The organism is Halomonas citrativorans (genome assembly GCF_014898005.1).
GTDB lineage: Bacteria > Pseudomonadota > Gammaproteobacteria > Pseudomonadales > Halomonadaceae > Vreelandella > Vreelandella citrativorans.
The window spans coordinates 57672-103969 of the sequence record NZ_JABUYX010000009.1; the positions used below are offsets into that span (position 1 = coordinate 57672).

Consider the following 46298-nt stretch of genomic DNA (forward strand, 5'->3'; position numbering starts at 1 on the left):
TTCGTTCGCTTCTAACGTGTACCGAGCCTCGCAAGTGGCGAGAGTACCGCGTGCCACACTTTTTCTTCCAAATGCGGCAGCTGACTTTTCTCCAGCTCGGTTAGACCGTACTCATCCGGGTTTTTCAAAACGTCATGGAATTTGACGATACGGCAGTCGTAGCGAGTACCACCCAGCTTCTCATTGACAATATAAATGGGTAGGGCCTGAAGGTTAGCCAATTCTATAGCATCGTAGACCTTCACAATGTCGAATTTAACAATATAGGCAAGCTTTGAATTGCGGCTTTCCGGGTGATAGCTGACGAAGTCACCGAACGCGTAAACCACCAGTGCATCCTGCTTGCCTGGGCGGGGGATAGCTTCCGCCGGTTGGCTGACATGGGCATGGTTGCCAAGAATCGTGTCAACACCGCAGTCAATCACCTTGTGGGCGGCTTCTCTGATATTCACATGCGGGTACATCTCAAATTCCCACCCCCAGTGGCAGTAGGCGATGATCCACTCTGCACCTCTGGCTTTTGCTGCCGCCACCTGCTTCTTAATCAGTGAGTAATCAGGGGCTGGATCAGCATCGTTGAAGCGCACCTCGTTGGCAAGGTACGGCTTGTCAGCGGGAATCTTGTAGCCATTAAGGTCGAAGGTAAACGCCAGCAAAGCAACCTTAATGCCGTTTTTATCGACGACGACGACATCATCCTGTTCAGCCTGGCTTGCGGCAGTGCCAGAATAGTAGGCGCCTGATTTTTTGAGCACATCGAGGGTGGCAAGTACACCCTGTTCGCCCCAGTCCATGGCATGGTTGGTCGCCGTGCTGAAATAGTTGATTTTTGCTTCGTTGCGAAACTTCTGGAACATTGCCTCAGAGGTATTCATACGCGCCGGTTGTCCCGATGCTTGGGTGCGCCCCACGAGACTGTTCTTGTCAACGGTGGATTCCAGGTTAGCGCTGACAATATCGGTGGTGCTGTAGAAATCGGTGATTTCATCAAACAGGTGAGGTGTGTTGTCTGGTGTTAGAACATCGACGGCAAGCAGATCCCCCGCGCATGAAATAGAAGTTGTCGAAACAGGATAATTATTAGGGTGATCGACAATCCGGAAATCCAGTACCCGTGACGCCAAGAAGTCTTCTAGTCCTGCCCCTTTTTCAGCCACTTCAAGTTGATTGAACCAGTAGCGGTAAAGCCATTTGAGCTTTTGGAAGGAGTTTTCTGAAATATCATAAACGCTGGTTTCAGGCTGTGGGTAGTGGAGATCGTCGTAGAAAATATAGCTTACTAGGAGGAGTGCTTGTCGGATTAAGTCTCGCCTATTTGTTTTAATTGTGTCGATAATATCTTTAGGTGGCAGTCCTTTAGGCATTACGCTTTCAATATCATTAAGCGTAATGCCTCTACTTAAAAGGTTAGGATCAGCCAATAGTGGCTGAAGTATCGCCAGGATCTGTGTTGGCCTCTTTGCTACCATCCAGCCGCAAAGCGCCCGAAAGAGCTCCTCTTCCTTGGGAGTGATGGTTTCGGGCATGTCTAAGTCACCACGTGCTACGCTCTGCAGCGTTGCGATCACTTCATCTTCATTCCCCTCAAGGTAATCCTTAAGCTTTTGCAAGATGTCATGGATATTGTCTAAATATGCATCCATCAGCGGGCTCCTTTTTTGTTTGATGGTCTTTTACAGGAGGGTATTTGCTCTTTGAGTACATGGGGGACTTATCCAGCGTACTATCGCGTTAGTGAGAGCGTGTTTATTAACGATACTAACGATTGATACAACTAGAAATAAAAATACGGTGGCGTTACACACACTGGCATCCTGTCTTAAGTAATACCAGCATTGTTATAGCGGCTGAACGACGATCTGATTTTTTAACAGCCATTATTCCTGTGATCTGCTGTCCTGAAAAAAGAAGCGTATGGCCCATTGAATGAGCAAATGTAATAAGTTGTTCGGACACTATAAAACAGCGTTACAAGGTGCGACAATTAGGCGCACCTTGTGAGTCGGCGCTGCGTTGCAGCAGTTTATTAGCGTGCTTATCATGGTGCCACGCTCTCCCCCCACATCTGTCAGGATCACGCTGTCATGAAACCACAAAACGTCCTTGCACCTCGGCTCTCAGCTCGCCGGGTCGCTTGGTTGTTGATTGCTCTCTGTGCTGTTGTCTTTCCTTCCCTCTCTTATGCCGCTGCTGGCCCACTGAATTTAACGCTCTCTCTTGCCGGTATTACGTGTGTGGGTATCTTTGTACTTGCCTATGCTCTGGTAATGTCTGAAGAGCTTCTCCACATGCGTAAATCCAAGCCAGTTCTGGTAGCGGCGGGGCTTATTTGGGCCATTGTGGCATGGGTGTATGTGCAGGCCGGTATGCCTGAAGAGGCAGAAATCGCTTTTCGGGAAACGTTGCTCGAATACACCGAACTATTGCTGTTTTTGCTGGTGGCGATGACCTATATCAACGCCATGGAAGAGCGGCGTATATTTGACGCATTGCGTGCCTGGTTGGTGCGTAAAGGGTTTAGCTACCGCAGCCTTTTTTGGATTACCGGTTTTCTCGCATTTGGTATTTCTGCGATAGCCAATAACATGACCACGGCTATGCTGATGTGCGCGGTAATCCTGAAAGTGGCTGAAGGTGATAACAAGTTTATTAGCCTATGCTGCGTCAACGTGGTGGTGGCTTCCAATGCTGGCGGCGCATTTAGCCCCTTTGGGGATATCACTACGCTGATGGTTTGGCAGGCAGGACAAGTGCCGTTTAGCGGCTTCTTTGTACTGTTATTACCCGCTATCGTTAACTTTATGGTGCCTGCGGTCATCATGAACTTCTTTATTGTTAACCGCCAACCGGCAGCGCTTACTGAAAACGTCTGGCTCAAGCGGGGCGCACGCCGGATCATTGCGCTGTTTTTGCTGACCGTTGCCATCTCCGTACTCTGCCACTCGGTTCTGCACCTGCCGCCTGCAATGGGCATGATGTTTGGTTTAGGACTACTGCAGTTCTTTGGATACTACCTGCGGCGCAGCCTGCCGCGCTCGTTAGAGCGTAAACGGGTACGTTATTCACGCCGCGGCGACTGGAAGAAGCTGGAGCAATTAGGCAGCGTGGTGCCGTTTGATATCTTTAGCCGTATCGCACGTTCTGAGTGGGATACGCTGCTGTTCTTCTACGGCGTCGTACTGTGTGTGGGCGGGCTTGGCTTTATGGGGTATTTAAGCCTGCTGTCTGAAACGCTCTATGGCAGTTGGAATCCCATCTGGGCTAACGTTGTGTTAGGGCTGATTTCAGCCGTGGTGGATAACATTCCAGTCATGTTTGCCGTGCTTTCCATGGCGCCCGATATGTCTGAAGGCAACTGGCTGCTGATTACGCTTACCGCTGGTGTTGGGGGAAGCCTGCTCGCCATGGGGTCAGCGGCTGGCGTTGCCTTGATGGGCCAGGCACGGGGTATTTATACCTTTATGGTTCACTTGCGCTGGGTGCCGGCTATTTTTCTGGGTTATGCCGCGAGTGTAGCGACACACTTATTTATCAACGCCTCCATGTTCTAGTGGTTAGGTGTTAATCTTTAGGGATTAACACGTTATTGATAGAACACTAAAAAACGCCTCTTACCGTTTTTGGTAAGGGGCGTTTTAGATGATAAATACGTTTAACAACAGCTAACGGATACTTTTAAACTTACAGGTCGTGACCGGTAATCACTTGGCAAATATCGGCAAAGCTGCTCGCGACGGGAACCACTGTACTGACTTGCTTACCCACAGTGTTTTGAATATCGGTGGCTGATATTAAGCCACGAATGGTCAGTGCGTTATGGTCGTCGTACTGAGTGATCAACAGGTGCTGTTCAGTCACGTCTTCCATGACCAGGACAAGGTCTTCAATCGTCAGCGCCGAGAGCTGTTCCAGCGTCATCGCACTGAGTTTATCCCAAGAGGTCATGATCATATCCGCGGTTATTTCGTCGCGGTCAAGATTGCGCTGCTGCATGGCCAGGTTAATACGGCGTGTGCCGATCAACTCTTTGGCGGTAAGAATACCGATGCAGTGCTCATTTTTGTCGGTTACAAACAGAAGCCGCACACCGCTATAACGCATTTTGAGATGTGCCTCATCAACAGGCGTGTCGGCGGCGACTGAATGAGGTTTCAGCGTTTGAAAGTCGGTAAGTACATCCAGCGCTGAACTTTCAGTCGTTAACCGCTTGGCACTCGGCGACTTAAGGCGGGGAGCGGCGCTGAATTTAATTAACGTTTTAGGTGCAAAAGCCACTTGATTCATCAGGGAACCTCCATTTTTATTTGGCCAACGGCTTACTGCCAATCAGCCTGGTACCCTCAGAGTCACAGTTAATTCTTATCGGAACCTTAAGGCTTGAAAACTAGCCTTGGCCGCTGTGGCGATTAAGCGTGACCTGTACGCGCAAACCGCCCCCTGGCGCATCATCAAATACCAGGCTGCCCGCATGCTGCGCCACTATCCGTTCCACAATGGATAATCCCAATCCTGACCCGGCGCCGGGGCCTGCGCGGTGAAAGCGCTCTGTAACGGCCTTGCGAGCTGATAAAGGAATCCCCGGGCCCTGGTCATCCACTACTAAAATAATGGCGCTCAATTCCGCCTTAAGCTGCACGTGGATAGTTCCTTGAGGGGGAGAGTGCTGAATGGCGTTGCCCACCAGGTTTTGTACGAGTGCTCCCAAGGTGCCAGGGACTTCGTTTAACGCCCACTGGCCTTGTTCATCGGCCTCTAGCTGCAGCGTTTGCTGCTGTTGCTGGGCGAGGGGAAGTAGCTTGGCCAGCGCGTCACGTACCTCAAACAGCGCATCAACAGGGCGTAATGGCAGGCTTGTTTCATCCGGGTCAAGCCTTGCCAGCGTTAACAGCTGGCTGACCAAATGTGTCGAACGGGCAACGCCTTGGCGCAAATAATGAAGCGACTCCTCACGGTCCTGTGGGCTTTCTGCGGCCAAGGCGTTTTGGGCATGAAGGTCGAGTACGGCAAGCGGCGTACGCAGTTCATGGGCGGCATCGGCGATAAAACGTTTTTCGCGCTCGCGTAAACGCTGGATGCGCATCAACAGGCGATTGAGTGCACCGGAAATCGTCGCCAGCTCATACGGCAGAGGCGCAAGCTTAAGGGGTTGAAGATTATGTGGGTCTCGGTTGCGGATTTGCTCTGCCATTCTCGACAGCGGTGAAAGCCCCCAGCCGATGCTCCACCACAATAAAGACGTTAAGACGATTAACCCCATAAATTCGGGCAGCAGCGTACGCAGCGCTACCCGCCTGACCAAACGTAAGCGGATATCGTCACGCTCACCCACAATGACCCTGCGTCCCTCGGCAAGCGAAAGCGTATAGGTTTGCCACGTTTGCCCCTGGTACTGTTGCCGGGTGTAGCCACTTTGCGATGCGGCAAGCGGCGCTAATGGTGCATCGGTTGAGCGTAGCAGTAGTTTATCGCCTTCCCACAGTTGAAAGACGAGTGCCTCAGGATTGCGCTGCTTGGTTTGCAGCGTATTTTCTACGCTTTGCAGAAGTGCCTGCTGATACGCGGGCGGAATAGGCGCCTGCATGAGCTCACCCAAAAGATGCGCGTGACGGGCAAGGCTTGCATCGTGCAACTGCTGAATTTCGTGCGTGGCGTAACGGTAGCTAACCACGCTAATGACCATAATACTGAGCAGAAACAGCAGCAGTGTGAGCCCTAAGGTTCGCCGGCGGATAGAGTTCACTGTTCGCCTCCCGGCGGCGCTTTATCCATCACATAGCCAATGCCGCGTACAGTACGAATCACCTCAGGGAACAGCTTGCGCCGTAAATGATGAATATGAACTTCAATGGCGTTGCTCTCGACATCCTCATCCCAGCCATAAATCAGGCTGGTCAGTGTATCGCGGGTAAAGACCCTGCCCGGGTGGCCCATAAATTCCTGCAACAGGGTAAATTCGCGCCGTGAAAGGGTAATGACGTTATCCTGATAGCTGACGCTTAGGGTAAGCGGTTCCAGGCGGATACCGCGACACTCCAGGTAATTATCCAATTGCCCCTGGCTACGCCTTAGCAGTGCCCGTAAACGGGCCTTGAGCTCTTCCACTTCAAAGGGCTTGACCAGGTAATCATCGGCCCCAGCATCCAGCCCCGCTATGCGGTCATTGATACCGTCGCGGGCGGTGAGTACCAATATCGGAATTTGGCTGCCTTGGCGGCGTACCGTCTTGATAATGTGGAGGCCATCCAAACCCGGCAAGCCCAAATCGAGAATGACAGCATCAAACGGCTCAGCCTCTTTTAGTGCCATAAGGGCGCTATTGCCGTTATCCAGGTGATCAACCGTATAGTGTTCCGGCTTGAGCGCCAGGCGAATGCCCGAAGACAAGCTGGCGTCGTCCTCAACCAGCAGTATGCGCATGGTGTTAGTCACTCCTGTAGCAACGGCCCGGTAAGAAGTAACAAAAGGTAGCATCGTTAGGGGGAGTCAGTCAGGATTAACATCAACGAAAGCAACACAGTGGCGCCCTGATTACTAATGAAGCCGACGGTCGATAGTGCATTTGTGAGTATTTGCCCTTCAACGCAGCGTAGGGAAGCCCTGCTTCACTTGGCGGCGGTGCATGAGCCGTCCTTGCAATCGACGCTGCACACCGCCTTAACATCAGCCTCGCAGGCAGCCTGGGACGGGCTATGGGTCTATCAGCAGCACGGCCGTATTAGCGGTGCGCTGTGGGTGCAGCCGCTCGCTCACGCCACCGCACAGCTATGGCTTCCTTGCCAGGATGATCCAGCAAGCCAAGCCTTACTAAGCGCTGCTCATGATTGGGTAACCGCGCAGGAAATAACGCTTTGCCACGTGGTCTTGCCGCCCAGCCACTATGCGTGGGAGGCAACGCTGCTTGCGCATAATATGGTGCGCTTGGCTGAGCTACACTATTTGTCCATTACGCTGGCGGGCACGGAGGCGGTACCTTCAACGGATTCACCAATTCGGCTAGCGCCTTTTAGTGAGCTAAGCGCCGCCGCGCAAACCGCCCTGATCGGTTCCATTAGCCAAGGCTCGCTGGACTGCCCAGCACTGCGAGAATCACTTTCCAGCGAAGCGCTGCTAGCCGGTTTTTATGACCAGGCACCTACGGCGCCGAACCACTGGTACAGCGTTAACCTGGGCGATGAGCAGGTGGGCGTGTTGCTGTTAGCGCCGCGGTCGGCTCACTGCTGGGAGCTTTTATTAATGGGCGTCACGGCGCAATGGCGCAGTAAGGGCATCGGTCGAAACGTGTTAACTGCGGCTTTTAACCTGGCAATTAACCAAGGGGCAAACGAGATGATATTGACCGTCGATGCTCGCAATACGCCCGCTTGGCGCCTTTATCAACAGGCGGGGTTCATCGGTTATGCCGAGCAGCGCCTGCTTGCCTGGAAAAATGCCTAGCTTACCGCTTCAAGCCCATGATGAAGCACGAGAATTTCTCTGTTCGAAAGGTAACATTAAGCCTGCTTTTTTAATTTTTCTTCTATACTGTGAGCGTGGTATTGAGGAATGCTTCTTTTATTCATGGAGGAAACGTTATGAAAATTTTGCTGTGGATTATCATCTTTATTTTTGCCGTGGGGCTTCTTACTCTTACGGGCGTCTTTAAGCTGATCTTCTAACCGTAGGTAGGCCTTTAAATCACCGTTTAGACCCTTTTGTTATTACGTCACCCGATAGGTGACTCTCACCTATCGCCCTCTGGCTATCTGTGAAAAAAAAGATATTATCTCCTAGTATATTTTCCTGGAACACGGTTATCGATACAGGATTAAACGCCGCTATTATGGCGATAAATGCCAAGGGGGCAGGGTGAATTTCAAATGTATGCTGGGCGGGATAGTTGCGTTAGGAGTGCTATCGAGCGCCGCGCTTGCTGATGCGGAGGCCGAGGATGCAGCGCTTGCCGAGCGCCTTGCGCCAGTTGGCAAGCTCTGCCTGCAAGGGCAAACATGCCAACGTGCGGTGGCCCAGCCTGAACCTGATGCTTCCTTGCCAGAGGAGCCTGAATCGGAAGATATCGCCGCCCAATACGATGGTGAAGCGCTGTATGCCAGGGCAGGCTGTGGCGCTTGCCACGCGGCAGGCATTGCGGGCGCTCCGGCAACGGGCGATAACGCCGCCTGGACCGCACGGCTTGCTCAAGGCACTGACACGCTTTACGCCAACGCCATTAAGGGGATTGGCGCGATGCCGCCCAAGGGCGGCCGGTTTAATTTCAGCGATGATGAGATCAGGGCAGCGGTCGATTACATGATCGAAGAGGTTGAATAACCTATCCACAAGCGGTTTCGGTGATTCACCTGTGGGTAGTTTGGTCTGGTCGTTACCCCAACAGAGAGCGCAACCCGGCAATTGCATCCTTGCCGCGCGCCTGCTTCTTGTCCGGGTCCTCTTTATCCGCCCGACCTTCCCACTCTAGGTCTTCCCCGGGCAGTTCATCCAGAAAACGGCTGGGCTGGCAATCCATCAGCTCACCGTAGGCTTTGCGCTGGCGGGCAAGCGTGAGCGTGAGCGTACGCCGCGCCCGGGTAATACCCACGTAGGCCAAGCGGCGCTCCTCTTCCACGGTGCCCATTTCAATGGCATTGCGGTGGGGCAGCAGATCCTCTTCAAGGCCCAGTAGGTAAACATGCGGGAACTCAAGCCCTTTTGATGCGTGCATGGTGAGCAGCTGTACGCGGTCTGAGTCATCCTCTTCGGCCTGCTGTTCCAGGATATCGCGCAGCACCAGCCGGGAAATCGCCGCCTCCACACTGTCGGTTTCGGTCGCCTCTGAGGCGGTATCCTCTTCCGGGTCACGGTTAAGCGACTTTTCCAACTGGTCGATCAGTATCCACACGTTAGCCATACGCCGTTCAGCAATAGTCGGCGCACTGGCGTTCTGATAAAGCCACGCCTCGTAATCCATATCCCGCAGCATGTCGCGGATGGCGGCAATTGCATCGCCCTGATCCATGCGCTTGCGCACACCGTCAATAAAGTGGGTGAACCGGCTTAACCGCTCGACAGCGCGGGTGGGCAGCGTCTGCTCCAGGCCCATTTCATGACACGCTGCAAACAGGGAAATCGTCCGCTCGGTGGCATAGTTAGCTAGTTTCTCAAGCGTGCCTGGGCCAATCTCACGGCGCGGTACGTTTACTATTCGCAAAAAGGCGTTATCGTCGGCAGGATTAATCAGCAAGCGCAGGTAGGCCATGGCGTCCTTGATCTCATTACGCGAGAAAAACGACGTGCCGCCGGACAGCTTGTAGGGAATTTGGTAATGCTGAAGCTTGAGTTCTAAAAGCCGTGCCTGAAAGTTGCCGCGATAAAGGACGGCAAAGTCGCGCCATTCAGCCTTTTCCTTGATACGCCGGGTCAACATTTCGCTGGCTACGCGTTCAGACTCCGCTTCTTCATGGCGATTCACAATCACCCGAATCGGTGCACCGTCGCCCATATCCGACCACAAGGTTTTATCGTAGACGTGCGGATTATTGGCAATCAGCGTGTTGGCCGCGCGTAGAATTGTCCCGGTCGAACGGTAGTTCTGCTCCAGCTTGATCACCTTTAGGCGCGGAAAGTCCTCGCCCAGCGTGATCAGGTTCTCGGGACGTGCACCGCGCCAAGCGTAGATTGACTGATCATCGTCGCCCACCACGGTAAAGGTCGAGCGCTCGGCCATCAAAAGCTTCACCAGCAAATACTGGGACACGTTGGTGTCCTGGTACTCATCCACCAGCATGTAGTGAATCTTGCGCCGCCAACGCGCCAGTGCCTCAGCGTCGTTTTTCAAGAGCACGACGGGCAGCAGGATCAGGTCATCAAAATCTACCGCGTTGTAGGCTTTTAGATGACGGTTATAGGCTTCATAGACTCGAGCAGCAAAGTGTTCATCGTCATCGGCGGCAAAGGAAAGTGCGTCGCTGGGCAGCACCAGGTCGTTTTTCCAGGTGGATATTTTGCTCTGCACGGCATTGATCTGCTCGGCGTCGACCTGGGCGTCCTTGTTCATCAGGTCACGCAGCAGCGCCTTGGCATCTTCCGGGTCGAACAGCGAAAACCCCGGCTTGTACCCCAGCGTCTTCAGCTCGCCACGAATAATATTAAGCCCCAGGGTGTGAAAGGTGGAGACGGTAAGGCCATGACCCTCCTTGCCTTTCAACATTTGCCCTACGCGCTCTTTCATCTCGCGGGCGGCTTTGTTGGTGAACGTGACCGCCGCAATCCGGCGCGCACTCATTCCACATTCCTGAACCAGATACGCAATCTTGGTGGTGATAACGCTGGTTTTGCCGGAACCCGCGCCCGCTAATACCAGGCAGGGGCCATCAATGTAGCGCACGGCTTCCTGCTGGCGCGGGTTAAGGCCTTTAATGCGGCTAAGAATGGATTGCGGGGGCGAGGGCGTCATTAGGCACGTTATCCTTGGCGGTTTTTCATCTACAATCAGGCGTTTCTACGCGCATAACATGGATAGGCAGGTGGTGATGTTTGAAGTAGCGCTGTTTGAGCCGCGTATGGCACCCAATACGGGTAATATCATGCGCCTGGTAGCCAACAATGGCTGTCGTTTACATTTAATCGAGCCGCTGGGCTTTGATCTTGAAGAAAAAAAGCTGCGCCGTGCTGGGCTTGATTACCGCGATCTGGCTAATGTGACGCGTCATGCTGATTTTGCTGCGTTTCAAAACGCCATGCCGGGGCGACGTATCTGGGCGATTACCACCAAGGGTACACGGCCCCACAGCGAGGCAGACTTTGCGGCTGGCGATGTACTGCTGTTTGGTTCTGAAACGGCTGGTCTCTCTGCCGAGGTGCATCAGGCGCTGCCAGACGCCCAAAAGCTACGCATTCCCATGCAGCCCAATAATCGCAGCCTAAACCTTTCCAACGCGGTGGCTATTGTGAGCTATGAAGCGTGGCGCCAGCAAGGTTTTGCTGGCGCACTTGCTACTTAGCTAGGCGGCAATACCATAGCGGTCACGATAAGCGCGCACGGCTTCTGCATAGGCGAGCATTTCGCCACCAGCATGCTCTTCAAGGTAAGTAAGCACTTGCTCAAGCGTGACGATGCTCACCACTGGCATGCCATACTCGGCCTGGACTTCCTGGATGGCGCTCTGCTCGCCCTGGCCGCGCTCCTGACGGTCCAGGGCAATGATTACGCCGCCTGCCCGGGAGCCGCTTTGCTCAATTAGGCTCATGACTTCGCGGATGGCCGTACCGGCGGTAATCACATCATCAATGATCAGGATATCGCCCGCCAGTGGCGCACCCACAATGTTGCCGCCTTCGCCGTGGGTTTTGGCTTCCTTACGATTAAACGCGTAGGGCATGTCCTGGTCATGATGATCCGCCAGTGCCGCAGCGGTCACTGCCGCCAGTGGAATGCCTTTGTACGCTGGGCCAAACAGCACATCGGCTTTCAAACCGCTGTCGACAATGGCCTGAGCATAAAAACGGCCTAACTTGGCCAGCGCGCGGCCGGTCTGGAATAGCCCAGCGTTAAAAAAGTAAGGGCTTACTCGCCCAGATTTAAGCGTAAACTCACCAAACTTGAGAACGCCCTGCTCAATGGCAAAGGCGATGAATTCGCGCTGATAGGATTGTAGAGTGGTAGCCACGGCGTTCCTCATTAGGCGGTGGGTGCATGTCAGCCTGAAGGCAACAATAAAACGCAGGTAAATAGCAAGAAATGGTTGGTCTCTTTACCCAAACGTCTAAACGTCGGGTATCATACAGCAGCGACGCAAAAGGGACGATTTATGAAAATTGCCAGCATCAATGTTAATGGTATACGTGATGCCGTCGACCGTGGCTTCCTGGACTGGCTGGCTCAGCAGGACGCCGATGTGGTCTGCGTGCAGAACATCAAGGCAAAAAGTTTTGAATTAGGTGACCATATTCTTTATCCGGAAGGCTATGAAGGCTATTTCCTGGATGCAGAAGAAGATGGGTTCTCCGGTGTTGGGCTTTACTGCCGCAAAATCCCCAAGGCGATCATGTATGGCCTGGGTTTTCCGCAGTGCGATCATGAAGGGCGCTTTCTGCAGGCGGATTATGACCGCTTCAGCATTGCCACCTTTTTGATGCCTGATGGCAGCGACCAGAAAGCCAAACAGGCGTTTATGGAGCAGTACCAGGAGTACCTGACGAAGATGTCGCGCAAACGTCGCGAATACATCATCTGTGGTACCTGGAATGTGGCCCATAAAACGGTCGATTTGGCCAATTGGTCGGATAACCAGCTCACCTCCGGTTTCCGCCCCGAAGAGCGCGCTTGGATGGATCAGGTGCTCGGCCCAACAGGGTTTATCGACACCTTCCGCGAAATCAATCGCGATGCTGGTGAATACACCTGGTGGCCGAAGCTTGACCAGGAGGTGCCACGCAGCCGTCAGGAAGGCTGGCGGATCGATTATCAGTTAGTCGGTCCCAACTTCCGTCGTCACGTGGTCGACGCATGGATCGATAAAGAGGCAACTTTCTCCGAGTACGCCCCGCTAATTGTCGAGTACGATCTCGCCCTTTAAGCATCTTTCCCGCGTCGTCGTTAACCAATGAGCCGACCATGGTCGGCTCATTGCGTTGGCGATTAAACGGCCTAACCGCGAATACCCAGCGCCTCACTCTGATGCTCAATTAGCTCAGAGCCCGCCTTTTCGGCCAAGTCCAGCATGGCGTTTAGCTCCGTGCGGTTAAACGCGCCTGCTTCAGCCGTGCCCTGTACTTCAATCAGCTCGCCGCTTTCGGTCATCACCACGTTCAAATCGGTATCGGCCTTGCTGTCCTCGGGGTAGTCAAGGTCCAGCACCGGCGTGCCTTTATAGATACCCACTGAAATCGCGCTAACCAACTGTTTGAAAGGATCGCTTTTAATCTTCTTCTCACGCTGCAGATAACGAATGGCATCCACCAGCGCGACACAGCCACCCGTAATTGACGCCGTACGCGTGCCGCCATCTGCCTGAATGACATCGCAGTCCACGGTGATCGTGAATTCGCCCATCTTTTTCAGGTCGACCGCTGCCCGCAGGCTCCGGCCAATCAAGCGCTGAATTTCCAGCGTGCGGCCACCCTGTTTGCCACGTGTCGCCTCACGCCCACTGCGTGAGTGGGTCGCACGAGGCAGCATGCCGTATTCCGCGGTGATCCAGCCCTGGTTTTTGCCGCGCAGCCAGCGCGGTACGCCCATTTCTACGCTGGCATTACACAGCACTTTGGTATCGCCAAACTCAACCAGTACAGAGCCTTCCGCATGACGGGTATAGTCGCGGGTCAGGCGGATCTCACGCAACTGGTTGGCCTCGCGACCGCTGGGGCGAACAACTTCAGGACGCATAGCACCTCACAAAAAGCACTTCACAATAAGCGCGTAACTAGGAAAAGCCTCCTATTGTACACGTCTTCACGTTCAAGCCTGCCCTTATCGGGTAGACTGAGGAAAACGCGTTCTCAAAGGATAATCATCATGGCCACTTTACGTCGCGTACACAGCATGACCGCTTTTGCCCGTATTGAGGAGGCTGCTTCCTGGGGCACGCTGCACGTCGAAATTCGCTCGGTGAACCAGCGTTACCTGGAGCCGCATTTTCGCCTACACGAAAGCCTGCGCGATCTCGAGCCGATACTCCGTGAAACCCTGCGAACCCGCCTGGCACGAGGCAAAGTAGAGTGCAGCATACGCTTTGAAAGCTCAGAAGCCGTACAGGCCCCTACGGTAAATACCGCACGCCTGGCCTCGATTTCTGATGCGCTTACGACGATCCAGCAGCACGTGCCCAGCGCCGTACCGCCCACCACGCTTGAGCTTTTAAACCAGCCTGGCGTGATGGAAACCCAACACCTGGATCAGTCCGCCATCAAAGCCGCTGCCAAAATGTTGTTTGAGCAAGCGCTGGAGGAACTCATCGATGCCCGAGCCCGTGAAGGCGACAAACTCGCCGAAATGATCAGCACACGCCTTATCGCGGTAAGCGAACAGGTCGCTATGGTCAAAACCCTGCTACCCCAGCTATTAGAGCGCCAGCGTGCCCAGCTACTGGAGCGTCTGGAGATAGCCAAAACGGAACTCGACCCCCAGCGCCTGGAAGCTGAGCTGGTGCTGGTGGCCCAAAAAGCCGATGTAGACGAAGAGCTTGACCGCCTCACGGCCCATGTCGAAGAAGTCAGCCGCCAGCTCACTCAAACAGGCCCTAAAGGCCGCCGCCTGGATTTTCTGATGCAGGAGCTAAACCGCGAAGCCAACACGCTTTCATCCAAATCCATTGTGGCCGAAAGCACTCGCTGCGCGGTAGAACTTAAAGTGCTGATTGAGCAGATGCGTGAGCAGATTCAGAATATTGAGTGATGTCGACGTAACAATATGACCAAGCTCTAAGTTTTAGTTATTAGTAATAAGCGTGTTTACCATCTACGGTTGCAATAATTGTTAAGCCACCAGGAAAATAGTTTTCCGTACTATTTGTTGCATCCATTAGCTTCTTTGGTTTTTAAAAAGCTAACGTATTTAGAGAGAATGCCGCGATTGGGAACTTGGCCCTTCGTGATAATAGCGTCGCTAGTGCGTTAGTCCCTGACACGTGGCGGTTTTTCGGGCCACTCTGAAAGGGCAATTTCACCCTCGATAGCATCTATCACGACCTCGAATTCCTGCGGGCAGTGTTTAACACCACACTCCCAGACAACGATGACGCGCCATCCTTGAGTCTCTAGTTCGGCCTGTTTGCGTGCGTCTCTACGTACGGTCTCGGCGAGCTTGTTCTGCCAGAACTCCTTTTGGCTGGCGGGCGTTGTCGCATAGAAGCAGCCTTCATGACGGTGCCAGAAACAGCCATTTACAAAAAGAGCGACCTGATAAACAGGAATCACAAGGTCTGGTTTACCGGGCAAGTGGTTCGCGTGGGCGTCAAAAGAAATATGTCGTTTCTCTAGCTCCGCCTGAACGAACCGCTCCGGGACAGTATTTTTGCCCTTGATAGAAGCCATCATTTTTGACCGGGTGGAACGATCAACTATGTCCGCCATGGTGGTGCCCGCGAATAAATTCGATGAAGCTGGATAGCGTCTCGACGCTGCCTTGAGCGTAAAACGGCTGCAGCGGCGATGGAATTACCAGTTGAACGCCAGCATCCCTCATTTCCGTAAGCTGATGCTCTGATACGCCGGGTTGAAGGGTCAGCAAGTGCTTTAAAGGAATACGCTGCGCTTCATTCAGAACCTGCCGCCAGCGGTCCTTGCAGGTGGTTTTGACGCCCAGCATATGAAGTTTTGAAGAAGGAAAGTCATCGTGTTGATACGCTTCACTGCTTGGAAACAGGAAGTCCGGCTTTGAGCGTTTCTCGGTTCTGGCGCCGCGCTCAAACGGTAACCCGTGCTTGCCAAATATCCACTCCAAGTGGTTCTCCAAGGCGTGCCCGGCTCTGGATTTTCTTCGGTTCTGAACACTGAGAGAGAAGCTGATAAAAGCATCTACATCGTTAGACCAGCCGTTGGCATGCTCTACCAGGTGTGCACTGACAATGTGGCGCTCCAGCTGCTTAAAGAGTATTTCTTCGCGCTCGATCAATGCCATCAACGTATCGTCAGGCGCGGAGACTGGATCAATATCATGTTGCAGCGTTTCAAGCGCCAGATCTGACAGTTTTCGAGTGGTGGGAAATTTTAGGTCGAATCTTTCAAGCAGTAGATCTAGCCAACTATCCTCATCAGCACCTGCTCTTGGGACGGCTATCCCAACTTCGTCAGCAATATAGTTGAACAGTGAAACCGGAACCTCGATGCGGGTTGGGTCGACGATTTCAAGCGTCGTACCAGGCTCCTCATACACACCAAACAGCCAGAGAAGCGCTGTTCGAAGCTCACTTTCCTGGGGAACGATAACCAGCAGCAGAGAACCATCAGGCCGGTGAGCATAAATCAGGGTGTCTCCCGCCGCCGCAGACTTCAGGGGCTCATTGCTGCTTTTATAGTACAAACGAAACTCTGCACTACGCGCCGGGTCATTCTCGCGTGCATCGTACCAGGTTAACGTCCCATTCTGAGAGAGCCTGTCGGCGTCATCATCACCCATATAGAGACATGTGCTCTCAATATAGAGCCGCTCATTTCCGAGAATTTGCCGGAGCTTCTGAACCCCTTGAAGTTCATGCTGGTTGGACTTTTTGGGGTTAACCTCAACCTCACTCAGCAGCTTTACGCCAACGCCTGTAAAGTGAGTGGACAGCTTTTCCATACGTCTATGGCCCCTGATATCTTGGCGTTCAAAACCCTGGCAAACCCGTTACTGCGCGAGGGGAATCTCCATCTGCTTTTGGTCTTCTTTCGCCTTGATAGACTCAATTTTTCGGGCAGCAAGAATGCGCGATTTCATTAGCTTTGCCACGGCTTCAAACACCGGAACAACCACCGAGTTACCAAACTGCCGGTAGGCTTGGGTATCAGATACCGGGATGACGAAGTTGCTCTCGCCCAGCTTATCAAAGCCCATTAATCGGGCGCACTCTTGGGGCGTCAGCCTTCTTGGCCGGTGCGTGAGGTTGTGTTCACTATAGAAATCCAGGGCGTCATCGAATCCACGGTCTACCAAAATCTCCGAGCCATCCTTGTGATAACGGGCTGACAAGGTGCGGGCCACGTCGTGGGAGCGGGTCAAGCCAAAGCCGAATCCGTTACCCTTTTCGCGGTGCTTCTGCGCGTACTTGTAAAGGTACTCCCACAGTTTAGGCGTCAGGATGTACTTGTCATCGACGTCCTTATCCAGGAGTTCGCCAAAAGAGGGGCGCTCCTTCGGATACATGTTGACGATGTCTTTTAGAGTGAAGCCATCATGAACATCAAGGTCTCGACGAAAGCCCACAAGCACAATCCGCTCGCGATGCTGAGGAAGGAAGTGTTTGGCATCGATAACCTTGGGATCCTGGCCTTTGGGAGCGTTAACATCCGCCACTTCATAACCCAGCTCATCCAGTGTCTCACAGATCACACGGAAGGTTTTACCCTTGTCGTGGCTCTTGAGGTTTTTGACGTTTTCAAGCAGAAAAGCCGCCGGCCGCTTGGCGGCCAGAATTCGCGCAACGTCAAAAAACAGTGTCCCCTGGGCATCGCACTCAAACCCGTGTTTGCGGCCAAGAGAGTTCTTTTTTGAAACGCCTGCTAGAGAAAACGGCTGGCACGGAAAGCCTGCCAGTAATACGTCATGATCAGGAATCTGCTGATCAATGTGTTTATAGGCGGTATCTTCGTTAATCTCGAGGTTCGAGCTCAGCGTCACTTCGCGGATATCTTCGTTGAAGCGATGCGTCAGCGGATCGCAGAAATGATTCGCTTTATAAGTGCGTACGGCGTACTTGTTCCACTCGGACGTAAACACACATTCACCGCCAATGGCTTCAAACCCCTTTCTTATCCCCCCAATACCGGCGAACAGGTCAATGAACCGAAAAGACGGCTTGAGATCATTGGGTTTAGGCGTTGGCAGCATGGACACCATGCGCTGGTAGGCGGCACGGGTAACTTTGGGTTCAGCCTTTCCTTTGGTCCAGCGATTAATGGTTTCTCGGCACCAGCTCCCCTTATCAACCTCGGCAAGTGCTTCTGCGATGGCTCTTTGATCGTAAATTTCCAACAGCTTGTTCAAAAGAGCTCTGTCATCAAGCCTCTCATAGGGCGATAGAGAAGTACCTGCTGGTTGAGGAGCCGCGTCTGAGTCAGCAGCGTTATCAATATCGAAAAGGAGAGTCATGAAGTTCTCTGGGTCAAATGTGTGACGATCTGCCACGATTGTAGACCCATCATTCGGTATTGGCGAGGCCTTACTGCTGAAGACGGCTGTTCTTTAACATCTGATCACTGGCCGGGCGATCCACATGGCCTGTGGCAGCAAGATGAATGTTTTTGGCAATTTCTTCGACGGGATCGTCAAGCGTTCCCAGAAACTGAAACTCGGAAGGGGTAACGTAGCGCGCTTTTTGCTCATCTTTTCCGGTGAAGGATTGTTCCGCCCCCGTTGCCGATGAGCGTCTTTTCATTATCTCGCGCAAGGTCGTTTCATCCAATAACTTTGCCAATAGTACGACGTTCTTGCGATCCCCGATTCGGTTGAGCAGGTAGCCTGTGCCTAGGTTTTTGTTCCAGATCGGCTTCACCATAATCATGTGCAGCGTCTTGATACCTCTTTGGGCCAGTGCCAGCATGACCATTAGTTGGCCGTTATTAATCCCAAAAGAGAGATTCTCGTCAGGGCCAGTAACACGCGGGAACTTATGCTTAACTTCCAGTTGCATGAAAGTGTTATCCGGCAGCCGTGCAAGGCTGTCGATATCCCACACGCCATCGAAAAAAGGCTGTATTGCACAGTTTTTGAACAAGCGATGGAGCACGACTCGCTTGAAAAGATCATCGCTATATTGGCTGGAAATACCCGCCCAGAACGCTTGTTGGGAGCGGTGTTCATCAATGACTGACGCCGCAGGAATCCTGAATTGAGGCACTGTTTGTCGGCGGTTCTTCAGCATAAAGGACTGAATGGGAATATGCGTTTCGCCGTTCCACTCCTTGATAAAGAAGTCTCGGGCTGACTCGTTGTAATAACAATCAAACAGAAAACCGTCATGACTTCCTTTGGGCGCAAGAAGCCTGCGCAGCACTGCTGCTGACGTACACTCTTCTGAGTGGTCCCACACCCACCAGGCATTCACAAACGTTTTCCGCGTCGAATGGCGCTGGGTTTTCACCGTGAGTGTGCGAACCAGCGAGATCGGCAATACGTCAATCCCTTGCCCGGTAAGCTTGCTGAGATACTCGTTAAACACTGATTCAATGACCAGGCCTTCCAGCATCCGGCTCTTATCGGAACGAACGAGAATTTCCTTTAGCTGCTCGATGTTATCAAGCGGAATATCCTTAAGGTGCCCAAACGGGGTCAGCAAGCTCATTGCCTATTATCCTGCACTACGCATGGAGGTTTGATATTGGCTGGGCAAGGGATAATTAGCAAGTGTTGACGTTGGGGCGAAGAGGACTTGGCAGTAGGGGGGCAAGCTCGCAGGATAACGGGTGGCGAGGCCCACGCCAGCGAGCCTATTCGTGAGCAGGTTGAGGCACAGGGCATGATGGCCTTGGCCTGCTGCTTGTTATGGCTGCCCAAGTGAAGGCCAACGGGCCCTGGTAAAGTAGAACCCAAGGATTAGCCGGGATATTACAGTAATGAGGGGATATTTAAATTTGAAGAGAACTCTCCGGCAGTCGTAATTGGCTTGCCGATCTGTGCTAACGCTCGTACTCAAGGCTAGGCATCATAAATGCATTGCATTCAGTCAAACACTCGTTGGGAGCAAAGCAATGCATAACAATACTAAAATCGATTTTATCTACCTTTCCGAGCAGGACATGATCCGCGCTGGCGTCACCGACATGGCCGCCTGCGTGGATGCCATGGAAGAGGTCTTCCATCTGCTTCACATCGGCGATTATCGCATGGCCGGGCCTAATAATGACTCGCACGGCGCGATGATCATGTTCCCGGAAGAGTCGCCCTTTCCCACCATGCCAAAACCTACCGCCGACCGCCGTATGATGGCGATGCCGGCCTATTTGGGCGGCAGCTTCTGCACCTCCGGGGTGAAGTGGTACGGCTCCAACATCGCCAACAAGGAGAAGGGTCTTCCCCGCTCCATTTTGATGTTCACGCTCACCGACCCGGACACCGCCGCACCGCTGGCCTACATGTCGGCTAACCTTTTGTCGGCCTACCGCACTGGTGCGGTGCCGGGCGTTGGCGCGCGCCATCTGGCGCGCAAGGACTCCCGCGTCATCGGCCTTCTGGGGCCGGGTGTGATGGGCCGCACGAGCGTGGCCGCCTTCATGGCCGTCTGCCCACAGATCGACACCCTCAAGATCAAGGGGCGCAGCGGCGAAAACCTCAGTATCTTTTTGAATTGGGTGAAAGAGCACTACCCACAGATCGTCAACATTGAGGTGGTAGACAGCGCGGAAGGCGTAGTGCGCGATTCGGACATCGTGACCTACTGCGCCTCCGGTGAAGTCGGCGACCCTTCCCAGTACCCGCTGGTCAAGCGTGAGTGGGTTAAGCCCGGCGCCTTTCTGGCCATGCCCGCACCGTGTAATTTCGATGAAGGCATGGAAGCGCCCGACGTTCGCAAGGTGCTCGACGACACCGGCCTGTATGAAGCCTGGTACGAGGAAGTGCCTAAGCCCGCCCATAACGTTATTCCGCTGGTTGGCGTCAAGTTCATGGACATGATTCACGCTGGCACCCTCAAGGCCGATGATCTCGAAGACCTGGGCGCTATCGTCTCCGGCGATAGCCCGGGACGTCAGAACGATGACGAGATCATCATGATGTCGGTCGGCGGCATGCCGGTCGAGGATGTCGCCTGGGCCACGATCGTCTATCGCCGGGCCGTGGAAGAGGGCATCGGCGTCAAGCTCAACCTGTGGGATGAGCCCGTACTGAGATAACGAGGCAGCGTCTTCTCCGGCGGGGGCTCTTCACGGGTCGCCCGCTCTTTCATCGACTTCAACGCGAGCGTTTAACCATGAGCACGATTACCAAAGTCAAGACCGGTTCCAAATTCGAAGAGCATGCCAGCTACTCCCGCGTGGTGGCCGTCGACAACTGGATCCTTGTCTCCAACACGGCCGGGCGCAATCCTGAAACCAAGGAGATTCCGGAGGACGTCAGCGAGCAGCTCAAGCAGGTGTTTGCCAACATCGAGCGCGGTCTTGCCGCCGTCGACAGCCGTCTGGCTGATGTGGTGTCCGCGAAGATCTTTATCCAGAACCCGGCCGACACCGAGACCGTCATGACGCTGTTTGGCGAGACGATGCGCGGCGTCGATCCGGTCATCACCGTGACCTGCCCGCCACTCGGTTCGGAGGTCTACAAGGTCGAGCTGGAAGTGACCGCCTACCGCGGCGCAGGCAGCGCCGCGGTCCAGAGAATCGATACATCCACTCAGTAAGGCCGCGCCCGGGTTGTTACTCGAGCGTCCAACAGGCGACCGGCATCGACCGGTCGCCTCTGGTTTACTGGCCCACCATCAGGACACTTTCATGGCACCGACCATCGCATCCGTTGACACCTCCAAGGACTTTCCCGCCTCGACCACCGTGGTTATCATCGGGGGCGGCATCATCGGCCTGACCGCCGCACTGACCCTTGCCGAACGCGGCGTGCCGGTCGTCGTGCTGGAAAAGGGTTGCCTGGCCGGGGAGCAGTCCTCCCGCAATCTGGGCTGGATTCGCAAGACCAGCCGCCACGGCGAGGATGTGCCACTGGCGCTGGCCGCCGACCGGCTGTGGGCCAACATGGCCGAGCGGACCGGCAGCGAGGTTGGCTATCGCCCCTCCGGCATCATGTTTTTATCGCGTACGCCCGAACAACTCGCCGTGCACGAGGGCTGGCTCACGTCGGTATCAGACCTATCGCTGGACTCGAAGCTCATGAGTACTCGCGATATCGATAACCATGCCCCCGGCGGCCGCGGCCAGTGGGCCGGCGGTATCCTCACCTCCTCGGATGGCTATGCCGAGCCGACGCTGGCCTCCAGCGCCATCGCCCGGGCTGCCATCGCCCGCGGCGCGGTAATCGTCGAGCACTGCGCGGTGCGCAACATCGTGCGCACCGGCGGCCGGGTCAGCGGCGTGGTGACCGAGCGCGGCGAGATCAGCTGTGATCAGGTGCTGCTGGCCGGCGGTTTGTGGTCACGCCGTTTTCTGGGCAACATCGGCATTTCGCTTCCGACGTTGCCGCTGGTCCTGTCGGTGCTTCGCACCGGCCCCATGGAAGGCCCGACCGACAGCGCCGTGGGCGGACCGGACTTCTCCTTTCGAAAGCACAGGGATGGCGGATTCATCGTGACCCAGCGCGGTGCGCTCGATGCCCCGCTGACGTTCGATCACCTGCTGGTCGGCTCGAAATACCTGAGTTCGCTGCGCTCGCAGTGGGGGCTTTTGAAGATGTCGCTGGGCAAGCACTTCTGGCGGGATCTTGCACTCTCCCGGCGCTGGGCGCAGGGCTGCTCGCCCTTCGAACGCGTGCGCACCATGGACCCGCCGGTCAACGAACAATTCAACAGCGACGCCCTGCGCAACCTGGCCGCTGCCTGGCCAGCGTTTGAAAACGCCACTGTAGAGCAGTCTTGGGCGGGCATGTTTGATGTCACGCCGGACTCCAATCCGGTGATCGATGCCGTGCCCGGCGTGCCGGGGCTGACGCTGGCGACCGGCTTCTCGGGACACGGCTTTGGCACCTCGCCGGCAGCCGGCCAACTGGCGGCTGATCTGGTCATGAACGAGACGCCGATCATCAGGCCGACACCCTATCGATTCGGCCGATTCTAAACCGCGCTTACACTACTGATAGGGGCGGGGATAAGAGCGGGGTCTTCAGGGCACGAACGCGAGTAGCGGAGGGCAGTTCCTGAAACAGGCGGCGGTATTCGCGACAAAAGTAGCTCTGATGAAAAAAGCCCTGGCTAGCGGCGGCATCGGCTAGTTGCTGCGAAGGGTTTTGCCACAGACTGCGGCGTACAGCATTGAGGCGCAAGGCGCGCAGGTAGGTCACGGGTGACTGACCGACCTCGGCTTGAAAGCTGTACTGAAGCGTGCGCCGTGAAATCCTTAACTGATGGCACAGCGTCATCAGCGAGGGCGGATTCTCGGGCTGGCCACGCATCAGCTCATGGCAGCGGTCAACAATATAGCGCCGGGTTCGGTAGTTGCTTGCATCGGCGTTACAAGCCAGCTCGACATCGTCAAGCAGTAGCTCGACACTCTCTTCGATCTGGCGCAGGAGAGATCGCTGTAACGCGGCGGGCATCGGCTCCTGGTGAGAGCGTTGACGCAGGTAGTCGGTCATTCGCTGCCAGAGTTTACGCGCCTGCGCGACCCGTTCGGGGGCTACATCGAGCCGCCGTAGTCGGTGGTCGTCGCGGCCGAGCCACTCATGATGGCGCCGGTCGATGGAGATCACCAGCAGGTCGTAGTTGGAAGGCGTAATGCTCCAGAACTGTTCGCAGCGCGGAAGGGCCGTTATGGTGTCGGGCTTGTAGAGAGTCTCGCTTGGCCATCGTATCGGTGTGACCAGGTGCCACTGTGAGTCGGGAAAATGCATTCGCTGCGAAAGTCCCAGGTTGGCGCTTTCACGAAAAAGCCGTACTTCCTCGCTTGCGATATCCACGATATCGCCCGAAAAAATGCCCGATACGATCTGGCTGGATTCCTGCTGCCAGCCCTGCAGGCGCTGGGCATGCTCGGCGGCATCGAGGCAGTGATGCGTTGTAATTATCATGAAGAGACTCCTCGGAGCGTGTCCATGGCGCTTTTGGCAGGCAGCGTGTAATTAGTTATCTGTTGCCGTGCGAGCGGCTGTCTCACCCGGTGGCATACAGGACCAAAGGATGGTGGTGCCAGGACGTGTTTTTATCTAGAGTGAGTTCAACCATTAAAATATTAATGAAATGGTGACCCAATGCTATCCACGAATGCAAGTGCAACGTTCATGCCGTTCGATGTCTGGCTTGGTGCTCTGCGACAGACCTGCGGAAATTTCGACTCCACCCCTCGGGATCGGCGTACTTTTCAAGGCCACATATCGACTCGCACCAATGGCGGTATCAACATTGCCAACATTGTCACGGATGCCGAGAAAGTGACCAACCGTCGCGCCCAGCGATGCGATGAAGAGCGCCACTGCTTCTTGGTCGTACAAAAACGCGGACGCGCCACGCTGATGCAAAACGATACGTCCATCACCCTGCGCCCGGGCGAGATGGCGCTGATGGACTCTTCAAAGGCCTGCGATGTCATCCCGCATGGTTTGATCGAACACGATTCGCTTCATCTGTCGCGCAGCGAGGTGGCAAGTCGCTTCGGCAATATTTCGCTGCCTTTCATGAAAATCATGCCGGACAGCGCCAGCGGTCAGATCCTGCAACTGGTGGTTAACCGCATGATCACCGAGCCTTTGGCTTCGGTAGAAGGGGAAGGGCAGGGGGTGGCTGATTCGCTGGTGGCGCTGCTGCCGGCGATTTACCAGCATCAGGCGCTGTCGCCCGCTTTCATGGAGCAGGCCGATGGCACGCTGTTCAACTGCGTACAGCAGTTTATTGACCAGCATTTACATGAGGAGGATATCGGCCCGGAGCGTCTGTCGGCGACCTTTCATATCTCGATTCGCCAGCTCTATCGTTTGTTCGAGCAGCACGAGGAAACGGTGTGTCGCTATGTTCAGCGTCGGCGACTGGCCCGCTGCGCCGAGGAGTTGGCATGCCCCATGCAGGTCAAGCGCTCGATCACTCAAATTGCCTACAAGTGGGGCTTTACCGATTCGGCGCACTTCAGCCGTTCTTTCAAACGTGAGTTTGCCCGTTCGCCGCGAGAGTACCGCCGTGAATGCCTCGACCCCGTCTGCTGATGTCAGAAAGCGAGAGGCGAGGCCACCACCTTTTGAGCAGAGATAACGGCCACCCTACAAGGGTGGCCGTTAGGCGTGAAGCGGCGGGGAAACGGCCGCGCTAGTAAGCGATGCACACCGACTTGAGCTCGGTGTAGGCGTTGACCGCTTCCGGACCGAACTCCTTGCCAAGCCCGGACATCTTGAGGCCGCCAAACGGCATGGCTGGGTCAAGCGTCACGTGGGTATTGACCCACACGGTGCCGGCCTCAATGCGCGGCGTCAGGGCCATGGCCTTGGACAGGTTGTTGGTCCAGAGACTGGCCGCCAGCCCCAAATCACTGTCGTTGACCATCCGCAGCGCTTCTTCCTCGTCATCAAACGGAATCACGGTCAGCACGGGCCCAAAGACCTCTTCGCGCGCGACTTCCATGTCGTGATCGGCGCCGCTGATGATGGCCGGCGACACGTAAAAGCCTTCCGTGGGCACGTCGTTGCCCACATGGATGTTGGCACCTTGCTCGCGCGCCCGATCAAGATAGCCGCGTACGCTGTCCTGCTGGCGCTTGGAGACCAGCGGATTGACCTGCGCCTGCGGGTCCATGCCAGGGCCTGCCTGCATGGTGTCGACGGCCTGGGCCAGCCGCTCGCAGAAGGCGTCATGAATGCTGCGATGCACGTAGAAGCGCGAGGCCGCCGCACACACCTGGCCCTGGTTGAATAGCCCGCCCATCAGCGCGCCGTTGACCGCCTTGTCGACATCGGCATCTTCAAGCACCAGCATCGGGTTCTTGCCGCCCAGCTCCAGCGAGAAGTGCGCCATGTGCTCCACCGCGGCGTGACCGACCTGCTTGCCGACCGCGGTACTGCCGGTGAAGGTGACCTTCTTAACGTCCGGATGCTCGGCCAGGCGCGTGCCAACCACCGAGCCCGAGCCCAGCACCACGTTGAACACGCCCTGCGGCACACCGGCCTCCAGCGCCAGCTCGGCCAGGCGCAGCACGCTCAAAGGCGTTTCCGAGGCGGGTTTCAATACCACTGTGCAGCCTGCGGCCAGCGCCGGCACCAGCTTCCACAGCGCAATCATCATCGGGAAGTTCCACGGCACGATGGCCGCCACCACGCCCAGCGGCTGGCGCAGGGTGTAGGCATTGAACTTCGCGCCTTCCGGCATGCCGATGGAGACGTCGCGGGTATTGCCCTCGAGCTTGGTGGTCCAGCCAGCCATGTAGCGGATGAAATCGATCGAAAAGCCCACGTCAACGCCGCGGGAGAGATTGATCGACTTGCCCTGGTTGAGGGTCTCGAGCTGGGCCAGCTCCTCGGCGTGCGCCTCGACCAGATCGGCAAAGCGCAGTAGGGTACGCTCGCGCGCGGCTGGCGTCAGTCCGGACCAGCGGCCATCCTCGAAGCTCTCCTTCGTCAGCGCGATCGCCCGGTCGGCCAGAGCGCGATCGCCCTCGCGCAGTGTGGTTAGCGCCTGACCACTGGAAGGGTCAAGCACGTCAAAGCGAGGGCCTTCATCGATGAAGGCGCCGTCGATGAACGAGCCCGTCGCACGTTCGAGAAAGCCCTGTACGGCTTGTGATGCGGTGTCCTGGCTCATGAACGATCTCCTGCGCGTGTGAGGTATCAAATGATAGTAGCTTTGACACATAGTAACTTTGACACGTTGCTTTATACGAAACGGGTGCCTTTGGCTCAGCCTAATACGCTATTCGCCCCGCGGCTTGCCTGTCTCTGCCGCTGGTATGACGCTCTCTGCCGGGCTAGAAATCGAACCCGACCAGCAGTTGGGTGTAGTAGTTGGCTCCGTTGCCACCGAGCTGCGTACCTCCCTGCGAGGCGGAGGTGTCCGGATCGTAACGGCCCACCAGCGGCATGACCCACCAGTGATCATTGATCGCCCAGGTAGCGTAAATGTCGATCTCATTGCCGTCGAGGTTCGGCCCCTGACCGGCATTGAGCGTATCGAAGCGATACATCATCAGTCCAAGGCTAAGCCGTTCGGTGGGCTCAGCCGACAATGCAACCTGGTGAATGCGGGCATTCGTCGAGAAGGGACCTGCGTAGTTGGCGGCCACTTCTCCCTGAAACCAGGTGCCGAGTGCGCGACCGTTACCGTAGAACAGCGGATCGTAACCGTCGGAGAAACGGCTGAAACGGTAGCTTGCGTAGGGCGTGCCGGGTAACTGGTCGAAGGTCCAGCCCGCCTCGAGGTACCAGGCATTTTCACTATCGTCGTTGCCTTTCTTCTGAAAAGCGTATTGCCCGGAGAGAAACAGGTTCTCCACGCCCGCGTTGCCGTTGCCGTAGAACGTGTAGACTCGCGTGCCGTCCCGGTCGGGATACAGGAAGGCGTAGTCATCGTCGGTATCGAGTACCTTGAGGTAGGTCGCGCCGAGCGTGGCGACATCGGTGATGTGCTCCAGATTGGCCACCGCCAGCTCGGGTTTAGCTTGGGCCGCATTGTCTGAAGCGAGCCACATTAGATCCCCCCGCAGGCCCTGCTCGCCGCCGAGGCGCAGCACGGCGCTTTTGGCGAACGACTGGCGCGGCGCCAGGTAGTAGCCGCCACCGCGATTCAGCGCGCCATCGAGTACGCCAGTACCGAAATTCAGCGCGTCTCCCGAGACCAGAAAGCCATCCCCGACCTGGATATATTGACGGCCCACAGAGATATCGATGCCGTCGTAGTCGAGTGTCGGCACCAGGTCACCGGATTTCCAGCCCGCCGAGAGGCTTTCGAGATGCGTGCGCCGCTCGTCGCCGGTGGTGAACCCCGCCGCATCGCCCTGCCCCCAGGTGCCGCCGGAAGTCCAGGCCACATTGGCATAGAGCGAGCCAGCCGTGGGGGATAACGCATGGCTGGCATTGAGACCATACTTGATAAACCCTTCTTGCCAATCTCTGCCTTCTGCCTCGGCCGTTTCCGATTGGGCGTAGCCCTTCTGGCTATGAAACGCGCCAGCCACGCCCGTGACGTTCAGGTTGAGCGTGGTCTGATCAGTGCCATGAAGCTCAAGCGCCGAAGCGCTGGTGCATATTGAAAGTGTGATGACCGAGCCAAAAGCAAGTCTGGGTAGCATGGAGTTGTCGCGTGAGGTAGTCATAAGTCAGTGATCCTATTCGTGCGATGCTTGTTGTTATGAGGATGCAGCGCCAGGTGCGGGGCCGCTGATTGACAGGCTAACGAGTGGGGGATTGCCGTTCTTGTCTGCCGCTGACGAAAATCTGCCCTGCGCTGCCGCCCGTGCACACTTTTAAGATCAACCAGCAACGCCGGTCCAAAAACGAAAAAGACCGGCACACAGGCCGGTCTACTTGATTGAGCACTAACGTTCCGCACTAGCCAAGCCACACCAGTGACAGTGCTGGTACGAAGACTATGATGGCGATGCGCACTATATCAGCACCGAGAAACGGCATGATGCCGCGACTAACGGTGGCAAGCGACGTGTTGTGGCTGTATTTCTGCACGATGAACAGGTTCATTCCCATCGGCGGCGTGATCAGGCCGATTTCTACCACCATCAGTGCGACGATACCGAACCAGATCGCCTTTTCTGGTCCCGCTAGGTTGAACAGCTCAAGCTGCATGATGATGGGGAAAAAGATCGGAATGGTTAGCAGGATCATCGACAGCGAGTCCATCATACAACCGAGCACCAGATAGATCGCCAGAATCACCATCAGTATTGCTAATGGCGCCAGCCCGCTGCCCAGCACCCACTCGGCCAGCGCCGAGGGCATTTGCCCAAGCGCCAATCCGCTATTGAGGAGGTCGGCACCGATGACGACCAGATAAATCATCGCACTCGCTTCCGCCGTGCCCACCAGGCTTTTAAAGAGTCCTGGCCAACGCATGCCCCGCCATACGGCGTAGATTCCACACGCGGCGGCCCCGAGCGAAGCCGCTTCGGTCAGATTCGCCCAGCCACCGTAAAGGCCGAATATCACCACGATAAAGATCACTAGCACCGGCATGATTTCACGTAGGCTCGCCAACCGCTCGGCCCAGCTGTAGCGCGGTGAAGCCTCGACATCACTTATGGAGCGCATTGCTATCAGTCGAATCACCACGAAATAACCCACCACGGCCAGAAGCGCCGGTAAAACGGCCGCCATGAAAAGCGTGGTGATCGACGTATTCGTCAGCACGGCGTAGACGATTAGCGGCACCGATGGTGGAATTAGAATGCCCAATGTGCCTGCTGCCGCGATGGTGCCCGTGGCAAGCCGCTTGGTGTAGCCGTGACGCTCTAGCTCGGGTAGCGCCACCTGACTCATGGTGGTGGCGGTGGCCAGTGAAGAGCCGCAGATGGCGCCGAAACCAGCACAGGCGCCAGCGGCCGACATAGCAAGCCCCCCTCGCCAGTGGCCGATCCACTTGGCGCTAACCCGAAAGAGTGTCGCTGACAGGCCACCGTGGATCGCAAACTGCCCCATCAGCACAAAAATGGGAATCACAGCCAGGTCATAGCTCGAAAAACGGGCATACACCAGGTTGTTGAGGGTATACAGCAGCGCGTTGGTATCGCCGTCGTACACCAACCAATAGCAAAGCGCGCCAGCCAGCAGCATCGCCACGCCTACATGCAGCCGACACCCCAACAGTACAAGCATTCCCCCGAGCGCTACCGCCCCCATCGTTAGTCCTTCCATCACACTCCCTCCTCCTCAATCATGGCGGGCGCTTCATCATGGGTAAGGTGATGAATGCTCTGATACAGGGCACACACGCCCATCAATGCAAGGCCCGGCAGCATCGCCGCCTGAAAGGCCCACTCGGGCAAACCAAGCTGAACGCTTTGTGCGTTATAGATGAAGCTGTCTTGGGTCATTAGCGCCGTTCGCCACAACAGCAAGGCGCTGACGCCCGCCAGCACAAAGTGTGAGATGGCTAGCAGGGCGCGATTGATGCCTGCCGGCAGAAGCGTTGCGACGATGTCCACACGGATATGTCGATCATTAATTTCACACAGCGGCATAAAGCAAGCCACCGCCACGGCCATCGTCATCTGCAGGAGTTCCATGTCACCGGTGACCGGGGTGGCCAGAAGTCGGCGTCCCAGCATCGAGGTGAGCGAGAGTGTGATGGCAGCCAGCAGCAGCAGGCCACCTACCAAGGCAAGCGCGGTGGCGAGCCGCTTGAGTAGAGGTTTGATCATGTAGGTCTCCCGGAGTAAACGCGTTCCAAACGGTGCGCGTGGCCCGCGCTTATTCGGGCGGTAAGGTGTGTGATTTGGCGATTGATTCAAGCGACCTCACCAGCGCCGCGCGGTCGATGCCACCGTCGTTTGATGCCATCCACGCCTCGGTTACGCTGCGAGAGGCGTCGCGCATGGCCTCATAGGTGTTGTCATCGAGGGCAATGACCGTCTGCTCGGGGTCGTTCTGCAAACGCGTTCTGACCGGCTCGATAGCATCATCCCAGGCCTGGCCGAAGCGGCGCGACAGGACTTCGCCGCTGAGCTCATCCAACGCCTCGCGCGCTTTCTCGGGGAGTTGGTCATAGCTCTCCTTGTTCATCAGAAAGGCCAGCACAGTCACGGTCGGGGTGGCTTGATGCGGGGCGGATTCGGTGTGGTTGTGGGTAACCTCGGCAAGCTTGGTCGGTGGCACGACTTCCCAGCCGGCCGACGCCCCGTCGATGACACCCTTGGCGAGTGTGTCGGCGATCTGAGCCGGTGGCATGCTCACCGCCGAGGCGCCGAGTGAGTCGATGAGCCGTGAGGCCATACGAGTCGGCGCACGCAGCTTCAGTCCTTCCATATCCTCAATACCGTGAATGGCTCGGGGCCGCGAATGGAAGACGGCACCGCCGTCGCTGTGCACAGCCAGCACGTGATAGTCGCTAAAGTCCTCGCTTGCCGGGCCTTGGGTGAACTCCCAGGCGATGCGGCTACCGGCGACGCCGCCGGCCGGCAGCATGAACGGCAACTCTAGCGCCTCGCTGCGGGGAAAGCGCCCAGCGGAGTAGCCAAGTGCCGTCCAGGCGATGTCTACCACACCGTTACGCACCATGTCGGGCAACTGCGAGGGAATGCCTCCCAACTGCATCGACGGATAGATCTGGCAGCGGATCTCGTGGTTGGAGCGCTCCTCCAGGTCGTCGCACCATGGGTCGAGCACGCCGCGCTGCACGCTGGCTACCGAAGGCAAAAAGTGCGTGATACGCAGCGTCGTCTCTGCCAAGGCCGGAGCGCTCGAAAGCCCGCCAGCCAGGGCGACTGTGCAGGCTATCATTAGCCGTTGAAGCCGGCCGGGGGCGTGCCTTGTTGTTGTGTTCATGGTGGTCTTGCTCCTCTCGCAGTTCTTTGGGCTTAGGTCGTGCCCTCGGGCGATGAATGAAAAAAACGAATGACCCAGCGAGTAGCGATCCAGCGCTTGGTGAGGCTTAGGCCGGCACCGGTTCTTCGCTCGTCACCAGGTTCAGCACGCCCTCGACCCAGTCCAGCGCGACATCCGAGGCCGAAAGCGATCCGCTGGCGTCGTGACGGCCAAACTCCCCGATACGTGTCGCGCCGCAGGCCATCATCGCCTCGGTGAGCAGCTCGCCGCCGCGGGAGTAGGTCCGCGCGTAACTGCTGTCGCCCAGCCCTAGGCTTGGAAAGCGAATGTTGGAAAGATCTGGGGCGTCGTCGCGCAGCGCTTGATAAAACTCGTTCGCCCCACCTGGCACTTCGCCGTCACCGTAGGTAGAACAGACGATGAGGTGGAGCCGGTTAGGGTCGAGCGACTCGGGATCGACATCGCCCAAATCAGCTACCTCCACCGCGCAACGCCCGTTGAGGGCCTGCTCGAGCTCTTCTGCCACCAGTTCCGCATTACCGGACTCGGTGCCGAATAGAATACTGACCGACAAATCGCCCAGGCTCTCGCCGTCACCGGCCGTGCCCTCTGGGCGCTGCTCAAGCACGATTGATTCGTTGCGCGCCGATTCGAGCAGCGCCTCGAGCGTGGTCAGCTTGGTACGCACCCGGCCCGGCGCGGTTTGATTGCGCTCCTGATGATCGATGCGCCGCCAGCCGTCGATATCGGTTGCATCCACGGGCGGCGTGAGCCCTTCGAGGGTGCATGTCACTGCACCGGTGGCAATATCGCCGCCGATTACGCCGGCCAGCGCCCGGGCATCGGTACGCTGATCGGGAATCGTGCCCCGGGCATCGCGGCGCAGCCAGCCGGCCAGATACAGTCCTGCTTCGACGCGGCCTGTCTCGGGGGCGCTGGGAAGCTCGGCCAGTGCTTTGGAGATGGTGTCTTCCGGGTCGGGCACGAAGCCGATGGCGGTAATCACCGAGTCCACCGGCAGCGAGACCGTCTTGCCGCCGTGGCGCAGGGAAATTCCTTCGACCTTGTCCTGCCCGTCGATCTGCTCAGGGGTCGCCTCGAACCACCACTCGACCATCATGGAGGGCGTGCCCTCGACCTCGGCCTGACACGCGCCCGGCAGCGTGCGTAGCGCGTCCAGCCGCGCATCCTTGCCTTCCGGCACGCGGTCGAGATCGACGCCGTGAAGGCGGTGCGTGATGCCCGAAAAACGGCCCAATTCGCGGATCATTACCGGGTCAAAGCGGGCCTTCTCCGCGCTTGAGCGCCCGATGATATGAAGGGTGGCGATCTCGTGAGTCAGCGTACTGTGCACGGCGTCGTCGATGTCGCTGCCTTCGAGCTCTTCTGATCGAATCGACAACAGCCGCAGCACGTCGATGGCCACGTTGCCTTGACCGGTGATCGCCACGCGGCGGCCCAGCGTCGGGGTGGTGGTCTCGTGCGGGTGGCCGTTGAGTCGTCGAGTGATGCAGCCCGCGCCGAACACGCCGCTCAGGTCTTCGCCGGGAATCTCGAGCCGGCGATCCGCGCGCACGCCGGAGGCGAGCACCACGGCATCGTAGTCCGCGCGCAGCGCCTCGAAGGAGATCTGATCGCCGATGGTGGTATTGCCGATGAAGCGCACTTTGGGTGAGTCGAACAGCCGGTCGAACTGGCCTGATACCGCCTTGGTCCCCTGGTGGTCGCCCGCTACGCCGTAGCGAAGCAGACCGTAGGGCACGGGCAGGCGATCGATCAGATCGATATGCGCGCCGGGCATACGCCGTTGGATCTCTTTCGCTGTGAAACAGCCCGCCGGGCCGGAGCCGACGATGGCGACATGGGGCGTCGCCTCTGCCTCGCAGGTAGCGGCGGAGGCGGTTGCGTCCGTGCTGTTCTCATCGAGGGAAACGACGCTATCCCAAGTGACCGGCAGCGAGAGCATGCCGCGGAACACCCAGCCGCCAACGGTGGGCTCGCGATCAGGATGCACCCGGAGCCCTTTCAAGTGGTTGAACAGTAGTGGCAGGGCCACGTCGGCGATCTGAGCCCGTGCCGCCCGCGCGCCCAGGCACACATGGGTGCCCTTGCTGAAGGCCAAGTGGGGTTTGACCTCGCGGTGGATATCGAACTCGTCCGCGCGCTCCCATACCGATTCGTCGCGGTTGGCCGACAGAATACAGATCCCCAAGCGGGCACCCTTGGGCAGCTCGACGCCGGCCAGCACAGTTTTTTGGGTCGTCTGGCGCGAGTACAGGCCAATCGGCGCGATCCAGCGGATGGATTCGTCGAACACCGTCGACCAGAGGCTCGGGTCGCGCTCGGCGGCCTGGCGCTGCTCGGGGTGGGTCAGCATCGCCCAGGCCGCCACGCCCAGCGCATCGCGCGGCTCGTTGAGCCCGCCGCCAATGCTCATCTTGATGTTGGCGCGAATCTTCTCCATCGGCATCTGGTCCTCGGGCGAGGAGAGCAGTGACGAGATCAGTGAGTGGTCGCGGTTATGTCGGTGCCACTCGAGCATTTCATCAAGCGCGATGTCCACCTCGTCGAACGAGCGCTTGCCGGCGGCCCAGACGTCCGGGTCGTCGGCGTAGTTGCCGGTGGCATCGATCAGCGTCTGCGACCAGCGCTGCATATCCTCTGACGAAGCGTTGTGGAGTCCGAGCAGTTCCTTCAAGCATTCCGCCGCGAAAGGCGCCGCGAAATCCCAGATCAGATCCGCGCCCGGCCCTTTTTCAATCAGGTGCGCCAGCTGCTCGCGGCCCTTCTCGTGGAAGGTTTGCGTCCAGACGTTTTTCACCACGTTGGGTTTGAACACGCTCTGCCATTGGCGGCGCTCGTGGTAGTGCTCCGGGTCGTCGCGGCGCAGCATCGAATGCCCCATGGCGCGGATCTGAAGCGAGTCCTGCTCGTTGGCTGAGAAGGTTTCTTGGTCGTGTTCGGTGGTGATCACGGCGTCGTAGCTGGTGATCAGATAGCGGTTGACGCTGGGCACCCAATGCACGCCCCCTTCACGGCGCAGGCGTTCATAAATCGGATAGGGGTCGTGATAGAGCGTATTGATATCAACCCAGTCCGCGACGGGGGCGGGGCGAGGAGTGTTGGTGTTGTTCATACGACCTCCGAAGGGGATAGCAATAAAATGAGGCGCATTGATCGGACGGCTAGCGCGTGGTTGGTGATCACGCTATTCATTTGTTAATAAGTTAACAATTAGACTTTATGTACAGAAAAAGCTTTTTCCCAGCGCTTTCATCGACCCGCTCGCGCGGGTCGATTTCCAAGTAATTGCATTTTTCATAAAATGGTGTGGGGCTGGCGTTGGCCCGGAAGGAGCGGGGTCATGCCTGTAGGCGCTTGAACAGCTCGCCAAGGCGGTGGTTATCGGAAAGTGCCAACACGTCGGCCACGTACTGATCCGGGCGGACCACCACGATCGCTCCGTCGCGATTGATACCGCGGGCATCGAAGATGTCCTCGTCGGGGGCGATGCCAAACACGTTCTCAAGATTCACTAGTTCAAACGGTCCGACCTCTGGTTTGAACACGCGCGGCACCTGATTAATCGACACATCCTCGTGGTGCTGCTGGTAGATCACTTTGATATCGAACCAGTCGACCCAGGCGCCGCCCGGTAGTGCCACGTTGAGCGGAGAATCGCTCGAGCGCTCCAGCCATTCGGCTAGACGCTGTGTGGCAGAACCCTCGCCAGTAAGGGCGGCATCGGCAAATACATAGAGGCGCCATCGCCCATCGGCCCTGGCCTGGTGGCCCAGCTGCAGCGGATTGCCGTCACATACCCGCGACACCATTGCCGACTTAAAACGCTTGCCTACCGGAAAGCCGGTGGCAAGTGTCTGATGCTTGGCATCGTTGATAATCATCGAGGGCGCGTATTCGGTCATAAAACCTGCTGGGAACTCGATGGTACGAGCGTAGAACGCCTCCAGCTCGCCCGGGTCTTCGAACTCTTCCGGGCGTTTGGCCATCATCGTCGACCACTTCTTGTCGAAATCGATCAGGTTCTTGGCCACCACCTGACGCTCGGCAGAGTAGGTCGACAGCAGCGTGGCGGGACTGCGGCCGGAGAGTACGTAGCCGAGCTTCCAGCCCAGGTTGAAGCCATCCTGCATCGAGACGTTCATGCCCTGGCCCGCCTTGGCGCTGTGGGTGTGGCAGGCATCTCCGGTGATGAACACTCGCGGCAGGCGCTCGGAGCTCGGGTCCTCGACGTCGTCGAAGCGGTCGGTGAGACGGTGGCCTACCTCGTAGACGCTGTGCCAGGCGACATTACGCACATCGAGGGTGTAGGGCGTGAGGATGTCATTAGCCTTTTCAATGATTTGCTCAATCGGCGTGTTACGTACGTCGTTACTGCCATCGGCTGGCACTTCGCCCAGGTCGACGTACATGCGAAACAGATGTCCTCCCTCGCGAGGAATCAACAAAATACTGCCACCGGCATTGGACTGGATGGCGCATTTGGTGCGGATATCGGGGAAGTCGGTCTTCGCAAGTACGTCCATCACCCCCCAGGCGTGATTGGCCTGGTCGCCGGTGAGCGTGCAGCCAATGGCGCTGCGTACACCGCTTCGCGCGCCGTCGCAGCCCACCACGTAGCGGGCGCGCACGGTGCGCTCACGCTCCTCGTTCGTATCTGCATTCATGCGTAACGAGACGTTGACCGGGTAGTCGCCGTCGCCATCAACTGTAAGGCCGTTGAACGTGACGCCGAAATCAGGGCGAATGCGCGCCGGGCCATTGAGAGCGGCTTCGGCCAGATAGTCGAGTACCCGGGCCTGGTTGACGATCAAGTGGGGAAACTCGCTGATGTCTTCCGGGTCATCCGGGGTGCGAGCGCTGCGTTTGATGTGCTCGGGCTGCTCCGGATCGGGCTTCCAGAACGCCATCTCGGTGATGCGGTAGGCCTCGGCGGTGATGCGGTCAGCAAAGCCGAACGCCTGGAAGGTTTCGACGCTGCGCGCCTGGATACCGTCGGCGTGCCCGATCTCGAGCCGGCCCGGGCGGCGCTCAATGATACGGGTGCGGATACCTGGGAACTGGGCAAGTTGCGCGGCCATGATCATGCCGGCTGGCCCGGTACCCACGATCAAAACGTCCACTTCGTCGGGCAACTGCTCGGGCCGGTCTACACCTGTACCCGCGGCGGGTTGCCGGCGCGGATCGCCGGATACATAACCGTAATGATGAAATTGCATGATGGCTCCTCTTGATGGGTGACATCCGGGCCTTCATCGAATCAAGGTGCAAGCCCGATTGCGTTTGGATGTCGTGACCTTTTTCATGCTGAACACCTCAAGGACCAATGGGGATGTGTTTTACGTCCTCTGTATTGTACTTTTCATAAATATACCCCCTACCTTGGTCGGTCTGCCAATCTGGTGCCTCGTTTTTTCGTTAATCTATAAACGATTAGTTGGGTGCAATAGTGACGACTGCCCGGCCCAGCAACGTCCGAAAAGGTCGAAACGAGGTTTTGTGTACATCTAAATGATGAGGCGGACCTGCTTGACACGGCGCCTCTCTTCGATCATTAATATATTAACAAGTTGAACGTGGATCCGTTCATTACCCCTTTTACTACTGGCTTTAGGAGAACGACGTGCCCCATCTGCATATCGAGTACTCATCCAGCCTTGAGCAGCGCGTTGACGTGCACGAGGTGTGCCGGGCCGCCTATCGAGTGATGGCGGCGTCCGAGCTCTTTCCGCTGGCCGGTATCCGCGTTCGCGCCTTTGCTGCTGATCACTGCATCGTGGCCGACGACCATCCGGACAACGATTTCCTGGCCATGACCCTGAGTGTCGGTAGCGGGCGTGCCCAAAGTGATCTCAAGGCCGCTGGCGAGCAGCTGTTTGCCGCCGTACAAGGCGTACTGGCCGAACCGCTTGCCACCCCACATTTCGCCCTGTCGCTGGAAATCCGCGAAATCGATGCCGCGCTGAGCTGGAAAGACACTCCAATCCATGCCCGGCTGTCCCAACAGTGAGCCCCATGTCCCTTCTGGAGGATTCTTGATGAGCCAATTAAACGACAACATTGCCCGCGCGCAGGACTACATGAAGCGTTTTCGCGACCAGGGCGTCTTGAACCATATCAACGGTGAGTCGGTGCCAGCGGATTCTGGCAAGACGTTCGAGACCCTTTCGCCAGTGGATCTCGCGCCGCTTGCCAACGTCGCCCACGGCGGCGCCAGTGATATCGATCGCGCTGTACAGGCCGCCGAAAAAGCGTTCAAGACCTGGAGCAAGACGCCAGGCAAGGAGCGCCGCGAGATTCTGATCAAGGTCGCCGAGGCTATCGAAGCCCACGCCGAAGAGATCGCCTTCACCGAGTGTATGGATACCGGGCAGTCGCTGCGCTTCATGTCCAAAGCGGCCATTCGCGGCGCGGCCAACTTCCGTTACTATGCCGATCAGGCGCCCCAGGCCGAGGATGGTCAGGCGCTGCGCAACGACACCCAGATGAACGTGACCTCCAAGCGCCCGCTGGGCCCGATTGGCGTCATCACGCCGTGGAACACACCGTTCATGCTCTCGACGTGGAAAATCGCCCCGGCCTTGGCCTCGGGCTGCACCGTGGTCCACAAGCCAGCGGAATTCTCGCCGATGACCGCCAAGCTGCTGGTCGAAATCGCCGAGAAAGCAGGTCTGCCCAAGGGTGTCTTGAACCTGGTCAACGGCATGGGTGAAGACGCCGGCAAGGCGCTGACCGAGCATCCCGGCATCAAGGCGATCGCTTTCGTCGGTGAAAGCCGCACCGGCCAGCTGATCATGGCCCAGGCCGCGCCGACGCTGAAGCGCTTTCACTTCGAGCTGGGCGGCAAGAACCCGGTCATCGTCTTCGAGGACGCCGACCTCGAGAGTGCCGTCAACGCCGCGACGTTCATGATCTATTCGCTCAACGGCGAGCGCTGCACCTCCTCCTCACGCCTTCTGGTGCACGAGAATATCTATGAGGAATTCACCCGCCGCGTGGCGGAAGTTGCCAACGGCGTGAAGGTCGGTCATCCGCTCGACCCGGACACTGTGGTCGGCCCGCTAATCCACCCGGAGCACGAACAGAAAGTGCTGTCGTACTTCGACAAGGCGCGTGAAGAGGGGGCCACTATCGCCGCCGGCGGCGAAAAGGTCGGTGAAGAAGGCTGCTTCGTACGCCCGACACTGTTCACCAACGCCACCAACGACATGGCGATCGCTCAGGAAGAGATCTTTGGACCGGTGCTGACCGCTATTCCGTTCAAGGATGACGAGGAAGCGCTGCGCCTAGCCAACGATACCCAGTACGGCCTGGCCGCTTACCTCTGGACCAGCGATCTTGACCGTGCCATGCGCCTGACCGACGAGCTGGAAGCGGGCATGATCTGGGTCAACTCCGAAAACGTGCGCCACCTGGAGTCGCCCTTCGGTGGCGTGAAGGCATCCGGCATCGGCCGCGATGGCGGCCACTGGTCTTTCGACTTCTACATGGAAACCGTCAACGTTTCCTTCCCGCGCAAGGCCCACAAGGTGCCGAAACTCGGGTGATGCCGTTATCACAGGGCGGCGCGTGCCGCCCTGTTTGCCGAACACCCGTTTGTCGAAAAAAGGAGTCTTGTCATGCCTATTCCAATGCCCAATCTCTACCCTCCGTTCAACATCATTCGTCTGAGTCATGTCGTGTTCGGCGTTCGTGATCTGGAGAAGAGTCGTCACTTTTACGTCGATACGCTCGGCCTTCAGGTCACCGATGAAGACGACAAGCGTATCTATCTGCGTGCGATGGAAGAGCGCGGCCACCACTGCATCGTGCTGGAAAAAGGCGACAGCGCGACCGTGAAATCGCTGTCGTTCAAGGTCTTCGATGAGCAGGAGCTCGACAAGGCGCACGCCTGGTTCCAGGAGCAGGGTCACCCGGTCGAGTGGGTCGAGCGTCCCTATCAGGGTCGCACACTGAGCACCACTGACTGCTTCGGCGTACCGATCGAAATCTATTTCAAGATGGACCGGCTTGCGCCGATCCATCAGCAGTACGCGCTCTACAAAGGCGTCAAGCCGCTGCGCATCGACCACTTCAACCTGTTCTCGCCCAACGTCGACGAAGCGGTCGAGTTCTACAACCGCATCGGTTTTCGCGTTACCGAGTACACCGAAGACGAAGAAACCGGCAAGCTGTGGGCGGCCTGGACGCATCGCAAGGGCGGTGTGCATGACATGGCCTTCACCAACGGCCGTGGCCCGCGCCTGCACCACACCGCGTTCTGGGTGCCCACACCGCTGAACATCATCGATCTGTGCGATCTGATGGCCACCACCGGTTACGTTGCCAACATCGAGCGCGGTCCGGGCCGTCACGGCATTTCCAATGCCTTCTTCCTGTACATCCTCGACCCGGACGGCCACCGCATCGAGATCTACTGCTCGGACTATCAGACCGTCGACCCAGACCTGGAAGCCATCAAATGGGATCTGAAGGATCCGCAGCGCCAGACGCTGTGGGGTGCCCCGGCACCGCGCTCCTGGTTCGAACACGGTTCCGAATTCGAGAATCTCGAGCCGGTGGATTCCCAACTCAACGCAACGCCGATCGTCGCGCCCTGAGCCGGGGCCTTGCGTCGCACCATTGACTCAAAAGGGCCCGGGACCACTCGGGCCGTCAGGAGACTGTTCATGAGTAACGCCCTTCCGCCTCGCCTCGCTTCCTTCCGTGCCAATGGCGCCGACCGCTACGGTGTCGTTACCGACAGCGGCATCGTCGACCTGACGCCGGAGTTCGGTGCCCGCTTTAAGGGGCTCAAGGAAGTGGTCGAGGCCGGCGCCATCGACGAGCTGCTGCATGCTGCCGACGGCCGCAGCCCGAGCTACCGCGAAGAAGACGTCAGCTACCTCATTCCGATCATTAATCCGGAAAAGCTGATCTGCGTCGGCGTCAACTTCCCCTCGCGCAACGAGGAGTACAAGGACGGCCAGGCCGCGCCGAGCAAGCCGTCGCTGTTCATCCGCTTCCCGCGCAGCTTTGTTGGCCACAACGAAAATCTCGTGCGCCCGCCGGAGAGCGAACAGCTCGACTACGAAGGCGAAGTCACCATCGTGATCGGCAAGGGCGGTCGCCGTATTTCCCGCGAAAAGGCCTATGAGCACATCGCCGCCCTGACGCTGTGCAACGAAGGCACCATTCGCGACTGGGTGCGCCACGCCAAGTTCAACGTCACCCAGGGCAAGAACTTCGATGCTACCGGTGCCATCGGCCCCTGGCTTGTGCCGTTCAAGCGCGCGGAGCAGCTCGATGACATCGAACTGACCACCCGGGTCAACGGCGAAGTTCGCCAGAATGATCGCACCTCGCGCATGATGTTCGATTTCCGCTATATCGTGAACTACGTCTCGACCTTCACCACCCTGGTGCCGGGTGATGTCATCGTCTGCGGTACGCCCACCGGCGCCGGTGCCCGTTTCGAGCCGCCGGTCTGGCTCAAGCCCGGCGACGTCGTCGAGGTGGAAGCCGAGGGTATCGGTAAACTGGTCAACGGCGTAGAGGATGAACGTCATGGCGCTCACTGAGACGCAAATCAACGAAGCGGCAGAGGCACTGCTTGAGGCGGAGAAGAGCCGCGAGCAGATCGGGCTGCTGTCAAAAGCCTATCCGGACATGACACTGGATGATGCCTACGCGATCCAGACTGCCCAGATGGAGCGAAAGAAGGGTGAGCACGACATCATCGGCTGGAAAATCGGCCTGACGTCCAAGGTGATGCAGGATGCGCTCGGTATCGACACGCCCGACAGCGGTGTGCTCTATGACTACATGCGCTTCGACAGCGGCGCCGTGATTCCGAAGGGCCACTTCATCCAACCGCGCATCGAGGCCGAGATTGCCTTTGTCATGAAGGCACCGCTGGAAGGGGAGGTCACCCGCGAGGACGTGCTGGCCGCCACCGACTACGTGACACCGGCCATCGAAATTCTCGATACCCGCATCGTCAGAAAGGACGCAGAGACCGGTCAAGCGCGGGTGATCTTTGACACCGTCTCCGATAATGCCGCCAACGCTGGCATCGTGCTGGGCAGTGAGCGCCACGACCCGCGGGCGCTGGATTTACGCTGGGTCGGCTCGATTGTTAAGCATAACAACGACGTGGTGGCCACCGGCCTCGGCGCCGGCGTGCTGGACGATCCGGTCACCGGGCTCGTCTGGCTGGCACGGCGCATGGCGACTTACGGTCAGCGCATCGAGGCCGGCCAGGTCATCCTGTCGGGCTCGTTCATCGGCCCGGTCGAATGCCCGTCCGGCAGCCGGATCGAAGCCGACTATGGCCCGTTCGGGTTCGTGTCATTGACATTCGACTAGACGACACCCGCTATTCACGAACGGGCGGATCGCAACGGTAACCCGAGGGGGTGGTACCCGAATGACGCGCAAAGAATCGACAGAAGTAGGCGGGGTCCTTGAACCCGAGCTGGTAGGCGATCTCGTTGACGCTCATGCGGGTGAAGATCAGCAGGCGCCGCGCCTCCTGCATCACGCGGTCGTGAATCACCTGCTTGCTGGGCACCCCGGCGATGCGTCGACAGACGTTGTTGAGGCGCGCCTCGGTAACGTTGAGAACGCGGGCATAGTTCGCCAGCGTCCAGTGCGCTCGATAGCGGGCCTCGATCTCCAGATTGAAGCGGTGAAACAGCGACAGCTCGTCGTGACGCACGCTCTGGGCTTTGAGCGAGTTGGCCGACAGGCGGAACAGACCGATGAAGATCAGCCGCGTCAGGGTGATCAGCGCCGCCTCCCGGCCCGGCCGGTCGGCCTCGAACTCGAGGCGCAGCTCGTCAAACAGCCGTTCGACGCGATTCACTTCCGGTCTCGTCTCGTCACTGACCCGGCCGGTCGCCACGCACACCGGTGTCACGGTCGAGGCGTCGCCCAGCTCGGGAATCTCTTCGAGCAGCGACCACACCAGCTGCTGGCGCACCGTCAGCACATGGCCGTCGCTGCTGTCTTCGGTGGTAAAGGAGTGGGGCACGGTCGGCGGCGTCAGAAAAAACATCGGCCCCTGCTGGTGAAATTGCCGCTCGTCCAGATAGACCCGCACCATGCCACTTTTGACGTAGTGCACCTGAAAGAACCGGTCATGATGATGGACCGGCATGTTGCGCCCGTAGAAATCCGCCATGCGACCCAGCGCATCGTAATGCACCGTCGCATCGGCATAGCGCTGGTCGTACTCCTGACCAATCGTGATATTGGGAATGAGATCCAGCGCCATGATTGTTCTCCTGAGCTTGCGCGGTGTTACCGTCCGACAGGCCTCTATATTAACCATCGACGGGTGCTTCGCTCCATAACGTTGCCTGCCTGCCGTGCAGGTCGCCTTGACCAGCCCGTCCGTTTCAAGGAATTTTCTCATGGGTGAAATCGTACTTGCTGCCAAGATCACGCACGTCCCCTCGATGTACCTCTCCGAGCAGCCCGGACCGCATCATGGCTGTCGCGCCGAAGCGATCGCCGGTCACAAGGAGATCGCTCGTCGCGCCCGTGAACTCGGCGCCGACGTCGCCGTGGTCTTTGACACGCACTGGTTGGTCAACAGCGGCTATCACATCAACTGCGGCGATCATTTTGAAGGTATCTATACCAGCAACGAGCTGCCGCACTTCATTCAGAACATGGCCTACAAGTACGACGGCTGCCCCGACCTGGGCCGGGCGATCGCCGAGTACGCCAACGACTCCGATATTCGCACCATGGCGCACAATATCGAGAGCCTCAAGCTCGAATACGGCACCTTGGTGCCCATGCGCTACATGCACATGGATGTGCCGGAAGAGCAGCCCTTCAAGGTGATCTCCATCGCCGCCTGGGATGCTTGGCACGACCTTAATGACAGCATTCGCTTCGGCGCCGCCGTGCGCCAGGCGATCGAGGCAAGCGATCACAAGGTGATGGTGCTGGCCTCGGGGTCGCTTTCCCACCGCTTCAGCGACAACGTCAATGCGCTCGAGAACCTGCACCGCTGGACCCGAGAATTCGACCGCCAGATGGACATTCGTGTGGTCGAGCTATGGCGCGAAGGTAAGTTTGACGAGTTTCGCAAGATGCTGCCGGAGTACGCCCAGCACTGCTACGGCGAGGGCGGCATGCATGATACCGCGATGCTGATGGGCGTGCTCGGCGAGGGCTATGACCGTCCGGCCGAAATTTTGACCGCACCGTTCGGCAGCTCCGGTACTGGTCAAATCAACGCCGTTTTCCCGATGTAAAGCGATACGCCAACTTTCAAGGAGTGCCTTATGGACATGCCCAGCAATACCTTCAAGCAGGCCATTGGCAACCAGCAAGCCCAGATCGGTCTCTGGCTGGGGCTTGCCAACGGCTACTGTGCCGAGCTTGCCGCCAACGCCGGTTTCGACTGGCTTTTGATTGACGGCGAACACGCCCCAAACGATCTGCGCACCATTCTAGAGCAGCTTCAGGCGGTGGCGCCTTATCCGGTCCAGCCGGTAGCGCGCCCGCCGGTGGGTGACGCGGCGACGATCAAGCAATACTTGGATCTTGGTGTTCAGACGCTGCTGGTGCCGATGGTCGATACCGCCGAGCAGGCCCGCGAACTGGTGCGCGCCACTCGCTATCCGCCGGTCGGCATCCGCGGGGTGGGCAGTGCGCTGGCGCGCGCCTCGCGCTGGAACTCGATTCCGGGCTATCTCGATCACGCCGATGAAGAGGTCTGCCTGCTGGTACAGATCGAAACCAAAGAGGGGCTGGAAAATCTGGATGAAATTGCCGCTGTCGAGGGCGTCGACGGCGTTTTCATCGGGCCGGCTGATCTAAGCGCTTCGCTCGGTCACCGCGGTGATCCGGGGCACGACAACGTGCAGCGTGCCATCGAAGACGGTATTGGCCGCATTCAGCAGGCTGGCAAGGCCGCGGGCATTCTCTCGGCCAACAAGACGTTGGCCAAGCGCTACCTCGAACTGGGTGCCACCTTCGTGGCCGTGGGTGTGGATACCAGCCTGTTGATGGGCTCGCTGAAAACACTGGCTGGCGAGTTCAAGGACGGTGATGTTCCGACCACGCCCGCCTCATCGGTGTACTGATTACGCGACGGCTCCCCGTTTTTGTTTTCACCTGGGCCTGTGCATGTCAGGCCCTCAATTTCGGAATGACTCATGAATCTCAACGACACTCGTCTGCTACGCCAACAGGCTTACATTAACGGCCAATGGCTCGATGCTGACAACGGCGACACTTTTGATGTGACCAATCCGGCCAACGGCGATACCGTTGCCACCGTAGCCCGTGTGGGCACGGCCGAAACCCAGCGTGCCATTGACGCTGCCCAAAAGGCGCTTCCGGCATGGCGTGACATGACCGCCAAGGCCCGCTCGCTCATTCTCAAGCGCTGGTTCGCGCTGATGCAGGAGCACAAGGAAGACCTGGCCCGCATTCTAAGCGCGGAGCAGGGCAAGCCGCTGGCCGAGAGCCGCGGTGAGGCCTACTATGGCGCCAGCTTCATCGAGTGGTTCGCCGAGGAAGGTAAGCGCGTCTACGGCGATGTGATCCCCAACGACAAGCCCGACCGTCGGCTGGTGGTGATCAAGCAGCCAGTGGGCGTGGTCGCGGCGATCACGCCGTGGAACTTCCCCATCGCCATGATTACCCGCAAGGCTGGCCCTGCACTGGCCGCTGGCTGCACGATGGTTCTGAAGCCTGCCTCCGAGACTCCGCTTTCCGCGCTGGCGCTGGCCGAGCTTGCCGAGCGCGCAGGCGTACCTGCCGGGGTGTTCAACGTGGTGGCCGGACGCGCCGGCGAGATTGGTACCGAGCTCACCCACAGCGAAACCATCCGCAAGCTCTCCTTTACCGGCTCCACCGAGATCGGCCGTCAACTGATGGAAGAGTGCGCTGGCACGATCAAGAAGGTGAGCATGGAGCTGGGTGGCAATGCGCCCTTTATCGTGTTTGATGACGCCGACCTGGACGCGGCGGTCGAAGGCGCGATTGCCTCGAAATTCCGTAACAGTGGCCAGACCTGCGTTTGCACCAACCGGTTTCTGGTTCACGATGCGGTCTACGATGCCTTCAGCGAAAAACTGGTCGCCGCCGTCAAGGCGCTCAAGGTCGCCGCTGCCGAAGAAGAAGGCGCCCAACAGGGGCCGTTGATCAATCAAAAAGCTGTCGATAAGATACGCGCCCACATCGACAACGCCGTCGGCCACGGCGCGAAGGTGCTCTGCGGCGGCGAGTCTCACGCGCTGGGCGGCAACTTCTTCGAGCCGACGGTCCTGGGTGAGGTGACGAAGGCGATGGACGTAGCCGGTGAGGAGACTTTCGGCCCGCTCGCACCGCTGTTTCGTTTCAGCACCGAGCAGGAGGCCATCGCCATGGCCAACGACACGCCTTTCGGCTTAGCCGCCTACGTCTACACGCAGAACCTGGGACGCAGCTGGCGCATGGGCGAGGCACTGGAGTACGGCATGGTCGGCATCAACGAGGGCCTCATCTCGACAGAAGTTGCTCCGTTTGGTGGCATCAAGGCCTCGGGCGTTGGTCGTGAAGGCTCCCACTACGGCATCGAGGATTATCTCGAAATCAAGTACCTGTGCATGGGAATCAAGTAGACAGTCATTACATTATAGTTGATATGATCTGAATGGTCGGCCCCGGCTCGCGCATGAGGGCCGGTCATTTCTGGTTCGTTGCATCACTTCTGGTCACGGAATGCGCCCTTGGCTTTCAACTAGAAGTGCCAGATGCTTAGTGGTCGCTGAAAAAGCGCCATTTTTGCTATCCAGATGCCATGCGTCAGGTCATGTAGCAAGCGAGTGAGTGTGGTATTGTCCGCTCCTTGATAAGACTCCGCTTTACACCTATCTTCGGCGATTCTATGACAAGAGCCGCTATCGTCTCGGAATTTTTTAGAAAAAGGCAGCACATGTCGCGTCCGACTCCTTCAATGACTCTGGCACTGCTTCAAGCCCGTGAATCCGCCATGGATTTTTTCCGGCCACACCTTAACCACAACAACATTACCGAGCAGCAGTGGCGCGTTATTCGCATCCTGTGGCAAGCCGAAGAGCAGACACTGGAGAGCTACCAGTTGGCCGAGCTTGCCTGCATTCTACGCCCGAGCCTGACCGGGGTGCTGGTGCGTCTTGAGCAGAATGGGCTGGTCAGTCGCTGGAAGCCCGAAAACGACCAGCGACGTCTTTGCGTCACTCTGACCCCCCAGGGGAATGAGCTGTTCGACAGCATGAAAGGGGAAATGATGCGCCAATACCAGAAAATCCAGAAGCGGCTTGGCCCGGAGAAATACCGCACCTTGATGAGCCTGCTGGATGAAGTGCAGCGGTTGTCACCAGATCAGGACAACGATGATCCGCGCTGATAGCATCTGATCGGTCCGTTACCAGTTCTTGATCAGTAGCATAATACTGTCCAGCATCTTTTCTCGCACTCCTGCCAAACTGTCATCGGCCGTCATGATCTTACCCAGCAACAGTGGACACTCGTTTAAGCGATCATTCGGACTTCAAACGCCTCTGGGCTGATCATCCCT

Annotated in this window: 39 protein-coding genes and 1 pseudogene; 19 read left to right on the top strand and 21 right to left on the bottom strand. The window is 57.6% G+C overall.

Features of this window, described 5'->3' with window-relative positions; all coding sequences use genetic code 11:
* Positions 1-11 precede the first annotated feature (11 nt).
* The gene (locus INT20_RS10685) at positions 12-1643 is read right to left on the bottom strand and encodes a CapA family protein (RefSeq protein ID WP_193056921.1); all 1632 of its coding nucleotides are present in this window, start codon (positions 1641-1643) and stop codon (positions 12-14) included.
* Between the two features lie 441 nt (positions 1644-2084).
* Between INT20_RS10685 and nhaD the strand changes: the two genes are divergently transcribed.
* Positions 2085-3551 carry a sodium:proton antiporter NhaD gene (gene nhaD, locus INT20_RS10690; RefSeq protein ID WP_172118710.1) on the top strand — a complete coding sequence of 489 codons (1467 nt, stop codon included), beginning with the start codon at positions 2085-2087 and terminating at the stop codon, positions 3549-3551.
* A 130-nt stretch (positions 3552-3681) separates the two neighbouring features.
* On the opposite strand, the gene INT20_RS10695 is transcribed toward nhaD, so the two are convergent.
* The 4 genes and pseudogenes from INT20_RS10695 to INT20_RS10705 all read right to left on the bottom strand — a co-directional run bounded on the left by INT20_RS10695 (position 3682) and on the right by INT20_RS10705 (position 6417).
* A complete protein-coding gene (locus tag INT20_RS10695; RefSeq protein WP_087110219.1) occupies positions 3682-4284 on the bottom strand; it encodes a CBS domain-containing protein in 603 nt (200 codons plus the stop codon).
* Between the two features lie 100 nt (positions 4285-4384).
* Entirely contained in the window at positions 4385-4900 is a 516-nt protein-coding gene (locus tag INT20_RS18375; protein ID WP_406565436.1) for a sensor histidine kinase, read from the bottom strand.
* 24 nt (positions 4901-4924) lie between these two features.
* Positions 4925-5680: pseudogene (locus tag INT20_RS18380) on the bottom strand (sensor histidine kinase N-terminal domain-containing protein); the annotation flags it as partial.
* 56 nt (positions 5681-5736) lie between these two features.
* Positions 5737-6417, bottom strand: coding sequence for a response regulator (locus tag INT20_RS10705; protein WP_193056922.1), 681 nt, complete (start codon positions 6415-6417; stop codon positions 5737-5739).
* A 117-nt stretch (positions 6418-6534) separates the two neighbouring features.
* Here INT20_RS10705 and INT20_RS10710 point away from each other — a divergent pair, with 117 nt between their 5' ends.
* The gene (locus INT20_RS10710; RefSeq protein WP_193056923.1) at positions 6535-7434 is read left to right on the top strand and encodes a GNAT family N-acetyltransferase; all 900 of its coding nucleotides are present in this window, start codon (positions 6535-6537) and stop codon (positions 7432-7434) included.
* A 411-nt stretch (positions 7435-7845) separates the two neighbouring features.
* On the top strand, positions 7846-8307 hold the full coding sequence (locus tag INT20_RS10715) for a c-type cytochrome (RefSeq protein ID WP_193056924.1): 462 nt from the start codon (positions 7846-7848) through the stop codon (positions 8305-8307).
* Positions 8308-8359: 52 nt separating this feature from the next.
* Here the strand turns inward: INT20_RS10715 and rep are convergent, their stop codons facing one another.
* The gene (rep, locus tag INT20_RS10720) at positions 8360-10429 is read right to left on the bottom strand and encodes a DNA helicase Rep (RefSeq protein WP_087110229.1); all 2070 of its coding nucleotides are present in this window, start codon (positions 10427-10429) and stop codon (positions 8360-8362) included.
* 76 nt (positions 10430-10505) lie between these two features.
* Between rep and INT20_RS10725 the strand changes: the two genes are divergently transcribed.
* Positions 10506-10976 carry a tRNA (cytidine(34)-2'-O)-methyltransferase gene (locus INT20_RS10725; RefSeq protein WP_193056952.1) on the top strand — a complete coding sequence of 157 codons (471 nt, stop codon included), beginning with the start codon at positions 10506-10508 and terminating at the stop codon, positions 10974-10976.
* Here the strand turns inward: INT20_RS10725 and pyrE are convergent, their stop codons facing one another.
* On the bottom strand, positions 10977-11642 hold the full coding sequence (pyrE, locus tag INT20_RS10730; protein ID WP_193056925.1) for an orotate phosphoribosyltransferase: 666 nt from the start codon (positions 11640-11642) through the stop codon (positions 10977-10979).
* A 141-nt stretch (positions 11643-11783) separates the two neighbouring features.
* Here pyrE and INT20_RS10735 point away from each other — a divergent pair, with 141 nt between their 5' ends.
* Positions 11784-12551 carry an exodeoxyribonuclease III gene (locus INT20_RS10735; RefSeq protein WP_172118705.1) on the top strand — a complete coding sequence of 256 codons (768 nt, stop codon included), beginning with the start codon at positions 11784-11786 and terminating at the stop codon, positions 12549-12551.
* Positions 12552-12622: 71 nt separating this feature from the next.
* Here the strand turns inward: INT20_RS10735 and rph are convergent, their stop codons facing one another.
* The gene (gene rph, locus INT20_RS10740; RefSeq protein WP_193056926.1) at positions 12623-13360 is read right to left on the bottom strand and encodes a ribonuclease PH; all 738 of its coding nucleotides are present in this window, start codon (positions 13358-13360) and stop codon (positions 12623-12625) included.
* A 129-nt stretch (positions 13361-13489) separates the two neighbouring features.
* Here rph and INT20_RS10745 point away from each other — a divergent pair, with 129 nt between their 5' ends.
* Positions 13490-14368, top strand: a complete 879-nt coding sequence (locus INT20_RS10745) for a YicC/YloC family endoribonuclease (RefSeq protein ID WP_193056927.1) — start codon at positions 13490-13492, stop codon at positions 14366-14368.
* A gap of 218 nt (positions 14369-14586) precedes the next feature.
* Here INT20_RS10745 and INT20_RS10750 read toward each other — a convergent pair whose 3' ends face one another.
* The 4 genes from INT20_RS10750 to INT20_RS10765 all read right to left on the bottom strand — a co-directional run bounded on the left by INT20_RS10750 (position 14587) and on the right by INT20_RS10765 (position 18953).
* Positions 14587-15045, bottom strand: coding sequence for a very short patch repair endonuclease (locus INT20_RS10750; protein ID WP_193056928.1), 459 nt, complete (start codon positions 15043-15045; stop codon positions 14587-14589).
* Entirely contained in the window at positions 15029-16252 is a 1224-nt protein-coding gene (locus INT20_RS18295) for a type II restriction endonuclease (RefSeq protein WP_287078148.1), read from the bottom strand. The genes INT20_RS10750 and INT20_RS18295 overlap by 17 nt, the downstream gene beginning before the upstream one ends.
* Positions 16253-16300: 48 nt before the next feature.
* Entirely contained in the window at positions 16301-17761 is a 1461-nt protein-coding gene (gene dcm / locus INT20_RS10760) for a DNA (cytosine-5-)-methyltransferase (protein WP_193056929.1), read from the bottom strand.
* 70 nt (positions 17762-17831) lie between these two features.
* On the bottom strand, positions 17832-18953 hold the full coding sequence (locus INT20_RS10765; RefSeq protein ID WP_193056930.1) for a hypothetical protein: 1122 nt from the start codon (positions 18951-18953) through the stop codon (positions 17832-17834).
* Positions 18954-19359: 406 nt separating this feature from the next.
* Between INT20_RS10765 and INT20_RS10770 the strand changes: the two genes are divergently transcribed.
* The 3 genes from INT20_RS10770 to INT20_RS10780 all read left to right on the top strand — a co-directional run bounded on the left by INT20_RS10770 (position 19360) and on the right by INT20_RS10780 (position 22383).
* Complete coding sequence (locus tag INT20_RS10770) at positions 19360-20499, top strand: tyramine oxidase subunit B (RefSeq protein ID WP_193056931.1); 1140 nt, start codon at positions 19360-19362, stop codon at positions 20497-20499.
* Positions 20500-20576: 77 nt separating this feature from the next.
* Entirely contained in the window at positions 20577-21002 is a 426-nt protein-coding gene (locus INT20_RS10775; RefSeq protein WP_193056932.1) for a Rid family hydrolase, read from the top strand.
* Positions 21003-21093: 91 nt separating this feature from the next.
* Complete coding sequence (locus INT20_RS10780) at positions 21094-22383, top strand: NAD(P)/FAD-dependent oxidoreductase (protein ID WP_193056933.1); 1290 nt, start codon at positions 21094-21096, stop codon at positions 22381-22383.
* Between the two features lie 7 nt (positions 22384-22390).
* On the opposite strand, the gene INT20_RS10785 is transcribed toward INT20_RS10780, so the two are convergent.
* Positions 22391-23332 (bottom strand): helix-turn-helix domain-containing protein, encoded by a 942-nt coding sequence (locus INT20_RS10785; protein WP_193056934.1) that lies wholly within the window; start codon positions 23330-23332, stop codon positions 22391-22393.
* A 180-nt stretch (positions 23333-23512) separates the two neighbouring features.
* Between INT20_RS10785 and feaR the strand changes: the two genes are divergently transcribed.
* Positions 23513-24457, top strand: a complete 945-nt coding sequence (gene feaR / locus INT20_RS10790) for a transcriptional regulator FeaR (protein ID WP_193056935.1) — start codon at positions 23513-23515, stop codon at positions 24455-24457.
* A gap of 100 nt (positions 24458-24557) precedes the next feature.
* Here the strand turns inward: feaR and INT20_RS10795 are convergent, their stop codons facing one another.
* The 7 genes from INT20_RS10795 to INT20_RS10825 all read right to left on the bottom strand — a co-directional run bounded on the left by INT20_RS10795 (position 24558) and on the right by INT20_RS10825 (position 35970).
* Complete coding sequence (locus INT20_RS10795; RefSeq protein ID WP_193056936.1) at positions 24558-26042, bottom strand: aldehyde dehydrogenase family protein; 1485 nt, start codon at positions 26040-26042, stop codon at positions 24558-24560.
* Between the two features lie 163 nt (positions 26043-26205).
* A complete protein-coding gene (locus tag INT20_RS10800; RefSeq protein WP_226912129.1) occupies positions 26206-27549 on the bottom strand; it encodes an alginate export family protein in 1344 nt (447 codons plus the stop codon).
* Positions 27550-27784: 235 nt separating this feature from the next.
* Positions 27785-29101, bottom strand: a complete 1317-nt coding sequence (locus INT20_RS10805; protein ID WP_193056937.1) for a TRAP transporter large permease — start codon at positions 29099-29101, stop codon at positions 27785-27787.
* Entirely contained in the window at positions 29101-29607 is a 507-nt protein-coding gene (locus INT20_RS10810) for a TRAP transporter small permease (protein WP_193056938.1), read from the bottom strand. Before INT20_RS10810 ends, INT20_RS10805 begins: the two co-directional genes overlap by 1 nt.
* A 49-nt stretch (positions 29608-29656) precedes the next feature.
* The gene (locus INT20_RS10815) at positions 29657-30730 is read right to left on the bottom strand and encodes a TRAP transporter substrate-binding protein (protein WP_226912130.1); all 1074 of its coding nucleotides are present in this window, start codon (positions 30728-30730) and stop codon (positions 29657-29659) included.
* A gap of 106 nt (positions 30731-30836) precedes the next feature.
* The gene (locus INT20_RS10820; RefSeq protein WP_193056939.1) at positions 30837-33866 is read right to left on the bottom strand and encodes a cytochrome P450; all 3030 of its coding nucleotides are present in this window, start codon (positions 33864-33866) and stop codon (positions 30837-30839) included.
* A gap of 226 nt (positions 33867-34092) precedes the next feature.
* Positions 34093-35970, bottom strand: a complete 1878-nt coding sequence (locus INT20_RS10825) for an FAD-binding monooxygenase (protein ID WP_193056940.1) — start codon at positions 35968-35970, stop codon at positions 34093-34095.
* Positions 35971-36374: 404 nt separating this feature from the next.
* Here INT20_RS10825 and INT20_RS10830 point away from each other — a divergent pair, with 404 nt between their 5' ends.
* The 5 genes from INT20_RS10830 (at position 36375) to hpaH (ending at position 41098) form a co-directional block, all read left to right on the top strand.
* Positions 36375-36761 carry a 5-carboxymethyl-2-hydroxymuconate Delta-isomerase gene (locus tag INT20_RS10830; RefSeq protein WP_193056941.1) on the top strand — a complete coding sequence of 129 codons (387 nt, stop codon included), beginning with the start codon at positions 36375-36377 and terminating at the stop codon, positions 36759-36761.
* A gap of 28 nt (positions 36762-36789) precedes the next feature.
* Positions 36790-38298 (top strand): 5-carboxymethyl-2-hydroxymuconate semialdehyde dehydrogenase, encoded by a 1509-nt coding sequence (hpaE, locus tag INT20_RS10835; RefSeq protein ID WP_193056942.1) that lies wholly within the window; start codon positions 36790-36792, stop codon positions 38296-38298.
* Between the two features lie 72 nt (positions 38299-38370).
* The gene (gene hpaD / locus INT20_RS10840; protein WP_193056943.1) at positions 38371-39351 is read left to right on the top strand and encodes a 3,4-dihydroxyphenylacetate 2,3-dioxygenase; all 981 of its coding nucleotides are present in this window, start codon (positions 38371-38373) and stop codon (positions 39349-39351) included.
* 69 nt (positions 39352-39420) lie between these two features.
* Positions 39421-40311, top strand: coding sequence for a fumarylacetoacetate hydrolase family protein (locus INT20_RS10845; RefSeq protein ID WP_193056944.1), 891 nt, complete (start codon positions 39421-39423; stop codon positions 40309-40311).
* Positions 40298-41098 (top strand): 2-oxo-hept-4-ene-1,7-dioate hydratase, encoded by an 801-nt coding sequence (gene hpaH, locus INT20_RS10850; RefSeq protein ID WP_193056945.1) that lies wholly within the window; start codon positions 40298-40300, stop codon positions 41096-41098. Before INT20_RS10845 ends, hpaH begins: the two co-directional genes overlap by 14 nt.
* A gap of 10 nt (positions 41099-41108) precedes the next feature.
* On the opposite strand, the gene hpaA is transcribed toward hpaH, so the two are convergent.
* Entirely contained in the window at positions 41109-42008 is a 900-nt protein-coding gene (hpaA, locus tag INT20_RS10855; RefSeq protein ID WP_193056946.1) for a 4-hydroxyphenylacetate catabolism regulatory protein HpaA, read from the bottom strand.
* A 139-nt stretch (positions 42009-42147) separates the two neighbouring features.
* Between hpaA and hpaD (INT20_RS10860) the strand changes: the two genes are divergently transcribed.
* From hpaD (INT20_RS10860) to hpaR, 4 genes are all read left to right on the top strand, one after another.
* On the top strand, positions 42148-43002 hold the full coding sequence (gene hpaD, locus INT20_RS10860; protein ID WP_193056947.1) for a 3,4-dihydroxyphenylacetate 2,3-dioxygenase: 855 nt from the start codon (positions 42148-42150) through the stop codon (positions 43000-43002).
* A 30-nt stretch (positions 43003-43032) separates the two neighbouring features.
* Positions 43033-43836, top strand: a complete 804-nt coding sequence (hpaI, locus tag INT20_RS10865; RefSeq protein ID WP_193056948.1) for a 4-hydroxy-2-oxoheptanedioate aldolase — start codon at positions 43033-43035, stop codon at positions 43834-43836.
* Between the two features lie 72 nt (positions 43837-43908).
* Positions 43909-45360: an NADP-dependent succinate-semialdehyde dehydrogenase gene (gene gabD / locus INT20_RS10870; protein WP_193056949.1), complete on the top strand. Its 1452-nt coding sequence runs from the start codon at positions 43909-43911 to the stop codon at positions 45358-45360.
* Positions 45361-45674: 314 nt separating this feature from the next.
* Positions 45675-46127, top strand: a complete 453-nt coding sequence (gene hpaR / locus INT20_RS10875; protein ID WP_193056950.1) for a homoprotocatechuate degradation operon regulator HpaR — start codon at positions 45675-45677, stop codon at positions 46125-46127.
* The last annotated feature ends 171 nt before the right edge of the window (positions 46128-46298 follow it).

Excerpts from the sequence above, each read along its gene's own strand:
- INT20_RS10685 (WP_193056921.1), bottom strand. The coding sequence starts at position 1,643 with ATGGATGCATATTTAGACAATATCCATGACATCTTGCAAAAGCTTAAG.
- nhaD (WP_172118710.1), top strand. The coding sequence starts at position 2,085 with ATGAAACCACAAAACGTCCTTGCACCTCGGCTCTCAGCTCGCCGGGTC.
- INT20_RS10695 (WP_087110219.1), bottom strand. The coding sequence starts at position 4,284 with ATGAATCAAGTGGCTTTTGCACCTAAAACGTTAATTAAATTCAGCGCC.
- INT20_RS10705 (WP_193056922.1), bottom strand. The coding sequence starts at position 6,417 with ATGCGCATACTGCTGGTTGAGGACGACGCCAGCTTGTCTTCGGGCATT.
- INT20_RS10710 (WP_193056923.1), top strand. The coding sequence starts at position 6,535 with ATGAAGCCGACGGTCGATAGTGCATTTGTGAGTATTTGCCCTTCAACG.
- rep (WP_087110229.1), bottom strand. The coding sequence starts at position 10,429 with ATGACGCCCTCGCCCCCGCAATCCATTCTTAGCCGCATTAAAGGCCTT.
- INT20_RS10725 (WP_193056952.1), top strand. The coding sequence starts at position 10,506 with ATGTTTGAAGTAGCGCTGTTTGAGCCGCGTATGGCACCCAATACGGGT.
- INT20_RS10735 (WP_172118705.1), top strand. The coding sequence starts at position 11,784 with ATGAAAATTGCCAGCATCAATGTTAATGGTATACGTGATGCCGTCGAC.
- rph (WP_193056926.1), bottom strand. The coding sequence starts at position 13,360 with ATGCGTCCTGAAGTTGTTCGCCCCAGCGGTCGCGAGGCCAACCAGTTG.
- INT20_RS10745 (WP_193056927.1), top strand. The coding sequence starts at position 13,490 with ATGGCCACTTTACGTCGCGTACACAGCATGACCGCTTTTGCCCGTATT.
- INT20_RS10750 (WP_193056928.1), bottom strand. The coding sequence starts at position 15,045 with ATGGCGGACATAGTTGATCGTTCCACCCGGTCAAAAATGATGGCTTCT.
- INT20_RS18295 (WP_287078148.1), bottom strand. The coding sequence starts at position 16,252 with ATGGAAAAGCTGTCCACTCACTTTACAGGCGTTGGCGTAAAGCTGCTG.
- dcm (WP_193056929.1), bottom strand. The coding sequence starts at position 17,761 with ATGACTCTCCTTTTCGATATTGATAACGCTGCTGACTCAGACGCGGCT.
- INT20_RS10765 (WP_193056930.1), bottom strand. The coding sequence starts at position 18,953 with ATGAGCTTGCTGACCCCGTTTGGGCACCTTAAGGATATTCCGCTTGAT.
- INT20_RS10770 (WP_193056931.1), top strand. The coding sequence starts at position 19,360 with ATGCATAACAATACTAAAATCGATTTTATCTACCTTTCCGAGCAGGAC.
- INT20_RS10775 (WP_193056932.1), top strand. The coding sequence starts at position 20,577 with ATGAGCACGATTACCAAAGTCAAGACCGGTTCCAAATTCGAAGAGCAT.
- INT20_RS10780 (WP_193056933.1), top strand. The coding sequence starts at position 21,094 with ATGGCACCGACCATCGCATCCGTTGACACCTCCAAGGACTTTCCCGCC.
- INT20_RS10785 (WP_193056934.1), bottom strand. The coding sequence starts at position 23,332 with ATGATAATTACAACGCATCACTGCCTCGATGCCGCCGAGCATGCCCAG.
- feaR (WP_193056935.1), top strand. The coding sequence starts at position 23,513 with ATGCTATCCACGAATGCAAGTGCAACGTTCATGCCGTTCGATGTCTGG.
- INT20_RS10795 (WP_193056936.1), bottom strand. The coding sequence starts at position 26,042 with ATGAGCCAGGACACCGCATCACAAGCCGTACAGGGCTTTCTCGAACGT.
- INT20_RS10800 (WP_226912129.1), bottom strand. The coding sequence starts at position 27,549 with ATGACTACCTCACGCGACAACTCCATGCTACCCAGACTTGCTTTTGGC.
- INT20_RS10805 (WP_193056937.1), bottom strand. The coding sequence starts at position 29,101 with ATGGAAGGACTAACGATGGGGGCGGTAGCGCTCGGGGGAATGCTTGTA.
- INT20_RS10810 (WP_193056938.1), bottom strand. The coding sequence starts at position 29,607 with ATGATCAAACCTCTACTCAAGCGGCTCGCCACCGCGCTTGCCTTGGTA.
- INT20_RS10815 (WP_226912130.1), bottom strand. The coding sequence starts at position 30,730 with ATGAACACAACAACAAGGCACGCCCCCGGCCGGCTTCAACGGCTAATG.
- INT20_RS10820 (WP_193056939.1), bottom strand. The coding sequence starts at position 33,866 with ATGAACAACACCAACACTCCTCGCCCCGCCCCCGTCGCGGACTGGGTT.
- INT20_RS10825 (WP_193056940.1), bottom strand. The coding sequence starts at position 35,970 with ATGCAATTTCATCATTACGGTTATGTATCCGGCGATCCGCGCCGGCAA.
- hpaE (WP_193056942.1), top strand. The coding sequence starts at position 36,790 with ATGAGCCAATTAAACGACAACATTGCCCGCGCGCAGGACTACATGAAG.
- hpaD (WP_193056943.1), top strand. The coding sequence starts at position 38,371 with ATGCCTATTCCAATGCCCAATCTCTACCCTCCGTTCAACATCATTCGT.
- INT20_RS10845 (WP_193056944.1), top strand. The coding sequence starts at position 39,421 with ATGAGTAACGCCCTTCCGCCTCGCCTCGCTTCCTTCCGTGCCAATGGC.
- hpaH (WP_193056945.1), top strand. The coding sequence starts at position 40,298 with ATGGCGCTCACTGAGACGCAAATCAACGAAGCGGCAGAGGCACTGCTT.
- hpaA (WP_193056946.1), bottom strand. The coding sequence starts at position 42,008 with ATGGCGCTGGATCTCATTCCCAATATCACGATTGGTCAGGAGTACGAC.
- hpaD (WP_193056947.1), top strand. The coding sequence starts at position 42,148 with ATGGGTGAAATCGTACTTGCTGCCAAGATCACGCACGTCCCCTCGATG.
- hpaI (WP_193056948.1), top strand. The coding sequence starts at position 43,033 with ATGGACATGCCCAGCAATACCTTCAAGCAGGCCATTGGCAACCAGCAA.
- gabD (WP_193056949.1), top strand. The coding sequence starts at position 43,909 with ATGAATCTCAACGACACTCGTCTGCTACGCCAACAGGCTTACATTAAC.
- hpaR (WP_193056950.1), top strand. The coding sequence starts at position 45,675 with ATGTCGCGTCCGACTCCTTCAATGACTCTGGCACTGCTTCAAGCCCGT.